This is a genomic window from Pseudomonas sp. (assembly GCF_050739775.1).
GTDB lineage: Bacteria > Pseudomonadota > Gammaproteobacteria > Pseudomonadales > Pseudomonadaceae > Aquipseudomonas.
Genome location: NZ_JBOICA010000021.1, coordinates 1 through 55175, shown reverse-complemented (window position 1 = coordinate 55175; position 55175 = coordinate 1). Strand labels below are relative to the sequence as shown.

Annotated in this window: 56 protein-coding genes, 1 tRNA gene and 6 pseudogenes (1 of these 63 running past the window's edge); 34 read left to right on the top strand and 29 right to left on the bottom strand. The window is 60.6% G+C overall.

Translation table 11 applies throughout. From position 1 onward, the window contains the following. The 12 genes from ACRESH_RS13020 to ACRESH_RS12965 form a co-directional block, all read left to right on the top strand. Positions 1–751 carry the 3' portion of a phage capsid protein gene (locus ACRESH_RS13020; RefSeq protein ID WP_431742377.1) on the top strand. The gene continues 116 nt to the left of window position 1, outside the view, so only the last 751 of its 867 coding nucleotides appear in the window; its start codon lies off the left edge, out of view; it ends in the stop codon at positions 749–751. 40 nt (positions 752–791) lie between these two features. Continuing rightward, positions 792–1316, top strand: coding sequence for a hypothetical protein (locus ACRESH_RS13015; protein WP_258701791.1), 525 nt, complete (start codon positions 792–794; stop codon positions 1314–1316). 74 nt (positions 1317–1390) lie between these two features. Beyond that, a complete protein-coding gene (locus ACRESH_RS13010) occupies positions 1391–1978 on the top strand; it encodes a hypothetical protein (protein WP_431742376.1) in 588 nt (195 codons plus the stop codon). Then, positions 1978–4128, top strand: a complete 2151-nt coding sequence (locus ACRESH_RS13005) for a hypothetical protein (protein ID WP_431742375.1) — start codon at positions 1978–1980, stop codon at positions 4126–4128. The genes ACRESH_RS13010 and ACRESH_RS13005 overlap by 1 nt, the downstream gene beginning before the upstream one ends. 7 nt (positions 4129–4135) lie before the next feature. Further along, the gene (locus tag ACRESH_RS13000) at positions 4136–4582 is read left to right on the top strand and encodes an N-acetyltransferase family protein (protein WP_431742374.1); all 447 of its coding nucleotides are present in this window, start codon (positions 4136–4138) and stop codon (positions 4580–4582) included. Between the two features lie 2 nt (positions 4583–4584). Further along, positions 4585–5109 (top strand): hypothetical protein, encoded by a 525-nt coding sequence (locus ACRESH_RS12995; protein WP_431742373.1) that lies wholly within the window; start codon positions 4585–4587, stop codon positions 5107–5109. After that, positions 5109–7124, top strand: a complete 2016-nt coding sequence (locus ACRESH_RS12990) for a hypothetical protein (RefSeq protein WP_431742372.1) — start codon at positions 5109–5111, stop codon at positions 7122–7124. The genes ACRESH_RS12995 and ACRESH_RS12990 overlap by 1 nt, the downstream gene beginning before the upstream one ends. Then, positions 7121–9037 carry a hypothetical protein gene (locus ACRESH_RS12985; protein WP_431742371.1) on the top strand — a complete coding sequence of 639 codons (1917 nt, stop codon included), beginning with the start codon at positions 7121–7123 and terminating at the stop codon, positions 9035–9037. The genes ACRESH_RS12990 and ACRESH_RS12985 overlap by 4 nt, the downstream gene beginning before the upstream one ends. Positions 9038–9099: 62 nt before the next feature. After that, positions 9100–11643, top strand: a complete 2544-nt coding sequence (locus tag ACRESH_RS12980) for a hypothetical protein (protein ID WP_431742370.1) — start codon at positions 9100–9102, stop codon at positions 11641–11643. Position 11644: 1 nt separating this feature from the next. Then, complete coding sequence (locus ACRESH_RS12975; protein WP_431742369.1) at positions 11645–11983, top strand: hypothetical protein; 339 nt, start codon at positions 11645–11647, stop codon at positions 11981–11983. Beyond that, positions 11973–13598 (top strand): phage terminase large subunit, encoded by a 1626-nt coding sequence (gene terL, locus ACRESH_RS12970; protein ID WP_431742368.1) that lies wholly within the window; start codon positions 11973–11975, stop codon positions 13596–13598. Before ACRESH_RS12975 ends, terL begins: the two co-directional genes overlap by 11 nt. Before the next feature lie 25 nt (positions 13599–13623). Beyond that, positions 13624–15423 (top strand): hypothetical protein, encoded by a 1800-nt coding sequence (locus ACRESH_RS12965; RefSeq protein WP_431742367.1) that lies wholly within the window; start codon positions 13624–13626, stop codon positions 15421–15423. Between the two features lie 289 nt (positions 15424–15712). Here the strand turns inward: ACRESH_RS12965 and ACRESH_RS12960 are convergent, their stop codons facing one another. Beyond that, complete coding sequence (locus tag ACRESH_RS12960; protein WP_431742429.1) at positions 15713–16051, bottom strand: integrase; 339 nt, start codon at positions 16049–16051, stop codon at positions 15713–15715. Positions 16052–16058: 7 nt separating this feature from the next. Here ACRESH_RS12960 and ACRESH_RS12955 point away from each other — a divergent pair. Then, a pseudogene (locus tag ACRESH_RS12955) lies at positions 16059–16178 on the top strand (DUF4113 domain-containing protein); the annotation flags it as partial. A gap of 81 nt (positions 16179–16259) precedes the next feature. On the opposite strand, the gene ACRESH_RS12950 reads toward ACRESH_RS12955, so the two are convergent. The 5 genes from ACRESH_RS12950 to ACRESH_RS12930 form a co-directional block, all read right to left on the bottom strand. After that, positions 16260–17342 carry a tyrosine-type recombinase/integrase gene (locus ACRESH_RS12950; protein WP_431742366.1) on the bottom strand — a complete coding sequence of 361 codons (1083 nt, stop codon included), beginning with the start codon at positions 17340–17342 and terminating at the stop codon, positions 16260–16262. 1 nt (position 17343) lies between these two features. Continuing rightward, on the bottom strand, positions 17344–17589 hold the full coding sequence (locus ACRESH_RS12945) for a DUF4224 domain-containing protein (RefSeq protein ID WP_431742365.1): 246 nt from the start codon (positions 17587–17589) through the stop codon (positions 17344–17346). A gap of 251 nt (positions 17590–17840) precedes the next feature. Continuing rightward, complete coding sequence (locus tag ACRESH_RS12940) at positions 17841–18269, bottom strand: hypothetical protein (protein ID WP_431742364.1); 429 nt, start codon at positions 18267–18269, stop codon at positions 17841–17843. A gap of 602 nt (positions 18270–18871) precedes the next feature. Further along, positions 18872–19795: a DNA cytosine methyltransferase gene (locus ACRESH_RS12935; protein ID WP_431742363.1), complete on the bottom strand. Its 924-nt coding sequence runs from the start codon at positions 19793–19795 to the stop codon at positions 18872–18874. A 289-nt stretch (positions 19796–20084) separates the two neighbouring features. After that, on the bottom strand, positions 20085–20471 hold the full coding sequence (locus ACRESH_RS12930; protein WP_431742362.1) for a hypothetical protein: 387 nt from the start codon (positions 20469–20471) through the stop codon (positions 20085–20087). A 102-nt stretch (positions 20472–20573) separates the two neighbouring features. Here ACRESH_RS12930 and ACRESH_RS12925 point away from each other — a divergent pair, with 102 nt between their 5' ends. Further along, positions 20574–20891 carry a hypothetical protein gene (locus ACRESH_RS12925; RefSeq protein WP_431742361.1) on the top strand — a complete coding sequence of 106 codons (318 nt, stop codon included), beginning with the start codon at positions 20574–20576 and terminating at the stop codon, positions 20889–20891. Positions 20892–20940: 49 nt separating this feature from the next. Here ACRESH_RS12925 and ACRESH_RS12920 read toward each other — a convergent pair whose 3' ends face one another. Both ACRESH_RS12920 and ACRESH_RS12915 read right to left on the bottom strand, forming a co-directional pair. Beyond that, entirely contained in the window at positions 20941–21291 is a 351-nt protein-coding gene (locus ACRESH_RS12920; protein WP_431742360.1) for a hypothetical protein, read from the bottom strand. A gap of 318 nt (positions 21292–21609) precedes the next feature. Next, positions 21610–22161, bottom strand: a complete 552-nt coding sequence (locus ACRESH_RS12915) for a hypothetical protein (RefSeq protein WP_431742359.1) — start codon at positions 22159–22161, stop codon at positions 21610–21612. Between the two features lie 116 nt (positions 22162–22277). Here ACRESH_RS12915 and ACRESH_RS12910 point away from each other — a divergent pair, with 116 nt between their 5' ends. Next, positions 22278–22769 (top strand): hypothetical protein, encoded by a 492-nt coding sequence (locus ACRESH_RS12910; RefSeq protein WP_431742358.1) that lies wholly within the window; start codon positions 22278–22280, stop codon positions 22767–22769. Here the strand turns inward: ACRESH_RS12910 and ACRESH_RS12905 are convergent. The 4 genes and pseudogenes from ACRESH_RS12905 to ACRESH_RS12890 all read right to left on the bottom strand — a co-directional run. Then, on the bottom strand, positions 22756–23118 hold the full coding sequence (locus ACRESH_RS12905; protein ID WP_431742357.1) for a hypothetical protein: 363 nt from the start codon (positions 23116–23118) through the stop codon (positions 22756–22758). The two genes, ACRESH_RS12910 and ACRESH_RS12905, sit on opposite strands and share 14 nt — an antisense overlap. A gap of 81 nt (positions 23119–23199) precedes the next feature. Further along, complete coding sequence (locus tag ACRESH_RS12900) at positions 23200–23712, bottom strand: hypothetical protein (RefSeq protein ID WP_431742431.1); 513 nt, start codon at positions 23710–23712, stop codon at positions 23200–23202. A gap of 372 nt (positions 23713–24084) precedes the next feature. After that, positions 24085–25197: a CapA family protein gene (locus tag ACRESH_RS12895; RefSeq protein WP_431742356.1), complete on the bottom strand. Its 1113-nt coding sequence runs from the start codon at positions 25195–25197 to the stop codon at positions 24085–24087. 503 nt (positions 25198–25700) lie between these two features. After that, positions 25701–26345, bottom strand: a pseudogene (locus ACRESH_RS12890) (IS630 family transposase); the annotation flags it as partial. Between the two features lie 149 nt (positions 26346–26494). Between ACRESH_RS12890 and ACRESH_RS12885 the strand changes: the two are divergent. The 5 genes from ACRESH_RS12885 to ACRESH_RS12865 all read left to right on the top strand — a co-directional run bounded on the left by ACRESH_RS12885 (position 26495) and on the right by ACRESH_RS12865 (position 28717). Beyond that, the gene (locus tag ACRESH_RS12885) at positions 26495–26884 is read left to right on the top strand and encodes a hypothetical protein (protein ID WP_431742355.1); all 390 of its coding nucleotides are present in this window, start codon (positions 26495–26497) and stop codon (positions 26882–26884) included. A gap of 125 nt (positions 26885–27009) precedes the next feature. Beyond that, a complete protein-coding gene (locus tag ACRESH_RS12880; RefSeq protein ID WP_431742354.1) occupies positions 27010–27105 on the top strand; it encodes a hypothetical protein in 96 nt (31 codons plus the stop codon). A gap of 311 nt (positions 27106–27416) precedes the next feature. Next, positions 27417–27824 carry an acyl-CoA thioesterase gene (locus ACRESH_RS12875; RefSeq protein WP_431742353.1) on the top strand — a complete coding sequence of 136 codons (408 nt, stop codon included), beginning with the start codon at positions 27417–27419 and terminating at the stop codon, positions 27822–27824. A gap of 252 nt (positions 27825–28076) precedes the next feature. Continuing rightward, positions 28077–28373, top strand: a complete 297-nt coding sequence (locus ACRESH_RS12870) for a hypothetical protein (RefSeq protein ID WP_431742352.1) — start codon at positions 28077–28079, stop codon at positions 28371–28373. A 134-nt stretch (positions 28374–28507) separates the two neighbouring features. Further along, positions 28508–28717, top strand: coding sequence for a DUF2158 domain-containing protein (locus tag ACRESH_RS12865; protein WP_431742351.1), 210 nt, complete (start codon positions 28508–28510; stop codon positions 28715–28717). Positions 28718–28774: 57 nt separating this feature from the next. On the opposite strand, the gene ACRESH_RS12860 is transcribed toward ACRESH_RS12865, so the two are convergent. Then, the gene (locus ACRESH_RS12860; RefSeq protein WP_431742350.1) at positions 28775–29029 is read right to left on the bottom strand and encodes a helix-hairpin-helix domain-containing protein; all 255 of its coding nucleotides are present in this window, start codon (positions 29027–29029) and stop codon (positions 28775–28777) included. Between the two features lie 134 nt (positions 29030–29163). Between ACRESH_RS12860 and ACRESH_RS12855 the strand changes: the two genes are divergently transcribed. Next, positions 29164–29916, top strand: a complete 753-nt coding sequence (locus ACRESH_RS12855; RefSeq protein WP_431742349.1) for an alpha/beta fold hydrolase — start codon at positions 29164–29166, stop codon at positions 29914–29916. A 75-nt stretch (positions 29917–29991) separates the two neighbouring features. Here the strand turns inward: ACRESH_RS12855 and ACRESH_RS12850 are convergent, their stop codons facing one another. Continuing rightward, a complete protein-coding gene (locus ACRESH_RS12850; protein WP_431742348.1) occupies positions 29992–30240 on the bottom strand; it encodes a hypothetical protein in 249 nt (82 codons plus the stop codon). Positions 30241–30567: 327 nt separating this feature from the next. Here ACRESH_RS12850 and ACRESH_RS12845 point away from each other — a divergent pair, with 327 nt between their 5' ends. Further along, positions 30568–30753, top strand: coding sequence for a hypothetical protein (locus ACRESH_RS12845; protein WP_431742347.1), 186 nt, complete (start codon positions 30568–30570; stop codon positions 30751–30753). A 15-nt stretch (positions 30754–30768) separates the two neighbouring features. Here ACRESH_RS12845 and ACRESH_RS12840 read toward each other — a convergent pair whose 3' ends face one another. The 9 genes from ACRESH_RS12840 to ACRESH_RS12800 all read right to left on the bottom strand — a co-directional run bounded on the left by ACRESH_RS12840 (position 30769) and on the right by ACRESH_RS12800 (position 36511). Beyond that, the gene (locus tag ACRESH_RS12840) at positions 30769–31182 is read right to left on the bottom strand and encodes a DoxX family protein (RefSeq protein ID WP_431742346.1); all 414 of its coding nucleotides are present in this window, start codon (positions 31180–31182) and stop codon (positions 30769–30771) included. A 115-nt stretch (positions 31183–31297) separates the two neighbouring features. Then, positions 31298–31382, bottom strand: a tRNA-Leu gene (locus ACRESH_RS12835). A 391-nt stretch (positions 31383–31773) separates the two neighbouring features. Continuing rightward, positions 31774–31974: a carbon storage regulator CsrA gene (gene csrA, locus ACRESH_RS12830; RefSeq protein ID WP_431742345.1), complete on the bottom strand. Its 201-nt coding sequence runs from the start codon at positions 31972–31974 to the stop codon at positions 31774–31776. Positions 31975–32320: 346 nt separating this feature from the next. Continuing rightward, complete coding sequence (gene modC, locus ACRESH_RS12825) at positions 32321–33409, bottom strand: molybdenum ABC transporter ATP-binding protein (protein ID WP_431742344.1); 1089 nt, start codon at positions 33407–33409, stop codon at positions 32321–32323. A 3-nt stretch (positions 33410–33412) separates the two neighbouring features. Next, the gene (modB, locus tag ACRESH_RS12820) at positions 33413–34093 is read right to left on the bottom strand and encodes a molybdate ABC transporter permease subunit (protein ID WP_431742343.1); all 681 of its coding nucleotides are present in this window, start codon (positions 34091–34093) and stop codon (positions 33413–33415) included. Then, positions 34093–34851: a molybdate ABC transporter substrate-binding protein gene (modA, locus tag ACRESH_RS12815; protein WP_431742342.1), complete on the bottom strand. Its 759-nt coding sequence runs from the start codon at positions 34849–34851 to the stop codon at positions 34093–34095. The genes modB and modA overlap by 1 nt, the downstream gene beginning before the upstream one ends. Positions 34852–34932: 81 nt before the next feature. Further along, entirely contained in the window at positions 34933–36006 is a 1074-nt protein-coding gene (locus tag ACRESH_RS12810; protein ID WP_431742341.1) for an NAD(P)H-dependent flavin oxidoreductase, read from the bottom strand. Positions 36007–36034: 28 nt separating this feature from the next. Continuing rightward, positions 36035–36205, bottom strand: a complete 171-nt coding sequence (locus ACRESH_RS12805; RefSeq protein ID WP_431742340.1) for a hypothetical protein — start codon at positions 36203–36205, stop codon at positions 36035–36037. A 3-nt stretch (positions 36206–36208) separates the two neighbouring features. Then, complete coding sequence (locus tag ACRESH_RS12800) at positions 36209–36511, bottom strand: DUF1883 domain-containing protein (protein ID WP_431742339.1); 303 nt, start codon at positions 36509–36511, stop codon at positions 36209–36211. 160 nt (positions 36512–36671) lie between these two features. Between ACRESH_RS12800 and ACRESH_RS12795 the strand changes: the two genes are divergently transcribed. Then, the gene (locus ACRESH_RS12795; protein ID WP_431742338.1) at positions 36672–37022 is read left to right on the top strand and encodes a hypothetical protein; all 351 of its coding nucleotides are present in this window, start codon (positions 36672–36674) and stop codon (positions 37020–37022) included. A 4-nt stretch (positions 37023–37026) separates the two neighbouring features. On the opposite strand, the gene ACRESH_RS12790 is transcribed toward ACRESH_RS12795, so the two are convergent. Next, positions 37027–37677 carry an HAD family hydrolase gene (locus tag ACRESH_RS12790; RefSeq protein WP_431742337.1) on the bottom strand — a complete coding sequence of 217 codons (651 nt, stop codon included), beginning with the start codon at positions 37675–37677 and terminating at the stop codon, positions 37027–37029. Positions 37678–37754: 77 nt separating this feature from the next. Here ACRESH_RS12790 and lexA point away from each other — a divergent pair, with 77 nt between their 5' ends. The 4 genes and pseudogenes from lexA to ACRESH_RS12770 all read left to right on the top strand — a co-directional run bounded on the left by lexA (position 37755) and on the right by ACRESH_RS12770 (position 43172). Then, positions 37755–38375: a transcriptional repressor LexA gene (gene lexA, locus ACRESH_RS12785; RefSeq protein ID WP_431742336.1), complete on the top strand. Its 621-nt coding sequence runs from the start codon at positions 37755–37757 to the stop codon at positions 38373–38375. Then, positions 38375–38993 (top strand): annotated as a pseudogene (gene imuA / locus ACRESH_RS12780) (translesion DNA synthesis-associated protein ImuA). The gene lexA and the pseudogene imuA overlap by 1 nt, the downstream one beginning before the upstream one ends. 6 nt (positions 38994–38999) lie before the next feature. Further along, positions 39000–40412 carry a Y-family DNA polymerase gene (locus ACRESH_RS12775; RefSeq protein WP_431742335.1) on the top strand — a complete coding sequence of 471 codons (1413 nt, stop codon included), beginning with the start codon at positions 39000–39002 and terminating at the stop codon, positions 40410–40412. Beyond that, a pseudogene (locus tag ACRESH_RS12770) lies at positions 40409–43172 on the top strand (error-prone DNA polymerase). Before ACRESH_RS12775 ends, ACRESH_RS12770 begins: the two are co-directional and overlap by 4 nt. A gap of 36 nt (positions 43173–43208) precedes the next feature. Here the strand turns inward: ACRESH_RS12770 and ACRESH_RS12765 are convergent. Both ACRESH_RS12765 and ACRESH_RS12760 read right to left on the bottom strand, forming a co-directional pair. Continuing rightward, the gene (locus tag ACRESH_RS12765; RefSeq protein ID WP_431742334.1) at positions 43209–44030 is read right to left on the bottom strand and encodes an aldo/keto reductase; all 822 of its coding nucleotides are present in this window, start codon (positions 44028–44030) and stop codon (positions 43209–43211) included. Further along, positions 44018–44923 carry a LysR substrate-binding domain-containing protein gene (locus tag ACRESH_RS12760; protein WP_431742333.1) on the bottom strand — a complete coding sequence of 302 codons (906 nt, stop codon included), beginning with the start codon at positions 44921–44923 and terminating at the stop codon, positions 44018–44020. Before ACRESH_RS12760 ends, ACRESH_RS12765 begins: the two co-directional genes overlap by 13 nt. 137 nt (positions 44924–45060) lie before the next feature. On the opposite strand from ACRESH_RS12760, the gene ACRESH_RS12755 reads away from it, so the two are divergent. Then, a complete protein-coding gene (locus ACRESH_RS12755; RefSeq protein WP_431742332.1) occupies positions 45061–45759 on the top strand; it encodes a CoA transferase subunit A in 699 nt (232 codons plus the stop codon). Positions 45760–45795: 36 nt separating this feature from the next. Next, positions 45796–46452, top strand: a complete 657-nt coding sequence (locus tag ACRESH_RS12750; protein ID WP_431742331.1) for a CoA transferase subunit B — start codon at positions 45796–45798, stop codon at positions 46450–46452. Positions 46453–46545: 93 nt separating this feature from the next. Here ACRESH_RS12750 and ACRESH_RS12745 read toward each other — a convergent pair whose 3' ends face one another. Both ACRESH_RS12745 and ACRESH_RS12740 read right to left on the bottom strand, forming a co-directional pair. Further along, on the bottom strand, positions 46546–46983 hold the full coding sequence (locus ACRESH_RS12745; protein WP_431742330.1) for a carboxymuconolactone decarboxylase family protein: 438 nt from the start codon (positions 46981–46983) through the stop codon (positions 46546–46548). A gap of 102 nt (positions 46984–47085) precedes the next feature. Beyond that, positions 47086–48516 (bottom strand): PLP-dependent aminotransferase family protein, encoded by a 1431-nt coding sequence (locus ACRESH_RS12740; protein ID WP_431742329.1) that lies wholly within the window; start codon positions 48514–48516, stop codon positions 47086–47088. 165 nt (positions 48517–48681) lie between these two features. On the opposite strand from ACRESH_RS12740, the gene ACRESH_RS12735 reads away from it, so the two are divergent. Continuing rightward, positions 48682–48924: a DUF2790 domain-containing protein gene (locus ACRESH_RS12735; RefSeq protein WP_431742328.1), complete on the top strand. Its 243-nt coding sequence runs from the start codon at positions 48682–48684 to the stop codon at positions 48922–48924. On the opposite strand, the pseudogene ACRESH_RS12730 reads toward ACRESH_RS12735, so the two are convergent. Then, positions 48921–49608 (bottom strand): annotated as a pseudogene (locus ACRESH_RS12730) (aldo/keto reductase). The gene ACRESH_RS12735 and the pseudogene ACRESH_RS12730 overlap by 4 nt on opposite strands. A gap of 100 nt (positions 49609–49708) precedes the next feature. Here ACRESH_RS12730 and ACRESH_RS12725 point away from each other — a divergent pair. The 4 genes and pseudogenes from ACRESH_RS12725 (at position 49709) to ACRESH_RS12710 (ending at position 55090) form a co-directional block, all read left to right on the top strand. After that, positions 49709–50329, top strand: coding sequence for a TetR/AcrR family transcriptional regulator (locus ACRESH_RS12725; protein ID WP_431742327.1), 621 nt, complete (start codon positions 49709–49711; stop codon positions 50327–50329). A 265-nt stretch (positions 50330–50594) separates the two neighbouring features. Next, positions 50595–52859: pseudogene (locus tag ACRESH_RS12720) on the top strand (type VI secretion system Vgr family protein); the annotation flags it as partial. 674 nt (positions 52860–53533) lie between these two features. After that, positions 53534–53935, top strand: coding sequence for a hypothetical protein (locus ACRESH_RS12715; RefSeq protein WP_431742326.1), 402 nt, complete (start codon positions 53534–53536; stop codon positions 53933–53935). 99 nt (positions 53936–54034) lie between these two features. Then, positions 54035–55090: a hypothetical protein gene (locus tag ACRESH_RS12710; RefSeq protein WP_431742325.1), complete on the top strand. Its 1056-nt coding sequence runs from the start codon at positions 54035–54037 to the stop codon at positions 55088–55090. The last annotated feature ends 85 nt before the right edge of the window (positions 55091–55175 follow it).

The following is a 55175-nucleotide window of genomic DNA, read 5'->3' as shown; positions in this document are numbered from 1 at the left end:
CGGCATGTCCAAGTCGGTCAACCGCCTGGGCCAGCGTACCGCCAAGCGTCGCACCACCCGACATGGCGATACCCCGATCAACGATCAACCGCACAGCACCCGCTTTGTCGACCTGTTCGACTGGGAAGATGGCGACATGGTCGATGATCAGGACAAGATCCGCATGCTGGTTGATCCAACCTCCGATTACGTCAAGGCAATGGTGGCAGCCCTGAACCGAGCCAAGGATGACGTGATCATTGCAGCCATGGGTGGTTCTTCCCGCGCGACTGCCGGCGGCATTTTGCTGCCTGCCACCCAGAAGATCGCGGTTGGCGGCACCGGTTTGACCAAGGCCAAGATCATCCAGGCACGCAAGCTGTTCCGCAAGAACGAGGCCGACAACCACAACGGTGAAGAGCTGTTCATCACCTACACCGCCGCCGCGGCTGCCGACATCCTCGCCGACACCACACTTACCAGCCAGGACTACCTGGCTGGCAAGTTCCTGCAGGACGGCGATGTTGAAGGCAGGTGGATGGGGTTCACCTGGATTCCGTCCGAGCGCACCCCGTTCGACGGGTCGACTCGCCGTCTGTATGCCTGGACCAAGTCCGGCGTAATTCTGGGCAAGGGCGCTGACATCACCACCAAGGTTGGCGAGGACCCGGGCAAGGGCTTCAACGTCCGGATCTACGCCAAACAGTCGATTGGCTCGGTGCGGGTGGAAGAAGAGAAGGTCGTCGAAATCTCTGTAACCGAGGCCGCGTAAGCGGCTTTGGTCTTCTCCCAACTGATCAGGAGTCAAAACCATGGCTGTAGTCAACGTGAAATCCACTGCTGTCACCGCTGGTGACGCATTCCCTCAAACCCTGACCGCCCAGAAGATCGACGGCGGCCGGCTGCGCGAGCGTGTAGGCGTGGCCGAGGCAACTGCCACCGATTCGATCGGCTCCACCTATCGCTTGGTGCGCATCAACTCGGGCGACCGCGTTTCGCGCCTGCTGCTGTCCTGCGATGCCATCACCACCGCCGTGGGTGATATCGGTCTGTATGACATCGCATCGGTCAATGCCGGTGCGGTGGTAGACGTCGACTTCTTTGCCTCGGCCCAGGCGCTGACCTCGGCCCTGGTAAACACCGACGTCACCCACGAAGCAGACGCAGCTGATGCCGGTGCTGGTTTCGGCCTGGCTGATGTGGAAAAGCAGATCTGGCAGGCGCTGGGCCTGGCCTCTGACCCCGGCAAGCAGTATGACGTGGCGATCACCCTGACCGCTGCGGCTACTGGCGCGGGCACCTTGGTTCTCCGGATGCAATACCTCGACGGCAATTGAGCGCGGATGCCACGGACGGCACACCACCTTTCCGGGGCCTAGTGCCCCGGTCTTTTTATCCGGAGACACAAGGCATGACGATGGCAACCGCTGTTTCAATCTGCTCTAACGCGTTGTTGATGCTCGGTGCCCAGACCATCAACGACTTTGCCGACCAAGCCAACCTGGATCGGGCGAAACTCTGCGCGAACCTCTACCCGACCCAGCGCGACACGATGTTGCGGGCCCATCCCTGGAACTGCTGCATCAAGCGCATTGTTCTGGCACCCGTTGCTGAAGCACCTGCCTTCGGCTTTTCACACGCCTTCGAGCTTCCTGCCGACTGCCTCCGAGTTCTGGAGGTAGGAACAGGCGGATGCCAGATCGATTATCTGGTCGAGGCACGGACCATTCAGGCCGATACCACTGTGCTTGAGCTTCGCTATGTGTTCCGCAATGAAGTGGAAAGTAGCTGGGATGCCCACCTGATCGACCTGATGACCATTGCCATGGCGGCAGTCCTGGCCTACCCGGTCACCACGTCTACTTCTGAGCGCGACTCCCGAAAGGCTGAGCTCAGGGAGGCACTGAGATTCGCCAAGGCCGTGGACGGCCAGGAAGACCCGCCACAGACGCTCGGCGATGAGCGCTTGCTCGGCGCCCGTTTTGGAGCATTCGGTTGATGGCCAGGCTAACCCTTATTCAAACCAACTTCACCGCCGGCGAGCTCTCCCCGCGCATGTACGGCCGTGTCGATATAGCCAGGTACCAGAATGGTGCCATGATCATCGAGAACGCATGGCCGGTCGTCCATGGCGGGGCTATGCGTCGTTACGGAACCCTGCACTGTGGCGCTGCCAAGTTCGCCGATAAGCGCGCCATCCTGGTGCCCTATGTGTTCAACACCGAACAGGCCTTCATGTGTGAGTTCGGTGACCTGTACGTGCGGATCTATTTCCCAGATGGAACATTCACCGGCGTAGAACTGGTCAGCCCATACAGTCAGTCAATGCTGACCGGTGTTGAGTATGTGCAGGGTGCTGACACCATGTTCCTGTTCCATACGGGGGTTCCAGTCCACCGGTTACGGCGGATCACCAACACCGAGTGGAGTCTTGCCCCGGCGCCGTTCGTTACCAAGCCTTTCGACGAGCGCGGTGTCGAGTTCAGTACCACGCTGACGATCAGCGACCCAACGGTTGGTACTGGCCGAACTTTCACTTCAGCGGTGTCCGCCTTCCTTGCTTCGGACGTGGGTCGCGAGATCTGGTCAGGAGCAGGTGTGGCCAAGATCACTGGGGTTACCAGCGCTACCGTGGCAACTGCTGAAATCTTGAACGCATTCCCCTCTGCCAGTCGTCCGTCCTGGTCATTGAAGGGCAGTCCCCAGACATCCAACACCCTAAGCGCCTTCACACCAGTAGGGGCAACGGTGACCATGACCCTGGCTGCCGATGGCTGGCGTTCAAGTGATGTGGGCAAGTTCGTGAAGATCAACGGCGGTCTGCTTGAGGTAACGGTCTACACCAGCCCGACCGTGGTTTCTGGTGTTATCCGATCAGCACCAACATCTGCAACAGCATCGCCGGCCAACGCCTGGTCGCTTGAGGCCAGTGTCTGGAACGGCGTGGATGGTTATCCAGGCACTGGTACGCTATACGAGCAGCGCCTGGCGGTCGCCGGCTCGCCGAACTTCCCGCAGACCATCTGGCAGTCACGCACCAGCGAGTACCTGAACTTCGAGCTGGGCACCAAAGATGACGACGCCATGTCGTTCACGGTTTCTTCCGACCAGATCAACCCGATTCTGCACCTGGGCCAGGTAAAGACTCTGGCCGCACTGACGTATGGCGGTGAGTTCACCATCACTGGCGGCGTTGAAAAGCCAATCACGCCTACAAACATCCAGGTGAAGAACCAATCGGTGTACGGCTGCAACCGGGTGCGCCCGGTGCGCATCGGCAACGAGTTGTATTTCGTCCAGCGGGCAGGCCGCAAGCTTCGAGCCATGGCCTACAAATACGACTCCGACGCTTATGGATCACCTGACATGTCGGTGTTGTCCGAGCACATCACCAAATCCGGCATCGTCTCTATGGCCTACCAGCAAGAGCCTGAATCGATCCTGTTTGCCGTTCGAGCTGATGGGATCATGGCCACGATGACGGTTGACCGTGACCAAGATGTCGTTGGATGGGCTCGGCAGACCACCGACGGTTTCTACGAGTCGGTAGCGGCAATACCGGCTGCTGGTGGTGATCAGGTGTGGGCGGTCGTTCGCCGAAACATCGGTGGCCAGAACGTTCGCTACATCGAGCGGTTTGTTGAGGGATGCCAGGTAGATGACGGTGTTTCTGCCAGCAACGAAGTAGGCCAGACCGTGTGGAATGGCCTTGGTCACCTCGAAGGGGAGACCCTGGACATCGTCGCCGATGGTGTCGTGATGCAGCAGCAGGTCGTTGTCGCAGGCCAGATCACGCTGCCACGGACCGCATACAACATACAGGCAGGCCTGCCTTTCAAAACCAAGGTCAAGACTCTCACCCCAGAGGTGCAGAGTTCCACCGGCAGCGCCCAGGGCAACAGTATGCGGATCAATGAAGTGATCCTCCGCTTTCTCGAAACCACCGGCTGCAAGGTCAACGGGCAAACAATTGCCTTCCGCAATCTGGGCGCCAACACCCTCGACCAACCGCCACCGCTATTCAGCGGCGACCACAGGCTGGAGAACCTTGGGTGGGAGCGGGGCCAGGCCTCGATTGAGATAACCCAGGAACAGCCCCTGCCGTTCCACCTGCTGTGCGTCATCAAGAAAATCACAATCAACGACTGAGGTGCCCATGATCAGGTCAGCAAACCATCAAGACGTGCCCCGACTGATCGAGCTCGGGGTCGTTCTGCACTCGACTACCTCCTACGCATCCATGCCCTACAACCATGCAAAGGCCGCAGCGTTCCTGCATGGGCTCATTGATGGCCCCAATGGTGTCCTGTTCGTGTCGGAACAGAACGGGGTGATCATCGGAGGGATGGCTGGCGGCCTGGTTGACCAGTGGTTCAACGATGACCTGATCGCCTACGACTACTCCCTGTTTGTCGAGCCGGGCAAGCGCCAGGGCTTTGTTGCTGCGAGGTTGATTGCGGCATTCCAGGCCTGGGCAAAGATGAAGGGCGCCAAGCAGATCCAAATGGGGATTGGCACTGGGGTCAACATTGATGGGGCAACCAGGCTTTACGAATTCATGGGGCTGCGCGTGACGGGCCCCCTTTTGATGCAGGAGTTGTAATCATGGCAGCAGGAGCAGTAGGGGCCGCCGGCTACGCCGCTTATGCGGCAATGGCCGCTGCAACCGTTTACTCGGTGTACAGCACGCAACAGGCCGGCAAGCAGGCGCAGTTGAACGCCAACGCACAGTCCGAGCAGGCGCAGCTTGATGCAGACGCAGCGGCCAGCGCCGCCACGGTCCAGGCCGACCGCATCCGTCGCCTGGCCCGCAGTCAGGCCAGCCAGGCCAATGCCGCCCTGGCAGCATCCGGAGTTGAGGTTGGCGAAGGTACCGCGCTGAACATCAACGAAGAGATCTATGCCAATGCCGAGGAAGATGCAGCGCTGACCATCTTCAATGCCCAGGAGGCGAAGAAGCGTGGCTATGTTGACTCCAGCAACCTGGCCCTGAGTGGGAAGCAAGCCCGGTCTGCTGCCAATGCACAGTCGATCGGCACTGTGCTGTCCTCAGGGGCACAGGCCGGCATGGCTTGGAAGGCCTCAGCCGCTGGCAACAATGGCAAGATTTCTACCGTAGGAGGTTACTGATGGCTGCTATTCCAATCGGCCCACCCGTTCCGCGGGTATTGCCGGAAGCCCAGCAGAATCGCGTCATCACCGTGGACACCAGCGGCCAGGCAAGAGGTGCCCAGCAGGTCGCAAGCGCTGTCATGGGAGCCGCAACCGACTACCTGGCCCAACAGCGCCGCGAGGACCAGGCCCTGGCCCGGGTTAAGGCCAGCAACACGCTGTTGGACCGCGAGACCCAGATATCGACCATCACCAGCGACCTGCGTGAGCAGGTGAAGCTGGGCAAGATCAGCTATGACCAGCTGGAGGACGCCTACAACGGTGCTGTTTCCAAGCTTGAGCCGATCACCGCGCCGGGGCTGAACGAGGCCGAGCAGGAAACCATGGGCATTGCGGCCAAGCGCTTCCATCTCAAGGGTCTGGACGATATCAAGCAGGTTGCCATTGGCGCCCGTACCGATGCCGCGCGCGGTGACTTGGCTGTGCGCATGGACATGCTCGGCAAGGATGCGGCCCTGCCTGGTGCCGATATCGACCAGATCAACGCCAGGATGGATGCCGAAGACATCGACATCGCTGGGCGCCTGGCTTTTGGTGAGATGTGGTCCGCCAAGAAGCAGGAGTTCAAGGATTCGAACTGGACCACCCAGGCAACCCAGCGTGTGGTTGCTGCCCGTGATGGCCTCGGCACCCTGCAGCAGATCGAGCATGACCTTACCTCTGCGGATGGCTTTTATGCCAAGAAGCTCGACCCAGAAAAACGCAACCAGCTGCTGAACACTGTTACTGGCCGGATCTACCAAGTGAAGGAGCACCAGCAACGCCAGGCCGAAATGCGTGAGATGAAGGCCGAGCGCGTGTTGGCGCAGATGGACCGCCAGGCCGCCACCGGCATTCCGCCAACCCCAGCAGACCAGCAGCGATGGAAAGCCGCGCTCTCTGGCACCTCTGCCGCTGGGGAGTACGCCACGCGCGTGAAAGAGATGAACGAAGTTCAGGGCCTGCTGCGATTGCCGATGCTCGAGCAGCAGCAGTACCTGGACGACAAGCGCCGGCAAATGGCCGCCACCGGCGGATCGGTTGCCCAAGTGTCCAACCTGAACCGCCTGCAGTCGGCCATCGACAACAACATCAAGCTGATGAAGGAAGACCCACTGACCTTCAACGCCATGCGTACCGGGGTTGATGTTGAGCCGCTGGATATCAGCGGCATCGGCACGCCTGAAGGGCAGCAGCGCTTGGTGGAACAGTTGGGCCAGCGTTACGACGTGGTCAACTCGGTGCGCAAGGCATACGGCCCCGAGGTCGCCCGCAACCCGTGGAAGCCCCAAGAGCAGGCCATGCTTGCCGCCGCCCTGGCCCAGGCCGACGACGGCACCAAGCTTCAGATCTTCGGATCGCTTGCCGCTGCAGCACCGACCGGCGCCGACTTCGCTGCCTCGGTGAAGCCGCTGGCCGCTGATCAGCCGGTCACCGTCCTGGCCGGTATGGCTCAGTACCGCGACCTGAAAGGTGCCGATGGCGCCAGCGTGCCCAAGATGCTGCTACAAGGGCAGAAGATCCTGGCCGACAAGTCGACGCCCAAGCCGAAGGAAGATTTGATGCGGGCGGCGTTCGATGAACATGTTGGCGCTTCGCTTCAGCCGGGCACCCAACAGCGCGAGCAGGCCTACCAGGGCTTCAAGGCGCTATATGCAAGCACTGCCGCCGCGAAAGGTGAGAGCTATGAAGCCGGTGATGACCTGGACAAGGAAACCACACAGAAGGCCGTCGACATGATCACTGGCGGGATTGCCGAACGGGCTGGCACCAAGGTCGTGAAGCCCTACGGCATGAGCGACAGCGACTTCGGCAAGATCGTAGACATCGAGCTGGAAGGCTTGGCAAAGCGTACGGAGTTCCCACTTGGCCAGTTGGAAGACATGCCGCTGTCGCCGGTGCCGGGTAAGGAGGGGGTTTACTACCTGCTGAATGCCGGGCGCATCCAGGTAGACCCCAAGACCAACGAACCGATGATTGTGAGGGTGAAATGAGCTGGCTTGACGGAATGGTCGATGAAGGCGAAGTAGTCAGCCAGGACCAGCGCCTGGACCGCACAACGGAACGTCTCGCACCGGGCGCCTTTACTGGCGCTCTCGACGTTGTGGGGCCTGGCCTGCTTCGTGGTGGCCTGGAGGCGGGTGCAGCGGTTGAATCGGGGTTCAGCTCGCTCTGGCAGGCCGGACTGAATACCGCAGCTGACATCCTGCTGCCCGAACCCAAGTTCGGCGGCACGCCTGACGTTACCAGCGCCGAGCGTTCCAGCCAGGAAACTCTAGGGCGGGGTACCGCGCAGGAGGTCATGGCGCTGCGCCCTGATCCTGCTGAGGTCGGCGTAGTTGGCCAGATCCTCGGGGAGGCGGCCGCAGTACTCCCGCGAGCCGTGGCGGGCTCTGTTGTTGCTGGACCTGCAGGCATGGCGGTGGCGGCTGGGGCCCCGGCGGGGTACAGCACGAAGCAAGTTGCCATGGCCGAAGGGATTGACGAGGAAACCGCAACCTTGATGGGCTGGACGCAAGGGCTGGCCACCGGCGTCGGAGCATTGTTGCCGACAGGGCGTTTCGTGGGTAACCGACTTGCCGACCTCGGGATCGCCGCTGGCGCGAACATTGGCCTCGGAATGGGCAATCGCGGAGCCATGGCAGAGATCCTTGAGTCGAACGGATATCACGCCCAGGCAGCGCAGTATCGCGTTATGGATGGCACCGCCATGCTTACCGATGGTGTGATGGCCCTCGGATTCTGGGGTCTTGGTCGGGCAATGTCTCGCCGCCCCACTACCGAACAGATCGATGCAGCCCTCACCGAGCGCAACGCCCAGCACGCCGACATAGATACGGCCCCAGGTCTGCCCACCACTCCGCGCTCTGCAATGGCCCATCAGGAAGCACTGTCTACCGCCATCGCACAGCTGAGCCGCGGAGAACCCGTGGTCCTTCCGGATAACATCCACAGTGCTGAATTTCTTCGTGGGAGCGATACGCCCAGGCCGGTGGCCCCAACCCGTGACCAGGCGCTGGCCACGGCCCGTCAGGACCTCGAACCCACCATGCGCGTCGAGCTGGAGCAGGAGGCAGCTGGCATGTTGCCCAATGTGGCAGACATCCGCACAGAGCTGGCGGGCGTGCAGAGGTCCCTGGATGGCCTGGACGCCACGTTTCGCGGCCGCGCCAAGGAGTTCCAAGCGCAAGGACAGAGCCGCAAACGTGCCGAGGCATCAGCCCGCCAGGCTATTGAGGCTGAACGTCTGGACCTCACGGATCGGGTAACGGCCCTTGGCGACTCCATTTCTGGTAACCGAACCGCCGAACTTGCCCGGGCGGACCTAGCCGCCATTCAGCGTGGTGAAGTGCCCCAGCGCCTGCAGGTACGCATAGAGCAGCGCGCCGACGCCATCGCTAAAGGGTTTGAGCAGAAGCCGCTGGCGGGCGCCGTGGCTGAAGGCAATCGCCTGAACGTTGCGCAGGCGATCCGGCAGGAGATGGCCAGGATTGTCGCTGACCAGGATCTGGCACAGCCTCAGTTGCAGGCCAGGGCCTTGGATATTGGTGCGCCGAAAGCCGCAACACCTGAGCAACAGCCCGCAACAAAAGTGGCCAAACCCGCATCAGAATCGGCAAAAAACGCATCAATGAAGGAGGAACCAGCAACAGCCGAGCGCGACGGCGCCGACCTCGGCGGCCCAAGCCAGGCCGATGCTGACCCAACCATCCAGCTGGCCGACGAGGTGCTGGCGCGCATGGATGATATGCGCCTTGCCACTGGTGCTCTGGATGCTGAAGGCAAACCGGTAACCGTTTCCGCGCGCGAACTGCTGGCCCAGGCCGATGCCGAGATTCAGGCCGCCCAGCAGGATGCCCGTGGCTTTTCCGCTGCAGCCGCGTGTTTCCTGCAGCGAGGTCTCTAAATAGTCGGGAAACCGACTCTCTCCCATCCATAGGCTTGCTCCATACCACCAGGAGCAAGCCCATGCGCCCCGAATGCATCAAGGCCGTAACCCAGGCGATTGGCCGGCCCCTCACACAGCCCGAAATCCAGGGCATCGAAAACCGTGTACGTCGCAACATGAAGCAACTGGCGCAGACCGACCCGGCCTGGCAGTCGAAGTCTGCGGCTGACCGCCTAAACGAAGCCGCTACCAAGTCGGCAAAAGACCTGGTGGCCGAGGCCGACCTCAAGAAAAAGCGTGTGGCGCTGACCATCCTTGCCCACGACCGCATCGAAAGCTACATGCAGCGGTTCCCTGATCAGCCGCTGGAAGGCCTGGACCGGCTTTTGGCGTTCTCCAGCGATGGCAAGAGCGGAATCCAGTCGATCGAGTCGGCAACCCGGGCAATCCGTGATGATGCCTTGAGCGGCATGCTCGACGTTATCGATGTGACCAAGGGCAAGTTCCTTGGGCTGTTCCAGGACGAAGCCGGCAACCTCGCCCTGGTGCGCGAGCTGCATGGCGAAGACTCGGGCAACGCGGCGGCCAAGGTCGCGGCCAAGCAGTTCAAAGACACTGCTGAGCAGTTGCGCCAGCGCTTCAACCGCGCCGGCGGTGACGTCGGTTTCCTCGACGATTGGTCGATGCCTCGCGATCACTCACAGGTGAAGGTTGCGCGGGACCAGGCGCAGTGGGTGAGCGACCACGTGAAGTGGGCGAACCGTGGCAAGTACATGAACGAAGACGGCACGCCGATGAATGATCAGCAGCTGACCGAGTTCCTGAACCATGCATGGCAGACCCTGGCCACCGGTGGTACGAACAAGCTGGAACCAGGTAATGCCGCGGGCAATGGCATGCGCGCCAACCGTGGCAGCGAATCGCGCCAGATCCACTACAAGGACGCCGAAAGCTTTATTGCTGCGCAGAAGGCATACGGCGAAAAGAACCTGCTGGAGTTGCTGACCGGGCACATCGGCGGTGCTGCCCGGGATATCGCGCTTGTCGAGGGTCTGGGCCCAAACCCCAGCAACCAGATGCGCTACTTCCTGGATGCTGGCCAGAAAGCCACAGACGAAGCCAAGCCCAAGCTGGCAGACAAGACCGCCAAACAGCGCAAGCGCATCGAATACCTCTACGAGGAAGTGGCCGGTACCCGCGAGCCACCGGCCTCGGCTGCCATTGCCAATGGCTTCGACACCTATCGCGCCCTCAACGTGGCAAGCCGTTTGGGCTCTGCTGTCATCACCGGCATCACCGACCAGGGAACCCTGGGCCTGACCGCCGCCATGAATGGCATGCCGGTAATGCAGGTGTTCGCCAACGAAGCGCGCATGCTGAACCCGGCGAACGCCACCGACCGCCGACTGGCAATGCGCGCAGGACTTGGGCTCAACCAGATGATCGGCAGCCTGAACCGCTTCGGCGCTGACGGGCTGGGCACCACTGAGGCCATCGCAGGCCGGGCCGCCAAGTACTCGCAGACAATGGCGAGCAAGGTCATGCAGGTTTCCGCCATGAACGCCATGACAGCCGGGGGGCAGCGCGCCTTTGGCGCAACCATGATGGATACGATAGGGAGCATGACGAGGCGCCTGAAGGACTTCTCCGTCATGGACCCTGTTGACGTCAAATACCTAGAACGTCTCGGCGTCAATGAGACCGACTGGTCCGTGTGGCGTTTGGCGCAGCCTGAGGACTGGCGGGGCGTCGGTGACCAGGTGCTGACGTCGGGCAGTATCTATCGCATCCCAAATGCTGACCTGGTGCCGCTGGCCAGGCAGTTGAAGACCACCCCGCAACGACTTAAGGACCAGGCCGCAACCAAACTGCTCGGCACCGTTCTGGATGAAACCAACATGGCGATCATTGAGCCGGGCGCCCGGGAGAAGGCTTTTATGCATGGCGGTGTGCAGCGCGGTACGGTTAAGGGGGAATTGATGCGCAGCTTCTGGCAGTTCAAATCATTCTCCATCGCCATGATGATGCGGCACTTCAAGCGGGCAATGGCCCAAGAAACGGGCTGGGGCAAGGCCGGCTACATGGCCGCGCTGATGGCCAGCACCACCGTGTTGGGCGGAATGGCCATCCAGCTCAACGAGATTGCCAGTGGCCGCGACCCCAAGAACATGTTGGACGATGGTGCCCTGGGCGCGCCTGGCCTGCGCTTTGGGGCGGCCGCGTTCCTGAAGGGCGGCTCCCTGGGGCTCTATGGCGACTTCCTGTTCAGTGACCAGACCCAGGGCGGGCAGTCTGCTCTGGCTGCGCTTGGTGGCCCAATCGCTGGCGACATTGAGTCGATCTTCAAGCTGAAGGGCACCGCGGCTGACGGCAATGTCGACTCTACCGGTGGCAACCTGGTGCGCCTGCTCAAGAGCCACACACCGGCCGCGAACCTTTGGTATACCAAGGCCGCGACCGATCACATGATCTTTCACCAGCTGCAGGAGTATTTCTCTCCCGGCTACCTGCGCAACATGCGCCGCCGGGCGCGTAAGGAGTTCGGCCAGGAATACTGGTGGGAGCCGGGCGATACCACACCAGATCGCGCGCCAAGCCTTGGCGCCGCAGTAGGAGGCCGCTGACATGCGTGACGACCAGATTGTAAGGCTGCAGGCCCTGACTGAGCGCCTGGGTGAAGTGGTGATTAATGAGATCGATCCACACCAGTGGCCGGGCGCCGACAAGGGCCTGGCAGAGCTGACCCAGCAGGAGCGGGGTGATCGGTACTGGTGCAAGAAGAACGCCGCCGCGACCATGACGCTACTGCTGAAGGTCGTGAACATCGCCGGCATCCTGAACCGACAAAGGCCTGCGCCTGATGCTGGTGATGCTGTAGACGAGCTGGACGGTGAGCTGGCAGCCGCCGAACGCGAAGCCCAGGCAATCATCGAGCGGATGCAGCGAAACGGTAATGTCCACTGACCCGGAGAAGAAGGTAAGCCTGCTGGTCTTCTTCCTGATTTGGGCAAAGCGGATGCGGTGGGAAGTGCCGGACATTCACGTTCAGGCACTGATGTGGCTGGAGGCCAAAGGGTCTCTGGCCGTTTTGCGTTGTTTCCGGGGCTTCGGCAAGTCCACAATCCTGGCGATCTACAACGCCTGGCGGTATTACCGCGCCCCCACCTTCCGTATCCTGCATCAGTCTGAAGCTGACGGCACGGCCTACAAGACCAGCCGAGACACCCAGAACGTCATCCGCAACCACCCGCTGACCCGTCACCTACTGCCGCCCAATCAGGGTACGGTTGAACAGTGGTGGGTTGAGGGCGCCGCCGACTTCCGTAACGCCAGCATGTTCGCCAAGGGCATCCTATCGAACGTCACTTCGGCCCGCGCGGACGAGTGCCAGAACGATGACGTGGAGGTGCCGCGCAACATCCAGACGCCTGAGGCCAGGGAAAAGCTCCGGTACCGCCTGGGCGAACAGACTCACATCCTGGTGCCCGGTGGCAGCAAGCTGTACATCGGTACCCCGCACACCCACGACAGCTTGTACGACGAGCTGGAAGGTCTCGGTGCGGACTGCCTGACCATCCGCATGTTCAAGCATGAGCACAGGATCGAGAACGCCAAGAACACGGCCTATCGCACTCCGTTCAAACCTGATGTGGTGTTCTCGGGAATCGGTAAGCACGCTCGGGTGCTGGTGGAAGGAAAAGACTTCCGGCACATCGAGGGCGGAATCGAATTCTTCGAGGCCCCCTGCACGCTGATCGACTGCTACGCCGGCAGCGCCTGGCCCAAGCGTTTCGACATGGAGACGCTCGAGCAGCGCCGACGCGAAACCCGCACCATCAACGAATGGGACAGCCAGTACCAGCTGCACAGCAAGCCGGTTACCGAGGTTCGCCTCGATCCGGCCCGGATGATCCCTTACGCCCTGGAACCGGAGATCCGCCGGGCGAACAATGCGGCAGCCATGTTCCTGGGTGGCACCCAGATCGTTGGCGCCGTGGCGTACTGGGATTGTTCGCTGGGTAAGGTGAAGTCGGACGCCTCGGCCTTCTCCCTGATCCTGACGGACGCGCGCGGCCAGCTGTACTGGCAGGTGTGCAAAGCCCTGGAAGGAGAGCTGGCAGAGTTCGACGACAGAGACCGGATCATCGGTGGCCAGGTCTGGCAGGTCCGCGAGCTGGTGATCAAGTACCAGATTCCGCGCGTGGTTGTGGAAACCAACGGCCCCGGCGGATTTGTGCCAACCATCCTTCGCCAGGCCCTGAAGGGAACGGGCTGCGGGGTAGGGGAAGAGCACAGCACCGTCAACAAACAGAAACGCATCCTCGACGCCCTGGAGTCTCCATTATCGGCCCGCTTCCTGTGGGCCCACGTCGATGTGCTACGCGGCCCACTGTGGGACCAGATGCGCGACTTCAACCCAGCCGTGTCCGACCAGGACGACGACTACCTCGATTCTGGATCAGGCGCCATCAGTCAAACCCCTGTTCGCATTGGCCGAATAGTCGGGAAACCGACAGAGGCCCAGCGGGACGATTGGCGCACCAACGCGGGCGTGCACGAGGTGCAAGTCGATTACTAGCCCGCCAGTACCCAGGGGGCAGATCATGGCAGTTCCAGCAGGACCAACCGAAAAGCGTTACGTCGGCAACGGTGTAACCACGATCTTCACCATTCCGTTTCTGCTCATTCTGCCCACTGATCTGGAAGTTTTTATTGATGGCGTAACGCAGACATCAGGTTACGTCATTACTGGAGCCGGGAACCCCACCAGCACCATCACCTTCACGCCGGCTCCGGCGGATGGTGCCGACATCTTGCTGCAGCTAAATGTTCCTTTCGAGAGGTTGAACGACTACCAGGAGAACGGTGACTTTCTTTCGACCACCGTTAACCGGGACTTTGACAGGATCTGGCAGGCGCTCAAGCAGTTACTGCGCTGGGCAACCAGATCACTGATGCTCGGTGACAATGACGTCGACGGGAACGGGTGGTATCGAGCCAAGAACAACGGTATCCGTGACCTACGTGACCCAGAGGAATCACAGGACGCAGCTACCAAGAAGTGGACTGAAACCCTGATCGCCGACATCATCGGGACAGGACAGGGGCCTATCAACTCGGCGGCCAACGTTCTGTATGTCGATCCCGATGGGAACATAACCACCGTTCAAGCAATGTCAGGCGATTCAGGTTCAAGCCTGATCGGGTACATCGCTGCGGGTGCGAGCACAATCAAGCGTACCGTCCAGTCGAAGCTGCGTGACATTGTAAGCCGAGCCGATTACACCTCCGACGCAGCATTCAACGCGGCCAAGGTAGGGCGTCCGAGCATCGATGCAACTGGCAACTTGGCAGGGAGTGTTCTTCCTACTGGTGGCGGTGCCGAGATCCCGCTTGGCGACACTGCGCGCGATGCGAAAAACGCAGCCCTGTTTCAGTTCCCGTTTAACCCGCGACCTGTAATCCGCTATGCGTCGGCAAGTTCTGTGACCATGCATGCCAAGACCGCTTGCATGGGCGAATTCCGCTTCATGGCCGGCTTCACTGGCGGTCGTGGTCGTGTCTTGCCGATGGCGACCCAAATCGCCAGCACTGCTCCTGCAGGGCTTGGCGCTGAAAGCGCGTTCAGGACCGAGAACTGGTATGCCGGGTTTGCCTGCGCCAACGCGGGTGATACAACCGCGACAATCAAAACGATGCCGTTCCTACGCGTTCGTAGCGTTGCAGGGCTGGTCGTAAATCTGAACAAAGCTGGTGAGGGTATTCACACTGCCCAGGCGCAAACCTATGCCTGGGGCGCGACGAACAATCTGGCAGGCCGCAAATGCCTGGTTATCAGTGAGGGTGGGGGATTCTCTGGTCGCGTTGCAACGATCACGGCCAACGTAGCGGGAAGTATCACGCTCGATGTCGTTGGCGCTCTGGCCTTTGGTGACATGTTGCTGCCAGCGCCTCCAGGTTTCACCGAATTTGGCTACCTTGGATCGTTCTACATGGATACCGCCGAGGTTCGGAATATCTACGACTCCGGCTCAATCGTGAAGTCTAAAGGGATTTTCATTCAGTCCCCGAGTACTAATGGGTCGATTCCAGCACCTGGCGTACAGATCAACTGCGCTGGGTACATTTGCCCCCTGGCGACAGCAGTTATCATCGACAGTACGGCCGTATTGAGTACGGCAAGCACCGGTGATGCGGCTGAATACTATGATCCCGACTCTGGCAACCATATTGTTCAGACCAAGTATTCTGTTAAGTCGCTCGGAACCAGCGTTTCCTACGTGCACGATGGAGTCACCGTTCCATTCCTTTACCCGCAATACTTCTACTACTACAACGCCGGAGCGCTGGCAGCCTCTCGCACCACCTCTCAATTGAACGTCACGGGTTGGATTGAGCCATAAAGCCATGGCGTGAGGCGCGGGACAAATCTGGGACAGTTTATGTCCCAAATGGTGATGAATGCAGATGCATGAATATTAGGGGAATCCTTTTGTTTGCAAGGCCTTGCTGGTTTTGCCCCAGCAAAATATGAGGCTGATAACGGATTGCAAATCCGTCTACGCCGGTTCGATTCCGACCTCGGCCTCCATTATTGAAAACCCCGCAGATTAACGTCTGCGGGGTTTTTCTTTATGGGTCGGAAAAGCCGATCATTTCCGCATTATCAGGCATCACTTCCGCATCAGCGTATTACTTGGTCGGGCTAACCACTTCGCCAACACGTCGGTAAACGCGCTTCGTAATTTCCTCCTTGGAGTGGCCCAGCAGCCTACTGGCCTGGCTGATGTCCTCGATCTCCGATGCCGCCTTCGGGCGAATATCGCGAAACTGGAACTGCCGAACTTTGGCAGCCAGGTCCATGTTGCCATCAGAGGTGGGCTTCCGTGCCGCCTTGTCTCGCGCTTCGCTGAACCGATTTCTGAGCATCTCCCAGCTCATCCGCAGGCCCGAGTCGTTGGTGATGAGGCGGGAGTTGAGTACGCCCTGCACTTTCCGGCGATCAAGCAGTGCTTCAATGAACTGACCCAGACCGGTCAGAGGTACATTGCGCGCAGCGAGTGTGCCGGTTAACCCGGATTGGGGAATGCGTCGCGAGATGATGAGCCAAAGCTTCACCACCAGGCTGGATCAGTTGTGGAAGGTTTCCTGCAATTAATTTTTTGGTCGGCAGGACGCCGGAAGAGGGGCAGCAATGCTGCGTGAGATTTGCGTGACTCTGCGTGACATTTGAGAACACCTATAGGCAGTCGATTGCAGCGAGCGTCGAGTTAGATGCCGTATTTACAGGGGCTCCATGGCTCCTGCACGCATGGGGTGCAAGGGGGCACCCGAGCAGCAGGCTGGCATGTCCAACGTCGGTGATTTCCGAGGCGGCCTTCGGGCGGATGTCCCGGAACTGGAACTGACTGATACGGCTGGCAAGGAGCTGGTCACCGGCGGCAACCGCTTCCCTCACTGCTTCCTCTCGGGCGTCGTCCCATCGGTGCCGGAGCATCGGCGCGGTTACGCGCTTTCCATTCTCCGTCAGGATCAGGTAGGGCGAGCTGTGTGGCTCGTTTCGCTGCAAAATCGTCCTGATCAGCGCGTTAAGGCTGCTCTCAACACCGTCCACCTCCAGCAAGATCCGCAGCTTCTTATGGGTCTTCTTCTGCTTCACGCCGAGGGCCTTGTCCTCGATGTCGTCCTTCCTCATCACCAGCACGTCCGCCGGCCGCTGTCCCGTCAAATACGCCAAGTCCATGGCGACCTTCAGCTCATCCACCGCTTTCGCATAAACCGCGCTCCAGATCGCATCGTTCGCGTAGAAGTCCCGCGGCACTTCCTTGTTCTTGCGCACCCCATGGCAGGGGTTCTCCCGGGTGGTCAGCCCCCATTCCCGCGCGATGTTGAAGATGTGCGATAGGGTGGCAATCTCGCGGTTCGCCCTGACTGGTGTCGTTCTGGCATCGCGATACTTCGCCACATGGGCCGGCGTGATGCCGTCGATTGGCGCCTTTTCGAAGTAGTTACGCAGCTGGCGTATCTCGGCCAGGTTGTCCTTCTGGGTGCGCGGCGCCTTCTTCGGGATGATGTCGCGCTCGTACCGGTCGAAGATCGCGCCCATGGTGACCAGGTCCTTGGGTTTCTCCTTCGCCTCCAGCTCCGCCCACTTCAGCCGGGCCAGGCTCAAGTCGGTGCCCAGCGGAATCTCCTTGCCCGACTTGTCTCGGTAGTAGTAGCTGATCCAGCTCTTGCCGGGGTTTTTGTTGCTTTTGCTGGTGCGTTTGCGCCGGTAGACGCCGGGTGGCAAGTCCCTGTTCTCAGTGCTCCTGGGGCGCATGTCACCTTACCTTCGAGATATCTGGCGTCCACATAGGCGCCGATGGCGGGGGAGGCGGTGCCAGCGGCACCACCTCAAGGGTCACGCCCAGCTTCATACGGGCGTACTGGCGGCCCACCAGAGGGCGGCCGCCGCGGCTCTCGACGAAATGCCAGCCGCGTTCGTTGAGCCAGCGGCGCTGCCAGCCCCTGGCCTTGTAGCCGGTCAGGTCGGCCAGCTCTTCGTCCGAAAGGATCTCGGTTTCCATGGGATGGTCTCCACGCCGCCGGTGGCGGCAGGTTGGTGGTCAGGTTGCCGGAGCAGCATCGACGCGGTAATAACTGGTGCACCGGCATCGCGGGCACACCATCGTGCTGGCTCCCTTGAGCCACTTGCAGGGCGCGAGCACGCGCTCGCTCTCGTTGTGCTGGTTCCGGTACCTGGAGCACTTCACGGTGATATCGGACATAGCTCATCCTCGCCCGCGCATGTCGGCGGGCTTGAGTTGTAGGGGAGGGGTTAGGCTTTTGCTTCGGTGCCGAAGGACGTGACCGTGAGCACTTCGTCGACTTCCTTCGCAACCTTGTATTGCAGGTGCACCTGGCGCTGGACTGAGAGATTGAAGTAGTCCCAGTAACGAACCACCCAGGCAATCAGCTCTTTGCTCATGGGACCCATAAGCAGGTTGCCGTGGATGCCGCATGAGCCAATGAAGCGGACGAACTCGTCGATGTTCGTGTAAGGCAGCACCTCGCGATCATCAATGTCCACCATTCGCTCAAAGAGCGTAGAGAGTCCCGCAAGCGACTCGCGGAAGTGCTGGTCCGTGATGAAGTGCTTCTTGTACAGCGCCCAGAACTTCAGCGTCAGTCCGCCCGCCTGGAAGGCGGGATAAGCCTCGTCATTGGGAGCCAGGCTATCGGGGTTAAAGGAAATCTTGACGATCATGGTCGCGGCCCGCTGTAGATCAGGTAGGCCATGTAGGCGAGGGCGATCATGCCAACCTCCGCTCAGGGTTCCGAGTAGGGCAAGCCTCCTTGGATCTTTCGGAACACCCATCCGAAGTGGCTCGAGTTCTCGTCGAGCTGGATCAAGTGCAGGCCGTCGTCACACGCGACCATCTGTTCGGTGTTGCTGGATCGGTTTTCTATGGGCATGGGGAGGCCTCAGCTATTCTTGAATGGTTGGAATGGGAGGTTGCTATGAACCTGAAGCTGACTTGCAAAAAGTGCGGTAAGGAGACTGAAGTAAAGTTACGCCACGACAGCGAAACCGATGGGCAAGTCTTCAACTGCGAGTTTTGTGGGGCACTGCATGTCGAAGAGTCCTATTTCAAGGCTCCGGGATCTCCAGCGCAGTTCCAATTCCGGCTCGCTGATGAGTCCTAGGCAGCCGCCGCGTGCTGCTCAGCTATCCGCCACGGATCATTCGCCCGGGCCAGAGCAGCCATTGGCGGCGGGCTGACGCTGTTCCCGCACATGTGCACCTGCTCGGTTTTTGTGAACGGCTTGCCATCGGCGCCCAAGTCGGCACTTCGGTGGCTCAATAGGTCATGCGGCTTCCAGCAATGCTTCGATCACTCGCTGGCCGACCAGGGGTGGTACTGCATTTCCGGCCATGTGCATGGTCAGCCTGTGATTTTCCGGGCGAAGGGTGTCTGCGGGGAACGACTGGGCAGCCAGGGCCTCGTTGGCGCTGAGCATCCTCATGCGGTCGCCATCGACCAGGGCCCAGCGGTCCAGGGTGGTGATGGTTCCGATTGGCCGGTTGATGCCGCGGCCGGTGGTGCCCGAGCCTTTGCCGTAATAGGGCATGATGAAGCGGTCACCGAAGCTGGCGCGGCCGTTGCGCACACGGTCCAGCGTGGCCTGGGCCCGGCCAGGTTTGTCGATCGGCGACCAGCGTCCGGCGTCGAAGTCGAGGAAGCTTGCGGCCGGCACGTGCTGGTGCCGGTGCAGCTCGAGCATCAGCGGCGCTTTGCTGCGAGTCAGGACTAGGAACAGGCGCACGCGGTGCTGCGGCACACCCAGATCGGCGCAGTCCACAACGTGCGGCGCGACCTGGTAGTCCAGCGCCTGCACCGCCGACACCCATGCCGGGTACAGCGCCCAGTCGGTGAACTCCTCGACGTTCTCCACCAGCGCCGCTTCGGGCCGGTGAAATTCCAGTGCAGAGACCACAGCCCAGGCTGTCGATCGGGAAGAGTCGTGCTGCGGGTTTCCGGATTTTTTGCCCCGGGACTTCGAATGGCCCTGACAGCACGGAGAGGCCAGCAACAGGTCGTGCTCCGGTACCTGCTCCCAGCGGGCCTGGTGCAGATCCTGGCAGACGTGCTCGGTATCCTGGTGGTTGGCAGCGTGCCATTTCACGGCTTCAGGCCAATGGTTGGCCGCCCAGAGAACCTGGACGCCTGCGGCGCGCGCGCCGGTGCTCCATCCGCCGAGGCCGGCGAACAGATCGATTGCGGTGGGCATGAGGATACCTCGCCATGGATAGGCTAAAGTCATTTGGCCACTCAAAGGAGGGCTTGATGATGGAATGCTTCGTGTGCAGTGCTGAGTCAGAAAAACTTCCAATTCTTGGCGACTGGACTGAGCTCCGGTGTAGCGATGGATGTGGGCACTACCGGCTTTCTGGAACGCTAGAGCGCCTGCTGTTAGTCAACCAGCAGAGGCTTGATGTGGTTCGGACTAGAGGGTGGCTGGAGGCCAGCAGGGTGGCACGCCCAATCCCCATGATTACCGACATAACGGCGATCTACGCCTAAGCAACTCGCGAAAAGTCGGGTGAGTAATCCGTCCACCCGATCTTCGGCATATTGGTTTTGGGGTTTATCACTGGCTTACCTTTGGCGTCGGTGATTTCGCACTTGGCTCTGATACGCAGGTCGCGGCACTTGCCTGTCTTCCTAGCAAGTTCCATGAACTGCTGGGCATACTGCGGCGCGTCGAACATCTGACTCAGTTGCTTCACCTTCTCGCCAGCCATGATCGCCGCCGCGCAATCGGCAACAGCCCGCTCCCATTCAGTCAGCGTCAGCTCTAGGGGGGGGCAGCCAACTAGCCCGCTCGACTTGGTTGTCTTGGTGATCTTCCTGGCCTCAGCCAGCGCTACGTCGGCGGTCATGCCGAAGACTGCGAATGTGCTCATGGTTATCTCCAGGCAGCCACCAACCTCACCGGGGTGGCGTGATTCGTTTAAGTGGACTATTTGTTGATGACCCGGTGTGAACCCAGACGACAGGGGAAGCTAATGAAGACGCTGATAGTTGATCACTCGTGGACCAAAATCATCGAGCGAGATGCGTTCGCCAAGGTCGCATTGGCGGACAAGATTAAGCAGATCGAAGAAACCGAAGATGCCATTCGAGCAGCTGAAGGCGAAGAGGCAGCCTGCAATGTTCTAAATAACGGCTTGATAAAGCATGCATTAACACGCTGCCTAGAGAACTTGCAGGGATCTACATCCGTAACAGAACAGGATTTCTGGGTTTGTTACGAGTTTGCGACGACCGCTGCGAAGCAGGCAGAGCGAGTCATTGACGAAGAGCTTTCGCACATAGGGTCGTGATCGAAAGTAACTTTTATTCCTGCCATTCAGCGCAGTAGGTGAGGGTGAGTCAGTCAAAGAGATGCTCTCGGCGCCCCGTCTCGCGGTAGTGCAGATCCTGAATGGCCTGCTGCTGGTCGATGGTGAACATCGGGTTGCAGGTGGTGCGGTGGCCGGCGATCTGGATGGCCTGGAAGGAAAGCGTTATTGATGCGTAGTCACGGTGGCAGGCCGGGCACTTGACGGAATCGATACCGCAGCACGTCAGGGCAGCGTCTTCCTCGTCGTGGATGCCCTTGCAGGCTGGGCACTCATAAAGCTCGGCGATCTCGGGCTGGCAGCATTCCAAGGCACCATCCTCATCGTTGTGGACTTCGCTACAGCGGCAGCACTTGTAGAGCGTCCTGATCTGAATCTTCATGGAGGCCTCCATTGCAGGCGCCGCCCTCGCCGGGGTGGCGTGATTCGTTGAAGTGAGTGATATGCTTTGCGCTCTACCAAACAGGGAGTGTGGTAATGGCTTTGCGGAAACACCTGGAAGACTTCCAGGAGAGATTTACCCCCCGGCGTCGGCGCATCGTAGGCGTCGCGCTATTCGCAATCTGGGGCGTAGGCCTGGTTGTGTACCCGAGCTCGCATTGGCTATACGTTGTGCTGCTTGCGAACATCATCTTCTTCAGTGCTTGGGGGCCGGGAGCATCCAGTAAGCGTTGAGGCGCTGGCGGGCAGCGCCGTGGGGTCAGGCGGCTTTACGAGCGCTGAGTACTCGCTGCCGTGCGCCTTCGTACTCGCTGCTCACGATCTCGACCAATCCGTCGACCTCATTGCAATCTGCCTGACAGCCCAGGTTCATGAAGGCCTGGCCGCTGTGCTCGAAGCACACTCCACCCGCCAACCAGATGCTGCCGGTGTTCACACCGATCGCTTGCCACATCTCATCCTGGTCGATGCTCGCCGGGCAGTGTTCGGCCCAGAGGTCGCGAAGTCGCTGGTGCTCAGCCTTCTCAGTCGCCCGCACCTCCTTGTCGGTGCCCTTGGCGTGCTTCGGAGAGGTCCGCAGCGCTCGGTACCCATACTGGTCCGGTCGGCACCAGTGCACGTCCAGCGAGGTGTGACCGTTGAGCTTGATCCCGCCGACGTAGCTGCGGGTGCTGCTGAACATCGGCGAGGCCGCACCGCCGAAGACCAGGCCCAACTTCTCCCGCTGGGCGTTCCAGGCGGCTTTCTTATCGTCCCAGGCGCGTACTGCGGCCAGGACAGCAGGGGATTCGGTCTTGTAGAAGTAGCTCATGGCTTTCTCCATGCATGCGCCGCCCTCCGTGGCCGGATGCGGCATGGTGGCAATTTGGGGGTGGATGGGGTATTACCTGCTCCAGCTTGGCCGAGGAACGGCCTGAGGAGCATGATTTGAAGAAGCTGGTTGTTCTATGCCTGGCCTCAATGGTGATGGCAAATGCGTCGGCAGAGATTGCCGAACCATCCCCGGTGAAGATTTGCAGCTACCTCGCCGACATCGGCCTGAAGGGCCGGAAATGGGTTGAGGATTACGGTGACGGTTCATCAGGGTGTGCGAGCGACTACAAGGATATTGGCTCCGGCGCGCCGCTGGCGAACAACCTTGCGTACTACGTCAGTGGTGCTGGGAAGTACGTGATGGAGGTGAAGCTGGTTCTGAACTATAACCAGCCGCGTAAGCCCGATGCTGGAACGACCGCCTTGGTTGCGGCATCGCAGAAGCTTGCCCAGCGCGCCCTGGGTGGAACACTGCCAACCTCCGTCATCGAACTCATCAAGAAGGGCGAGCACGGAAGTGAGAACGTAGGGCGGGGAATGGTTGAGGTTGTCCGAGAGGACTGGCCCAACGGCAAAGGCTATGAAGTGCACGTCATGATGCGGTGACTATTGGGGCAATTACGTGGTCTCCCGAATCCCGCTTAAGCTCGGCCATGCTGGTCGTCTCGAACTGTCGCGCTAGCTTTGGCGATATCTTAAAAGCTGGTGCGTCAGGTCGTTTCAAGCGGCGCGCTTGCTCCTCGGGACTGGCAGCTAGGAACGAAAGCTGCAGGTCTTGCAGCATTTCCTGCAGCTGAGTGTAACCATGGGTCTTCCGGGCTATGTCCAGGCCGCCCCTTGTTCCCAGCGGCACGTCCACCTTCACCGTCTCGATGCCCAGGCGTTCGGCCTCGGCGTTCTTCCGGTCGCGGTAGTCTTTCGAGTGCTTGGCTGCTCCCGTCTTCTCCTCGGCCATCGCCGATACCTCGCAAGCCGCTGGGCGGCAGTTTGATCCACTGCTGGCGCCGGCCGTGCCGGACGCGGTTGTTGATTCGCTTCAAGGCCTGTCGCTCCAGCGCGGAAAGTCGATTCCGTTCTCTTCGGCCAGCTTCACCAAGGTGTGATTGCTGATGCCGAGCTTCTTGGCGACGAAGTTGCGGCTGAGGCCGATGCCGCTGTTTGCCCTGATCAGCTCGACGAGCTTGGCCCTTTCTTCGGCCTTGGCTTGGCGGGCAACCTCGCGGGCTTTGTGTTCTTTGTCATTGCTCTGGAAGTAGAAGCCTGCTTCCTTGGTCATGCGGTGCAGCTCTGTGCGGCTCATGCCCAGGGCGCGATAGGCCTCGTCGAGGGTCATGGTTTTGGCTGCTTCGCGAGCACGCTCAAGCAGTTCGCGTTTTGCTGCGACCTCGGTTCGGGTGGTTTGCTCAACCTCTATGTCGGCGGTGCGCGCGTGCAGGCGACGGTGACCAGCGGCGCAACGGCGACCCAGGCAGCGGCAGCCCTGGCGGTGCAGATCAATGCGGGCGTCGATCTGCCGGTGAAGGGCGTCCGGTTCGAGGCATAACTTCATGGCCATCCAGGCAGAAGGAGCACTGAGTTTAGTTTATTTTGTCTACACCCTCTTAGGTCGGCAGGACGCCGGAGGCGGGGAGAAATGTGTGGGGACTTTTTCGGGGGACCGTAGGAACCGGTACAGCACAGTGCGGCATCGTTTGCAGCGAGCAGCCGCACAAGGTCTTGTATTTAAAGGCTTTCCAAGCATCCTGCACGCATGGGGTGCATGGGATCGAGTGTTCGAATCACTCCGTCCCGACCATTATTTACTGAGTAAAATCAGGCATGTTGGCGCTGATTGAAAACTGACCCACATCCAGAGCCTGAGTAGCTGTCAGATCAAGTTGAAACTTAGACAGATTCATCGTGGTCTGTCCCCTATTTTCTTCTACCAACGTAACTCGAAGGCATTTTTCGCGCCCAGATGGATGCTGCTGCCCAAGCGTGCGCACTCGCGAGAAAGGGTGTCGTACAGCCATTGACGGTCATCCCCTTCGGCGCGACAGATGCGAAAGCGACGCAGGCGAGTGGGTATCAGGTCCAGCGACTGCAGGTGCCCGCCCGGGTCCAACGAGGCAAAGTATAGAAACCCCAGGTCGCCGCGAAAGGCTGTGTGGTCCTCGATGCCTTCGTAATCGTTCAGGAGATCACCGCAGCCATAGAGAATCAGGTGTTCACGGTACACCTCGATGCCCTTGACGTGGTGCGAGGAATGCCCATGCACCAAGTCAACTCCGGCCTCGTCGATCAAGGCATGGGCGAACCGGACTTGCTCATGCGGGATATCGAACCCCCAATTGCCGCCCCAGTGAATGGAGGCGACCACCAGATCCCCCGGATTTTTGCCCTCGAGAATCCGTTTGGCCACAGGGCGCAGGCTTTGCATCGACAGATCCTCCAGCCGCGCGACGCCCGCGCACCTATCCGTGGCAGCCCAGTCCGGCGCAATGCCGCTGTCGGGTGCGCCGAGGCCAAACACCAGCAAACGCTGCCCGTCAGGTTGCGTTAGCACGGCGGGCGCTTCGGCAGATTGCCGGTTGTGCCCGGCGCCGGCGCTGCACATACCGTTGCTCGATAGGGTATCTAGCGTATCGGCCAGGCCGGCTGCCCCCCAGTCCAGCACATGGTTGTTGGCCAGCACGCAGCAGTCGATGCCGGCTGCGCTGATGGCCGGGAAGTTCTCCGGGCTCATGCGGTAATTGATGCCCTTTTGCTCCGGTCGTCCGCGGCGGGACACCGCAGTTTCCAGATTGATGATGCGTGCATGTGGCTGGCGAAGTTCGAACTCATCCAGCGCAGCGCCCCAGACATAGGTGAAATCGACTGGGCGGGGAATCGAGCCATTGAGTCTTTCTGCCAGCCGGACGTAATCGCCGGCATTCTTGACATAAGCTTCGTAAAGACGCGGATCGCCAGGATGCGGCAGTATTGAGTCGATGCCGCGGGCGGTCATGACGTCGCCGGCGAGAAACAGCTTCAGCGTATCAGTAACAGCTGCCATGGCACCCTCCCGGATATCCCGAATAACGTAAACCGAGGGACAGCCCCCGATTGGCTCACCTGCGGCCCCATCACAACAATCATCACGCCTCAACTATAGCCAGTGGACTGAGCGGGTAATTCAAGTTTCTTGGGGCGGAAGGTGACTGATGAGTCGCTGGCGGCAGGCCGGCACGCTCATATCTGGCCTGGATCGAGCGTGGCAGTGATCGAAGCGTTTTTGATCTCTCTGTCAAGGCACAAGCGGAATCTATCATTGCTGAAGCCTGAATGACTTTGATGCAGCGGTGAAAAAACTTCGAGCGCTGCGAATGTGACCTCTTCGTCGGGAGTATGTGGCTTGTCAATCGGCGTTGAAAGATGGAGCTGATCGGTCGGCAGGACACCGGAGGAGGGAATGGAGCTTGGGCCAATTCTTGGGCCAATGTATGCGTTTTGATGCGTAGTGGAGAGGCGGAACCCCCGGAAATGCTGCACTTGGTAACGCCAGAAACCGCTATTTTAATCGCTCGGTGCGAACAGCGTGACTGTGCCGTGGCGAGTGTAATCATGGGATTTTGTTTGGATATGACCGATCCCCAGAGGCAGCCCAGGCTGTGTGCGTTCCAAGGCTTGCACCTGACTTTTCTCGTCGCAGCAGAGCACCAACGCCTTGTCTGGCGGGGCCAGATACAGGCCGATGACATCCCAGAATTTTTCCTCGAACTGTGGGTCGTTCGACAGTTTGAAGGTACGTGTCAGATGAGGTTTCAAGTCATTGGCCGCCCACAGTTTATGCACGGTGGTCGCTGATATGCCGGCGGCACGGGCCATGCTTCGGCAGCTCCAGCGGGGCTCGCCGATACGAGGTTGAGTGACCTGTTCGAGCACGCGGCGGATCGTGTCAGCAGGCAGAGGGGATTTGCGTCCTCGGCCAGGCTTGTCGAGCAGGCCTTCCAATCTGAGCGCCTGAAAACGCTGGCACCAGTCGGTGACCGTAGGGCGAGAGAAACCTGTCAATCGCACGATTTCTTCTCGCGTTGATCCTTGCGCTGCCAGCAAGATGACGCGGGCTCGACGGCCATCGCGCTGACTGATGGTGGCGGAACGTACGCGACGGCTCAGTTCGGCAAATTCTTCGGGGCTAAGCGTAATGTCCAGAGCGCTCACCAGGAACTCTCCAAGGTAGGAATGGCACCTGAAGTGTAGTGCAAGCATGGAGAAATTTATTGCGCGAACAGCACACTAGGCTATTGCTTGAGTATCTGAGTAAAACGATCAAGCTCTATCACGCTGCGTGCAACTTGCAGGAGCCTGGAATGGATAAGATGACGCTGAAAGCTGACTGTGAGTTCTGGAGAAGTAATTTCCGACACGGGCAGGCTTGGTGGAGCGCTGCACATCACGTCGCCCTGTTTGGCTCCATTGTCGCCAGCATTACGGCGGGCGCACTCATTCAGGTCCGACCGGATGAATATCAAATAGCAGCCTCTACACTCACAGCCATAGCCGCAGCTTTAACTGGTATGGCTGCGGCAGGTGGCTTTGAGCGCAAATGGCGCAGCAATAGATTGAGTCGGAGCAGGATTGATGGGCTGCTATTGGATCTGGAGGGCGAATCAAGTGATATCGCCGCGATCACGAGGCAGCTCAAGGATGTGATCCTGCGGCACGATCAAGAGATAGTTCTTCAGGATCCTGCAAAGTAGTAGGCGGTTGAGCGCCCGTTGTTTCTGGAGGCCGCGTGATCAGCGCTCGTACAATCGGCGCCGCGGTGTCGCTGGCGCTGGTGGCTTGGGCGTTCTGAGGCACTTACCAGCATGGCCGCTCGACCATGGATGCCGAGTGGCAGGTGCGCTGGGCCGACCGTGACTCCGAGGATAAGCAGGCCTGGGCACTGGCCGAGAACCAGGCCAGGCGCGCATGCTGACGCAACATTTGAACAGGCGTGGGCATGCCCGGCGCGAAGCTGTCGTCTTCGATGATCACGGTGCTATCTATTAGAACTGTTTGGATATACAGACAAGGCTCAATTTCGATGCGGCTAGCTTTGGCAGCAAGTATAAGCAGCACTCGATCAGCTGCTGCAGCATCCTGCTTCATTTCTTCAGGCATGACTGTTCCTTTGCCGCTATAGCGGCTATGCAGTGGAGATGAGAGGGAGGTATCGTCTACCCTAGGAAAACAGAAGCTGCGACGTGGTTGTTAGCGCTCTGTCACTCAATATTAAGGATTGATCTTGTGCCGAACGCAGTGATTGTTAAGAGAAAGGTATTGTTCGGTGACTGTGATCCGGAGGGGATTGTCTATACACCTAGGTTTTCCTACTTCGTTATTGAGGCCGTTCATGATGCACTTGCAGTTTGGCTGTCCGGTCCTGGATTGAGAACCCTGCTAGGCTTTGATTTACTGCCGCCAGCAAGGGCATTCTCGCTAGAGTTTCTTCATCCGGTCACTTGGGATGACGAACTTTCTATGAAGGTAAGTGTTTCCCGTGTTGGGCTTCACTCGTTCACATTTCTAGTCGAGGGTAATGTGGCGCCAGGTGTTATGGCATTTACTTCTAGCCTTACACACGTTTGCATCTCACCGGTTACCAGAGAAATTATTGAGGTTCCTGAGCAACTGAGGGCGTTACTCCAGTCTTGAGCGTTGTAGTTGCTCGGCCAATCACCGGCTTGCCTTTGGCGTCAGTGATTTCGCACGTGGCCCTTATGCGCAGATTGCGGCACTTGCCTGTCTTCCTGGCCTCGGCCGGCGCTACGTCGGCGGTCATTCCGAAGGCTGCGAATGGGCTCATGGTGATCTCCAGGCAGCTACCTCCCTCGCCGGGGTGGCGTGATTCGCTGAAGTGGGTTATTGCTGATGCTTCGGCACTTGGCCGAATCAGGAGGTGATTCGATGAAGCAGCTACTGTTGGGCGCTTTGCTGGTTTCTGCCGCTGGTTTCGCCAATGCGGGAATTCCGCTGGTTAACGCAACCTGCCCCGGAAACATTGAAGTGCACGCCGATGAAGGCGGTCCGATCTTCATCAACGGCAAAGAGGCGAAGCTGAAGAAATTCAATGAAAACTATTTCGAAGCGAAAGGCAGCGGAGTAACGATCTCGCTCACGATCAAGCCCGACGGTTCGCCTGATGTGACGTACACCGGTAAGGGTGGCGCGAATGGCGTTTGCGAGCTGATCGAGCAGGACTGACAACTCTGGGCGCTGCAGGGCCATTCGTTTGAGGTTCATGGGTGAGTTCCATGTCGTTGAAGCTTGCCAGGGGCAATTGAGCTCAGGTTTGCTGCAGTCCATGATGGATGCTCAATTATTCATGGAGTTAGGCCATGTCGAATTTCGAGAAGGGCGATCTAGTGGTTTTGAACAGTGGCGGCCCTGTTATGACTGTTAGGTATGTTGATAACGACACAAGCGAAGGTTACAGCGTCCAGGTGACCTGCGATTGGTTTGATAAAGCCGACCAGCATCACACGGCAACATTTAACGCCGAGATGATTGAAAAAGGTGACGGCCGGCTTAAAGGCTCAACCCTATGAGATAAATGGGGTAGGTATGACAACCAAGCAACCCGACTGGGAGGCGATCGAACGAGTCTACCGGATTGGGTCGCTTGCTATAGAGCCTTTCGCAAGGTCCACGGCTGCGGTAATTGCCGCTCGGGCTTGAGGGCTGTTCTTCCAGCAGGTTGATCCTAATGCGGCTGATGCTTGAGCCAGGATGTCGTTCACATGCGATTTGCCTAGCTCTACTAGCGATTCGATACCCATTTGCTCAAGCCTGGCAATGACGGTTGGGCCTACGCCTTTGAGCGCTAGCAGTGCGGTTCGCTCGTTCGGTGGAAATGGCATCCGGGAAATCCTTTGCTGGTCCATGAGTCTTTGGGAGCTTGCCCTAAGTTGGAGATCGTCTCAACAGCGCAGTCACTTGCACCCGAGAGAGTCTGTATGCTGTGGTTTTCTTCGCCACTGAAACAGAGATCTATATGGATAAGGATTTCCCCGTTGTCTTGATCAATGGCTTGATCGGCTGTCTGGATTACCCGTTCCTCCATGATGCGCTGGTGCCGCGGTCGGTCATTGCCCCGGATCTGCTCGGTTACGGCCGGTTGGATGCGGTTGAAGCGGATGAGATCGATATCGCCGCCCAGGTTGAACATCTGCATCGAACGCTGCAGGATTGCTCTCCTGGCCAACGGGTGCACCTGATCGGGCACTCGGTGGGTGGTGTGGTCGCGGTGGAGTTTGCCCGCAGGTATCCATTGTGCGTGGCCAGCATTGTCAGCATCGAAGGCAACTTCACGTTGAACGATGCATTCTGGTCTTCATCTGTCGCGCAGATGACCGTCGAGCACGCTGAGTCTATGTTGACTGGTTTTCGAGCGGATACCGGCGGCTGGCTGGCGCGTTCCGGCATCGAGGTGAATTCCCAACGGTTAGCGACTGCCACTGCCTGGCTGAACTATCAACCGGCGGGAACGCTACAGGCCATGGCGCGGTCAGTGGTGCAGGTAACGTCTGATCCCGGGTATTTGCCTGGTCTGAAGGCGCTTTTTTCATCCGTCCGGATACATCTGGTTGCGGGTGAGCGTTCCCTGGCGAATTGGGATGTTCCACAATGGGCCCGGCAGCTGGCAACCAGCATGACAGTTCTGCCTGGAGTGGGGCATCTTATGATGCTTGAGGGCCCGGAAGGTTTTGCACGGGAAATGGCGCGAATTATAAATTCAGCAAAGTGAAGTCCACACCCGCGCAGTGCTTTCGATTCTGGATGCCCGGCCAGTTCACTCGTTCGCTGCTTTTTGATGTGAGCGCTACTTGGCCAGGGTTTGCATCAAGTAAGCGGGACCGTTCACTGGGCTTGAAGTGTGCTCAGCATTCATTCGGGCGCAGTGCGTCAATGCTTCTTCCTTGCCCAGGTAGCTTGGCTTGAGCCGTACTTTTTCCTGGTTGTCGTAGATGTCGAAGCCGCCTGACACGGTTTTGGCGTAGAAGCGGGTGCCAGCGCGGAAGGATTCCTGCTCTATTGGAACCGCCGGAACGATAACGAATCTTGGTAGCATTTTTTGCGCCTCCCCAGGCAGACAACTAACTATTAGTCATCCATTCGGGTGGCTGCAACAAAGCTGTGAGGCAGGCGACCAGAGGTATGAAAATAAGCTCGCCACTGCTCCAGTCGCGTCATCGGAATATCACCATCTCTGTGCTGCACGTAGATCGTGTAGGCCAGCGCTGCGGTTTCGACCGCGCCTGATACTGCAAAGACCACCAACACCAGGAATGCTGAGGGTCGACAGCGTAATGTCGGTTGTTCGCCGGCGTTGACGATTTGCAGTCCCTGGCTTATACAGGCGTCCCTGTTGCCAAAAGCGTTACTGTAGGAACTGATGATGAGCGACGAGCTGGATATTCACGAGCCTGAACACGATCACTTGCTCGATCATGAATTCGATGAAGTCGATCCTGCATTGCAGGACGAAGTCGACCCATTGTTCGATCCACAGGACGACGAGAAAGCCGACGCCCTGGATGAAATGGACTGGGATGAGGGTGTCGACCCGCTTGATGATCTGTAGGCGCAAGTCGCCGAGCTATCGCCCATCCACCGAGAACCTGCCAGCGCCGGTTACCGACAGCAGCAACAAGCCACCACAAATACTCAGGTTCTTGAAGTACTGCACGCTGTTGGCCGCGCGCGCCGGATCGACCATGGACCAGAACGGATGGCCGATCACCGCGGTGCCGATCACGAACAAGGCGAACAGAAACGCCAACGGGCGGGTGTAGAAACCCAGGATCAGCAGGATCGCGACGAAGAACTCCATGACCACCGCGACCGCGGCCGCGACCGTGGGCATGGGGGCGCCCAGGGAGGTCAGGTAATCGACGGTACCATCGAAGCCGGTCAGTTTGCTCCAGCCGGACATGATGAACAGGATCATCAGCAGAATACGCGCGAGCAAAATGATCACATCACGCTGGTTGTCGAACAGGGTATAACGCATGGCCACCTTCCTTTGTTATCGGGCTATCTCACCTTAGCAGTGGATTGCCGCCTTTGCGTCAGGGCAGGGAATTGCAGGCAGCAAAAAGGCGCCTCAAAGGCGCCTCTTCAAAAGATGGTGCGAGTGGCGGGACTCGAACCCGCAAGGCTCACGCCGGCAGATTTTAAGTCTGCTGTGTATACCAATTCCACCACACTCGCACAGGTTTGAAAGGGTCTGGCGACCGGGGCGCGTTGGTGGATCGAAGCCCTGGAGAAAACGTATTTCCTCCGCAATCAAGCGAGCTTTATAACCCATCGTTATAGTTGAGTCAACCGCAGGGGAGGGTCTGGACCGGCCTTCTCTGGCCTATGAGCTATCAGTCGCAGCCTCTGTCGGTGATTTTGACAAGTGGCGCCAGGCGCACGAGGGGTGGGGTAGTCTTGAGTTGTTCGCGGCAGTGTTCGACAAGCCCTTTGATATACCCACGTTGATCGCCACGGTTAACGAACTGCTCCGCCCACCCACGTCGTCATGAGGCCATTGCGGCCCACTGGCAGGGCTGGACGTGGTCAGGGTCAAGCGCATCCGTGCGGCTTGAATCAGCGAACCTTACTCGTGGTGGCTGTCTCCTTTTTCCGGTGCCGGGTTGCCGGCCTGAATGCGCTTGAAAATCTCTTCACGGTGCACCTGAACATCTTTGGGTGCATCGATGCCGATTCTCACTTGCATACCTTTGACGCCCAGAATGGTGACTTTGATGTCATCGTTGATGACGATGCTTTCGCCAACCTTGCGGGTGAGTATCAGCATGTATATCTCCTTGGTAACGTAAATTGCTTTGCAGGTCGTGCCCGCACAAGCTGGGAACACGCGGAACGCGCTCCTCTTTTCCTTTATTAAAGACGCTTTCGGCGGATAGGAATTCCCCCGAATACAGAATCTGTAGTGAGTCTTTAGTCGCAGGTGCCCGAAGGGGCGAATGAGCGTTCCGCGGCAGCGAACGCTGCTCATACCCGCAAGCATAGGGGGCTTGAGCGAATATGGGAAATTTCTCTGCATGATATGAGAACTAAGGTCTTGTGTATCGACTTTCAAGGGGGGACGGCAAGGGTGCTGATGCGCTGACCGCTGGCATCGAGGTAGATGCACCGCACGATCAGCCCAGCAGTGCCACCGACTTGATCTGCGCCATCAGCTGCTGGCCGCTGTGCAGGCCCAACTGGTCAGCCGAGTAGCGGGTGATCCGGGCCAGCAGCACACTGCCGCTGGCATCGAGGCTGACCAGGACATGGGCACTGTTGTCCGCCGCCTGATGACCACTGACCCGCACCGGTAACCGGTTGAGGATGCTCGAGCGGGCATCCTCGGCCAGACTCAGGCTGACATCCCGGGCCTGCACCTTGAGGCGCAATGGCGTGCCCAGTGCCAGCGGTTCGTGGGCCAGGCGCAGCTCCAGCGTGCTGTCTGGCAGTTGCAAGCCCAGCAACTGGTAGTTGGTATCGTAACTGCTGACCCGGCCTTCGATGATCACGCCAGCATCGTCGCCCTGGGCCAGTGGCAGGTCGAGGCGCGCAAGGGTGGCGGCAATCGGGCCGCTGGCCTGGACCTTGCCCTGCTCCAGCAGCACCAGATGGTCAGCCAGCCGGGCCACCTCATCCTGGGCATGGCTGACATAGATCAGCGGGATTTCCAGCTCATCGTGCAGACGCTCCAGATACGGCAGGATTTCGCGCTTGCGTGGGCCGTCGAGGGCGGCCAGAGGCTCGTCCATCAACAGCAGTTGCGGGCTGCTGAGCAAGGCCCGGGCGATGCCCACGCGCTGGGCCTCACCGCCGGACAGGGTGGCGGGCTTGCGTTCGAGCAAGTGCTCGATGCCCAGCAGCGCGCAGGCCTGCTCGAGACTGACCTTGCGCGCCTGGGCCGGGATGCGTCGCCAGCCGAAGGTCAGGTTGCCGTGTACGGTCAGGTGTGGGAACAGGCTGGGCTCCTGGAACACGTAGCCGATCGGGCGCAGGTGCGGGGCGATGAAATGGTCGCGTCGCGAGTCCTGCCAGATCTGCCCGTTGACTTCAATATAGGCCTCGGACGCCTGTTCCAGGCCTGCAAGGCAGCGCAGGCAGGTGGTCTTGCCCGAGCCCGAGTGGCCGAACAGGGCGCTGATGCCGCGTCCGGGCAATTGCAGGTCGACGTCCAGATCGAAGGTGTCACGGGCGACTTTGAGCCGGGCATGAATCATCTTGTGCACGCTTCAGCCCCAGGCCGATTTGCCCTGGCGACTGGAGTACAGCGCCAGCAGCACAAGGAAGGAGAACACCAGCATGGCGCCGGCCAGCCAGTGCGCTTGCAGGTATTCCATGGCTTCGACATGGTCGAAGATCTGTACTGACACCACCCGGGTCTTGTCGGGGATGTTGCCACCGATCATCAGTACTACGCCGAACTCACCCACCGTATGGGCAAAGCCGAGGATGCTGGCGGTGATGAAACCGGGACGGGCAAGCGGCAGCACCACATGGACAAAACTGTCCCAGGGGCTGGCTCGCAGGGTGGCCGCCACTTCCAACGGGCGCTCGCCGATGGTGCTGAAGGCGTTCTGCAGCGGTTGCACGACAAAGGGCATGGAGTAGATCACTGAACCGATCACCAGGCCGCTGAAGCTGAACACCACCGTGCCCAGCCCCAACGCCTCGGTAGTCTGACCGATCCAGCCGTTGGGCCCCAGGGCCAACAGCAGGTAAAAGCCGATCACTGTCGGTGGCAGTACCAGGGGCAGGGCGACCACCGCGCCCACCGGCCCGCGCAGCCAGGAGCGCGTACACGCCAGCCACCAGGCGATGGGCGTGCCGACCAGCAACAGGATCAACGTGGTCAGACTGGCCAATTTGAAGGTCAGCCAGATGGCACCCAGGTCGCTGGCATCCAGTGGCATCAGATTTCGTAACCGTAGGACTTGATCAGCGCGGCGGCTTTCGGACCTTTGAGGTACTCGACCAGGGCCTTGGCTGCAGGATTGTCTTTGCCCTTGTTGAGAATCAGCGCATCTTGCTTGATCGGTTCATGCAGGCTGGACGGGACAATCCAGGCCGAACCCTCGGTGACCTTGCCGTCCTTGTAGATTTGCGACAAAGCCACAAAGCCCAGCTCGGCATTGCCGGTGGAAACGAACTGGAAGGCCTGGGTTATGTTCTGGCCTTCGACGATCTTGGCCTTGGTGGCCTCGGTCAGCTTGAGCTTGTCCAGCACCTGGGTGGCGGCCAGGCCGTAAGGTGCAGCTTTCGGGTTGGCGATGGACAGGTGCTTGAACGCGTTCTTTTTCAGCACTTCGCCCTTGGCATCGACGTAACCTTCCTTGGCCGACCACAACGCCAGGGTGCCGACGGCATAGGTGAAGCGCGAACCCTTGACGCTGTCGCCTTCGTTTTCCAGCTTGGCCGGGGTGCTGTCGTCGGCGGCGAGGAAGACTTCGAACGGCGCACCGTTCTTGATCTGCGTATAGAACTGACCGGTAGCGCCTGAGGCGACGACCAGCTTGTGACCGGTGTCTTTCTCGAAATCCTTGGCGATGGCCTGGATCGGTGCGGTGAAGTTGGCCGCGACAGCGACCTGGACCTCATCGGCCCAGGCACTGTTGATGGTCATGAAGGTGGCCAGGGCGGCCAGGGCAAAACGCGGTGCGCACTTACTCATGAAACACAGCTCCATGGGCTGAGGGGTAATCGTTATATACATTAATATATAGCGTTTACCCGACAAACGGGAAGCACTGCTTTAACGCCGCAGCTGGGCCAGGGCTTTTTCCGCCAGGCTACGGGTCAGCTCGCCTGCGGGCAATGCCCGGGCTAGACGCGCCGCTTGACCTGACCAGAAGTTACTGAAATCGCTGTTGCCGACGGGTTCGCTGATCGCGCGCAGGGGCATCAGGGCACCACCGGCCAGAGGAAAGCGTGGCGCCAGGTCGCTGATCGGCCCCAGCTCACGCATGATCCGGGTCGTGATGCCGCGGGCCGGGCGGCCGGTGAACAGGTTGGTCAGGGCCGTGTCGCTGTCCTTGGCAGTGCGCAACGCCTGGCGATGGGCTGCCGACACCTTGGCTTCGGGGCACAGCAGGTAGGCGGTGCCCAGTTGCACTGCGCAAGCCCCCAGGGCCAGGGCGGCAACAATGCCGCGATGATCGCCGATGCCGCCTGCGGCGATGACCGGCACCTTCACTGCATCGACCACCTGGGGCACCAGCGCCAGGGTGCCGACCTGGGTGTTCAGGTCGGCACTCAAGAACATCCCGCGATGGCCGCCGGCCTCATAGCCCATGGCAATGATCGCGTCGCAGCCGTGCTGCTCCAGCCAGATCGCCTCGTCCACGGTGGTGGCGCTGGACAACACCTTCGCCCCAGTGGCTTTGACCCGTGCCAGCAAGCTGGCCTCGGGCAGGCCGAAGTGGAAGCTGACCACTGCTGGCTTGAATGCTTCGATCAGCTGGCAGGTGGCGTCGTCGAACGGCGCACGATTGGACACCGGTGACGGTGCGTGGTAATCGGCACCCAGCTCGTCATAGTAAGGCTTGAGCGCCTGTTTCCAGGCCGCATCGCCGGCCGGGTTGGGCTGCGGCGGCTGGTGGCAGAAGAAATTGACGTTGAGCGGGCCGTTGCTGGCCTGCTTGAAGGCCTGCAGCTCGGCGCGGATCTGATCCAGGCTCAAGGTTGCACAGGGCAGCGATCCCAGGCCGCCGGCATTGCTCACGGCAATGGCCATGGCCGAGCCGCTGGAGCCGGCCATGGGCGCCTGAAGGATCGGCAGTTCGATGCCTAGCAGATCGAGAAGACGGGGGTCCGGCCATTGGCTCATGCCTGGGATTCCTTGTGCGCGGTGCGTGTTACAGGGCTTTGCTCACCTTGATATCGGTGATCTTTTTCGCGTCTTCGCCGTGGAGCTTTTCCAGCGCGGCTTGCACCGCTTCAGGTGCATCGCTGCTCAACTGGGCGAAGTCGAAACGACGCTCACCATCAATCTTGTACTTGATGACGTACTTGGTGGTCTGGCTCATGGCTTATCTCAGTCTCGACGACGAACGGCGGATGAACTTGATCTTGTGGGTAAAGGTCGGTTTGGTCACTGCCGACAATGCACGCGGGCCAACGGTATCGATGGTGATGTTCCAGAAACCGGTGCTGGGCACAGTGATCTTCGCCGGGAAGTCGACGAAAGCACCGCCGTGGTAGGTATGGCGCCCGCCATTCTTGAAGCTGCGGAAGTTGGCGTCGTTCATCAGGCGGATGTTGCAGCGCTGGGAACACTCGATGACGACGATGTCGTCTTCGTTGAGGTGTTCGCGCTGGTGTACGAATTTCATGTTGCTCTCCGCAATGGATCTTTGGGCAAATCAAAACGATACCATGATCAACGGTTACACTGTCGCCCTTCGTGCCTGACCCAGGATAAATCTGCCAATCAAGGGAGCAAAATGGTCTGGGCGCGGTCAGAGTCTTTTTCCATGGTGGAGGTGTAGCTTGATGAAGTGGGTTGTAGCGGCGTTGGCAGTTACATTGGGTGGTTGCGTCAGCGTGTCGGAGCTTGAAAGCTCACCAGAAACATTGAACGTGATTTCCGGTAAGAAGCCCCAGGAGTACGCTACCTGCGTAGAGCAGCAATTGGCTGAAACCCGTGGTCCCCTCGAAGTGGAGCCGCGCCACGATGGCGTGCGTCTGGTCGTGCCGCAAAAGGTCGGTGCCGGGCCTGCTGCTCTGGTGGACATCAACGAACGCGGGAGTGGCAGCAGCATCAAGCTGTACGAACGCCTGAACAACTTCCCCCTGCGCCTGGGTGACGTGAAGACCGCAGCGACTCGCTGTATCTCCGGGTGACCCCTCACATCCGCCCAATCAACGCCCATAACCGCGGATCCTCGAAATCCGCCACTACCAGCTGCGCTCCAGCAGCGAGCAGCGCCTCGGGCGCCTGACTGGTGGACAGACCCACGGTGAAGATCCCGGCCTGGCTGGCCGCCGTCACCCCGGGCACTGCATCCTCGAACGCCAGGGCATGACTGGCCCGTGCTTGCAGGCATTCAAGGCCGGTGAGGTAGGGTAGTGGATCGGGTTTCGCCCGCGGCAGCTCTTCGGCCACCAGCACATGCTCGAAACGCTCGCCCAGGCCCATGGCATTGAGCATATGTACGGCATTGGCCCGTGGTGCATTGGTCACCACGGCCATACCGATGCCTGCCTGTTCGCCATGCTCAAGCAGCCGAATCAGACCAGCGATGGGCTGCAGCGTCGGTGACAGGGCACGAAAGCGCGCTTCCTTGCGATCGGCAAAGACCTGGTGCTCAGCCAGCGAGCGATCAGGGAACAGATAGCGGCACAGATCGGCGTTGGCCCGGCCGCTGACATGGGCGTCGAACTCTGCCTCGGTGAGCACTCGGCCCTCTTCCTGCAATAGTTGTTGCATGGCCAGCAGGTGGAGTTTGTCGGTATCGGTCAGGGTGCCGTCGAGATCGAACAACAAGGCTTCAAGCATTCTGGGTATCCGCTGCGGTGGCCGCTCATCATAACCCGATCACAGGGGCTGGTCAGTGCGCGCCGAAAAGAGTACAAATGTACTCCATGAGCAGACTATCGCCCAAACGCAGCGCCATCCTCACCTTCATCCGTGAGCGGATTGCCGACCATGGCCAGCCGCCGAGCCTGGCCGACATCGCCACGGCCTTCGGCTTTGCCTCGCGCAGTGTGGCGCGCAAGCATATCCAGGCCCTGGCCGAGGCCGGTTTCATCGAGGTCACCCGCAATCAGGCCCGGGGCATTCGCCTGGCCGGGGCCCTGCGCCGCCCCGAAGTGCTGGAAATTCCGGTGTTGGGCCAGGTGGCCGCAGGGCGGCCGATCGGCCCGGACGTCGATATCCACGAGCAGCTCATGCTCGACGCCCAGCTGTTCAGCCGCTCGCCCGACTACCTGCTCAAGGTGCGTGGTGACTCGATGCTTGACGACGGCATCCTCGACGGCGACCTGGTCGGTATCAAGCAACAGTCCGAAGCCCGTGACGGGCAGATCATCGTTGCTCGCCTCGATGGTGAGGTGACCATCAAGCGTTTCGAGCGGGTCAATGCCCAGCAGTATCGCCTGCTGCCGCGCAACCCGGCGTATGCCCCGATCGAGGTTGGCCCCGGCCAGGACTTTGTCATCGAGGGCGTGTTCTGCGGCCTGGTGAGGCGCGGCTGATGGGCGCGGTGGTCAGCCTCGACGGGCTGCTCGACCAGCGACGGGTCTGGAAAGGGCGCCCCCAGGCCCCAGCCCCAGGGTTTGCAGCCTACTGGCCATGCTACGCTGGATACGGCCCTGCCGGGCGGTGGCTGGCCGCCCGCCGCGCTCACCGAGGTGTTGCTGGCCGTCGAGGGCTGTGGCGAGCTGCAATTGCTCTGGCCCAGCCTGGCACGCCTGACCGCCAGTGGTGAGCGGGTGGTGCTGGTTGCGCCGCCGTTTATTCCTTACGCACCCGCCTGGCAGGCCGCCGGGATCGATCTACAGTGGCTGACCCTGGTCGAGACGGCACCGGCCGAGGTGCTCTGGGCTGCCGAACAATGCCTGCGTTCGGGCAGTTGTGGTGCTGTACTGTGCTGGCCGCACAAGGCCGACGACCGCGCCTTGCGCCGTTTGCAGGTGGCCGCCGAAAGCGGCCAGACCCTGGCCTTTGCCTTGCGGCCTCTGCAGGCGGCGTTGAACCCTTCACCTGCGGCGTTGCGCATTGCCATTGATGCCCGCCCGGCCCAGTGGCGGGTACTCAAATGCCGGGGCGGCCTGGCCCCGGCGCTGCCCATTGCCTGCCCCGGGCGAGGCTGATGGATCATGCTCTGGGCCTGTATCCTGCTGCCGCAGCTGGCGCTCGACGCCGTGCTGCGCGGGCGTGCCGATCCCGATACCCCACTGGTGCTGCTCAGTGGCCCGCCCCAGCGACGGCTACTGCAGGCGGTCAACCCGGCGGCGGCCCTCGGTCTGCGCGCCGGGCAGCCGTTGACCAGCGCTCAGGCGCTGGCGGGTAATTTCGCCTGCGTCGACCATGACCCGGCCGCCATCGACGCCTTGCAGCAACTGCTCGCCGCCTGGGCTTACCGGTTCAGCTCTCAGGTCAGCCTGCATTACCCGCGGGTACTGTTGCTGGAAGTCGAGTCCAGCCTCGGCCTGTTTGGCCCTTGGCCTGCGTTCGAGGCACGCTTGCGAACCGAGCTGAGTGCCCTGGGGTTTCGCCACCGCATTGTCCTGGCCAGCAACCCGGTGGCTGCGCGTATGCTCGCCAACTGCCACGATGGCCTGGCGCTCGAATGCCCCGAACAGACGCGCACCGCCCTTGAGCAACTGCCCATCGAACGGGTCGGTCTGCCAGCGGAGGCGGCCAGTGCCTTCGCCCGTATGGGCCTGCGCAGGCTCGGCCAGGTCATGGCGCTGCCCCGTGAGGCCCTGGCCCGGCGCTTTGCCGCTGCGGTGCAACTGCACCTGGACCGTCTGCTGGGGCTGCGGCCCATGGCGTTGACGTTCTACCTGCCGCCGGATCGCTTCGATGCCCGCCTGGAGTTGAATTTCGATGTCGAGTCTCATCAAGCTTTGCTCTTTCCGCTGCGCCGCCTGATCAACGACCTGGCCGCGTTCCTCGCTGGCCGCGACAGTGGCGTGCAGTGTTTTACCCTGCACCTGGAGCACGCCGAGGGGCCCGACACCTGCGTGGCCGTTGGCCTGTTGGCTGCCGAGCGTGACCCGCTGATGCTGTTCGAGCTGGCCCGCGGGCGTCTTGAGCAACTGCAGTTGAGGGCCCCGGTGCGCAACCTGCGCCTGCAGGCCGAAGATCTGCCGGCCTTTGTCCCGCAGCATCGTGAACTGTTCGACCCACGCCCGCAGCAGAACCAGCCCTGGGAGCAACTGCGCGAACGCCTGCGCGCGCGCCTGGGCGACTCCGCGGTGCACAGCCTGTCGGCCCAGGCCGATCACCGCCCTGAGTGCGCCTGGTGTCTGGACAACGCTGCCAAGCTGCCGTCACCTGCTCCTGCGGCGCTACGACCGGGCTGGTTGCTGGCCGAGCCCCAGGTCTTGCCGGGTGTGGGCGTGCAACTGCTGACAGGCGCCGAACGGATCGAGTCCGGCTGGTGGGACGGAGGCGATGTGCGTCGCGATTATTACCGGGTGCAGACTCCCGCCGGGCTGTATGTCTGGGCCTACCGCAACCTCGGTGAAGAAGGACCGTTGTGGTTGCAGGGCTGGTTTGCATGACCACGCCAGCGGCTTATGCCGAACTGCACTGCCTGTCGAATTTTAGCTTCCAGCGCGGTGCCTCCAGAGCCGAGGAACTGTTCCGCCGCGCCCGCCAACAGGGCTACCAGGCCCTGGCGATCACCGACGAGTGTACCCTGGCCGGGATCGTCCGGGCCTGGCAGGCCGCGAGGGCGGTGGAGCTGGCGTTGATCGTCGGTAGTGAAGTACACCTGCACGATGGGCCCAAGCTGGTGCTGTTGGCGGAGAATCTGGTCGGTTACCAGCACCTGTGCCGGCTCATCACCCTGGGCCGGCGACGGGCGCAGAAGGGCGCCTACCGGCTGCTGCGTGAAGACTTCGACGTCCCGCTGGAGGGATTGTTGGTCCTGTGGGTGCCTGACGAAGGCAATCAGGACCTGACGGTCGGCCACTGGTTGCGTGAGCGCTTCGCCGAGCGCCTGTGGCTGGCCGTGGAGTTGCACCGCGGTGCCGACGATGGACAGCGTTTGCAACAGCTGCTGGCCCTGGCTGCGTCCCTGGAACTCCCCGCCGTGGCGACGGGCGATGTGCATATGCATGCCCGTGGGCGGCGTGCCTTGCAGGACAGCATGACGGCGATCCGTCATCACTGCACGGTGGCCGAGGCCGGGCAACGCCTGTTCGCCAACGGCGAACGTCACCTGCGGCCACTGACGCAACTGGCCGAGCTTTATCCATCGGCCTTGCTCGACGAAACCCTGCGCATCGCCGCCCGTTGCCGTTTCGACCTGAGCCAACTGCGCTACCAGTACCCCCGCGAGCTGGTGCCCGATGGTCAGACGGCCAGCGGCTGGTTGCGCCACTTGTGCGAGCAGGGGCAACGCTGGCGCTGGCCCGGCGGTCTCGAAGAGACGGCCCGCCAGGCTTTGGAACACGAGCTTGGGCTGATTGCCGAGCTGAACTACGAAAGCTATTTCCTCACGGTTCACGACATCGTCAACTTTGCCCGCGGCCAGGGCATTCTTTGCCAGGGGCGCGGTTCGGCAGCCAACTCGGTGGTGTGTTTCGTGCTGGGCATCACCGAGTTGGACCCGATGCGCAGCCACCTGTTGTTCGAGCGTTTCCTGTCGCGTGAGCGCGATGAGCCTCCGGATATCGATGTCGATTTCGAACACGAGCGTCGTGAAGAAGTCCTGCAGTACGTGTTCAGTCGCTACGGCCGTCACCGTGCGGCTTTGACCGCCGTGGTCAGCACCTACCATGCCGTCGGTGCGGTGCGGGATATCGCCCGGGTGCTGGGCTTGCCGGTGGCGCAGATCAACGCTTTGGCTGACTGCTGCGGGCGCTGGAGCGATCGCTTGCCGCCGCCCGAACAGTTGCGTGAAGCCGGCTTCGACCCGGACAGCCCTTTACTGCGCCGGGTGCTGGCGCTGACCGGCGAGCTGATCGGTTTTCCCCGGCACCTGTCCCAGCACCCCGGTGGTTTCGTGATTTCCGAGCAGCCGCTGGACAGCCTGGTGCCAGTGGAGAACGCCGCGATGGAGGGGCGCACGGTGATCCAGTGGGACAAGGACGACCTCGACCTGGTCGGTCTGCTCAAGGTCGACATCCTCGCTCTGGGCATGCTCAGTGCCTTGCGCCGCTGTTTTGACCTCTTGTATCGCCATCGCGGCCGTGAGCTGACCCTGGCGCAGATCCCCGGTGACTGCGCTGCCACCTACGAAATGATCGGCCGCGCCGACACCATCGGTGTGTTCCAGATCGAGTCGCGGGCGCAGATGGCCATGTTGCCGCGGCTCAAGCCAAAAGACTTCTACGATCTGGTGATCGAAGTGGCGATCGTTCGCCCCGGACCGATCCAGGTCGACATGGTCCATCCCTACTTGCGTCGGCGCCAGGGCCTGGAACCGGTGAGCTATCCGTCGCCGGCATTGGAGAAGGTGTTCAAGCGCACCCTGGGCGTGCCGCTGTTCCAGGAGCAGGTGATGGAGCTGGCCATGGCCGCCTGGAAGCGTCATGGCGGCCTGGAACCGCACCGCGAACGGCTGATCAGCGGCATGCTTGCCAATGGCTACAGCAGCGAGTTCGCCGAGCGTATCTCCGAGCAGATCAAGGGCTTTGGCAGTTATGGTTTTCCTGAATCCCACGCCGCCAGCTTCGCCTTGCTGACCTACGCCAGTTGCTGGCTCAAGTGCCATGAGCCGGCAATCTATGCGTGTGCGCTGATCAACAGCTGGCCGACGGGCTTCTACAGCCCCGACCAGATTCTTCAGGATGCCCGCCGCCACCGTATCGAGATCCGTCCAGTGGATGCCTGCCATAGCGATTGGGATTGCAGCCTGGAACCGGGGGGCAGGGCAGGCGCTCTTGCCGCAGCCGTCGACCGGCGAGGATCTGTTTGCCGACTACGCCAGTGTCGGCACCACCCTGGGTCCACATCCGTTGACCTTGTTGCGCCGCCGTCTCGATATCCTGGGTTGTCGCAGCTCACAGGCGCTGGAGGGTGCCGAGCATGGCGACAAGGTCAGCGTGGCTGGCCTGGTTACCGGCCGCCAGCGTCCGCAGACGGCCAGTGGGGTCACCTTTGTCACCCTTGAGGATGAGTTTGGCAATGTCAATGTGGTGGTCTGGCGTGATCTGGCCGAGCGACAGCGCCAGGCTTTGGTGGGGTCGCAGCTGCTGCGGGTGAGTGGGCGGCTTGAGTGTGAAAGCGGGGTGCGGCATTTGATTGCTCAGCGGCTGGAAGACCTCAGTCCATTGTTGCAGGGGCTGGATGTGCGCAGCCGGGATTTTCGTTAGAGCGTCGCGGGGCAGGCCCCCCGCGATTAGGCCGACTCAAACCATCGCCAAATGCTGCTTGCGTGTCGGCGCCGGGAAGGCCCGGTCGATGGCGCGCAGGTCTTCGCTGCTGAGAGTCAGGCTGGCTGCCGCTGCATTCAGGCGTACATGCTCCGGCGCTACCGCCTTGGGGATGGCGATCACACCGTCCTGGCGGATGACCCAGGCCAGGCTCACCTGGGCCGGCGTGGCACCATGGCGCTCAGCGATCTCGATCAGGGTCGGGTGCTTGAGCAGGCGCCCGGCCTGGGCCAACGGGCAGTAGGCTATGGTTGGTAACTGGCGCTTGTGGCTCCAGGGCAGCAGGTCGAACTCAATGCCGCGCTGGGCCGGGTTGTACAAGACCTGGTTGGTGGCACAGTCGAGGTTGTGCAGCTCGCGCAGGTCGTCGACATCGAAGTTCGACACGCCCCAGCGGCCAATCTTGCCCGCCTCGCGCAAGCGCTCGAAGGCCTCGACGGTTTCCTCCAGCGGGTACTGGCCGCGCCAGTGCAGCAGGTACAAGTCGATATGCTCGGTGCCCAGGCGCTTGAGGCTGCGCTCGCAAGCTGCAGGGATGCCGTTACGACTGGCGTTGTGCGGGTACACCTTGCTGACCAGGAACACCTGCTCGCGGCGCCCTTTGATGGCCTGGCCGACGACCTTCTCAGCTCCGCCCTCGGCATACATCTCGGCGCTATCGATCAGTGTCAAGCCCAGTTCGATGCCTTGCTGCAGGGCCGCCACTTCAGCGTGCTGCGAGCCTGGGTCTTCGCCCATGTACCAGGTGCCCTGGCCAATGGCCGGGACGTTGTTGCCGGCAAGTTTCACGGTACGCATGTCACCTCCTGTGGGCGGATATGTTCAAGCAGGACGTCGAGCAGCGCTTGGGCCGCTGCCGAGAGTTTATGGTCGGCCAGCAGGGTTACGCCAATGCGTCGTTCTATGCTCGGTTCAACCAGAGGCACACAGCGCGCGCCCAGTTCCTGCATCTGGCCGATGCACAGGGCCGGCACGGCGCTCACGCCCAGGCCATTGGCAACCATGCGGCCAATGGTCGAGAGTTGATGGCTTTCGAAGGCCACCGCCAGTTTGCCGTGCTCGGCGGCCAGGTGTTGCTCAAGCAGTAAGCGAACCGCCGAGGGGCGTTGCAGGGCGATGAAGTCTTCGGCCAGCAGTTCGCGCCAGCTTACCTGGGGCTGCAGGGCCAGCGGTGAATCGGCCGGCACCACTGCGACGAAACGGTCCAGATACAGCGGCGTGAAGCGCAACGGCTCGCTGGCTTCCGGCTCAAAGCCGATGCCCAGTTCGACGCGTCGGTGTCGTACCAGTTCCAGCACCTGTTCGTTGATTACGTCGTGCACGGTGACGTTGACCCGCGGATAGCGCTGGCGAAACACCTTGAGCGCCGCCGGCAGCAGGTTGCCGGCAAAGGCCGGCATGGCGGCGATCGACACACGCCCCAGCTGCAGGGTGAAACGCTGGCGCAACAGTTCTTCGCTGTTGTCCCAATCGGCCAGCAGTTGCCGGGCCAGGGGCAGCAGCACTTCGCCCTCGGGGGTCAGGCTGACGCTGCGGGTGGTGCGGCTGAGCAGGGCGCCGCCGAGGTTGTCTTCCAGGGCCTTGATGGTCAGGCTCAGGGCCGGTTGCGACAGGTGCAGGTGTTCACCGGCCTGGGCAAAGCTCTGGTATTTGGCGACGGTGACAAAGGCGCGCAGCTGTTTGACGTTCATCGGCGTGGTCTATTCTTTTGAAAAATTAATCAAACCATCATAAAAACAAAATTAACAAATAAGTCTGTAGAGGTGAAGATGCGTCAAACGCTCGCCGACACCTCTGTCGGTTCAACAACTACAAAAGGCGGATCAGCATGGCCGGACTGGACAAGCGCGTAGCAACCTATGAACAGGCCCTTGAAGGCCTGACCGACAACATGACCGTACTGGCGGGTGGTTTCGGCCTGTGCGGCATCCCGGAAAACCTCATCAATGAGATCAAGCGCCGCGGCGTCAAGGGCCTGACCGTGGTCTCGAACAACTGCGGCGTCGACGGCTTTGGCCTGGGCGTGCTGCTTGAGGAGCACCAGATCCGCAAGATGGTCGCCTCCTATGTGGGCGAGAACGCCGAATTCGAGCGCCAGCTGCTCAGCGGCGAACTGGAAGTGGAGCTGACCCCGCAAGGCACCCTGGCCGAGAAAATGCGTGCCGGCGGCGCTGGCATCCCAGCCTTCTTCACCGCTACCGGCTACGGCACTCCGGTTGCCGATGGCAAGGAAGTGCGTGAGTTCAACGGCCGCAAGTACATCCTTGAAGAAGCCATCACCGGCGACTTCGCCATCGTCAAGGGCTGGAAGGCCGACCACTATGGCAACGTGGTGTACCGCAACACCGCGCAGAACTTCAACCCGCTGGCCGCTACCGCCGGCAAGATCACCGTGGTCGAGGTCGAGGAGATCGTCGAGCCGGGTGTCCTGCTGCCTACCGAGATCCATACCCCGGGTATCTACGTCGACCGGGTGATTGTCGGCACCTTCGAGAAGCGTATCGAAAAACGCACCCTCAAAGCCTGAACCGTCCCCGAACAGAACAACAAAGAGATCCTGACCATGGCACTTACCCGCGAACAAATGGCCCAACGCGTCGCCCGCGAACTCAAGGACGGCTACTACGTCAACCTCGGCATCGGCATCCCGACCCTGGTGGCCAACTACGTCCCGGCCGATATGGATGTGATGCTGCAATCGGAAAACGGCCTGCTGGGTATGGGTGAATTCCCTACCGAAGTGCAGCTGGACGCCGACATGATCAACGCCGGCAAACAGACCGTGACTGCCCGCCGTGGCGCGTCGATTTTCAACTCCGCCGAATCCTTCGCCATGATCCGTGGCGGTCACGTTGACCTCACGGTGCTGGGCGCTTTCGAAGTGGACGTGGAGGGCAACATCGCCTCCTGGATGATCCCGGGAAAACTGGTCAAGGGCATGGGTGGGGCCATGGACCTGGTGGCTGGCGCCGACAACATCATCGTCACCATGACGCATGCGTCGAAGGACGGCGAGTCCAAATTGCTGTCGCGCTGCAGCCTGCCGTTGACCGGTGCCGGCTGCATCCGCAAGGTGCTGACAGACCTGGCGTACCTGGAAATCGACAACGGCGCCTTCATCCTGCGCGAGACCGCGCCGGGGGTGACGGTGGAAGAGATCATCGAGAAGACCGCTGGCAAGCTGATCGTGGCGGATGATGTGAAAGAGATGACGTTTTAAGTAGTTCTTTCGGGCCTCATCGCGGGGCAAGCACGCTCCCACAAGTTGAGCACAACTCTGGTGGGGGCGGGCTTGACCCGCGATTGCAGGCTGTCAGCTCGGGATCATCGCAAAGCCGACACCGAAACGGTTCCAGGCGTTGATGGTGGCGATGGCCAGGGTCAGGTTGGCCACCTCGGCTTCGCTGAAGTGTTCGAGCAAGGCGCGGTACTGGTGTTCCGGCGCATGCCGCTCGGGCAGGCGGGTCAGGCTTTCGGTCCAGGCCAGGGCGGCGCGCTCACGGGGGGTGAAGTAGGCGGTATCTTCCCAGACACTCAGGGTTTGCAGGCGGGCCTCGGTTTCTCCGGCCTTGCGTGCATCATTGGCGTGCATGTTGACGCAATAGGCGCAGCCGTTGATCTGCGAAGCGCGCAGGCGGATCAGCTCCAACAGCGAAATTTCCAGCCCGGACTTGTCCAGGGCCATTTCCAGGCCGAGCATGGCCTTGTAGGCCTCAGGCGAGTGCTTGGCCCATTCGATACGATTGCTCATCTGTGTGCTCCGGTCAGTTGCTCATCAGGCGGTGATGGCGCTACCTTAGCGCTGCTGCGGTGAGGCTCGAATAGCCAATTGCGCCGAATCTCAGGAGGCCAATCAGCCAAGGCTCTGCAGGGTGTCGCGCACCCGGTCCAGGGCCGGGTCGATGTCCAGCAGTTCGATCGCGCCAAAGCCGAGTAACAGCCCCGAACGTACCGGTGCCTGGGCATGGAAGGGGGCCAGGGAGTAGAGCCCGACCTCGACCTTGCGCACCATGTTGATCAGTAACTCAACCTCCAGGTCGCCCTTGGTCAGGGCGCTCAGGTGATAGCCGGCGGTGGCCGGTATCACCTCGAACCAGGGCGCCAGGTCCCCCTGCATTCGCTGCAGGATCCGTTCGCGACGTGCGGCATAGACCTCATGCACGCGGCGGATGTGTTTGAGCAACGTACCTTCGCTGATAAAGCGAGCCAGGGCCCACTGGTTCAGGGTCGGCGTGTGCCAATCGGTCAATTGTTTGGCGGCACAGATGGCTTCGCGCAGGGCATCAGGCACAATGGTGTAGCCCAGGCGCAGCTCCGGCAACAAGGTTTTCGAGAAGGTCCCGACATAGGCCACCAGGCCGTGGCAATCCATGCTCTGCAGCGAGTCGGTGGGCCGCCCCTCATAGCGGAACTCACTGTCGTAGTCGTCTTCGATGATGATCGCGCCCAATGCCGCCGCGCGCTCCAGCAACGCCTGGCGACGTGCCAGGCTCATCGGCATGCCCAGCGGAAACTGGTGTGAGGGCGTGACGTAGATCAGCCGGGTGCCTTCGGCAATCTGCTCTACACACAGGCCCTGGTCGTCTACCGGCACGTACTGCAACTGCGCGCCCTGAGACAGGAACAGCTGGCGTGCAGGGGGGTAGCCGGGGTCTTCCATGGCCACCCGGCAGCCGGGCTCGATCAGTATCCGGGCGATCAGGTCCAGGGCTTGCTGGGCGCCGTTGCACACCAGCACATCGGCGCTGTGGCAACGTACCCCGCGAGCGAAAGCGATATGCCGGGCGATGGCTTCGCGCAGCTCCGGCAAACCCTGGTGGGCGGCATAGCGGGTGCTGCCGCGACGGATCTGGCGCAGCGCATACTGGTTGCAGCGGCGCCAGTCATCGAAGGGGAACAGGGCCTTGCTCGACGCCCCGCCGATGAAGTCGTAGCGCAAGGTACCTGGCGCCAGGTCAGCCAGCAGGTTGGCCCGCGAACGCCATTTGGCCAGGGTCGGGGCGCTTGCCAGGGGGATGGCCGGGGTGGGTGTTGGCGAACGGGTCGAGGCAGGGGTAATGAAGGTACCCTTGCCGACCTTGCCGCTGAGCAGGTTGTCGTAGGTCAGGCGCGAATAGGCTTCGGCCACGGTCTTGCGCGACACGCCCAGCTGTTCGGCTAGCAGCCGTGTCGGCGGCAGTTGTGTGCCCGCTGCCAGGCGCCCGCTGTCGATACCCTCGCGTAGTTGTCGGTAGAGCTGTTCGGCCAGGCCTTTGCTGCCTTGCAGGCTGATGTGAAGTTCCATGCTGGGGTGAATCCGTGCGCCATTGACGGACACCGAGATTACCCGATTTACCCTGAAGCTGCCGTTGATCCCTTGGGCCGACGCCTTGGCCTAGGCGCGCCACACTTTAGAAGTCGGGGTTCTCCGGCACATCGGCGAACCTCTTGCGCATACAGGAGCGTCGCCATGTACCTGCGAACTCTGCTGGGCCTGGGTGTGTTGCTGACGGCTACAGCCCAGGCCTACGAATCAATCGCTGTGTATCACTACGGCATGCCGCTGGATATCGCCCGTGTGGTGCAGATGAGCGAGCCTGCAACTCAGCTCTGCGATGTGGTGCAGGCCAGTATGGTCTATCTCGACTCCGCCGGCCGGCAACACACCTTGCACTACCTGAAGCTGGCGCAGGCCTGCAGCGGCCACGATTAGTCCCAGGCCGGTGCCAGGCTTTCTGGGCTGGTCAGGCGCAGGCCACTGTCGAGGGCGGCGATGTTCGCCATGTCCTCAACGCTTAGCTTGAACTCGTTGGCCTTGAGGTTGCTGGCCAGGTTCTCGCGGCGGGTCGAGGACGGAATCACCGCGTAGCCCAGTTGTATGGCCCAGGCCAGGGTCACCTGCGCCGGGGTGGCGTGGTGCTGCTCGGCGATAGCCTGAATCACCGGGTCGTGCAGGACCTTGCCATAACCCAGGGTCATGTACGACGTCACGGCGATGCCCTGGCTGTGCATGAACTCGACCAGCTTGCGGTTTTGCAGGTAGGGGTGCAGTTCGATCTGCCGGGTCAGGCCCTGGGCCTTGGCTTCGGCCAGGGCGCCCATGAACTCACTGAGCGGGACGGGCGCCCTTGGGCGATGGCCAGTGGACCAGGGTCAGGTCCAGGTAGTCGGTGCGCAGCTTGCGCAGGCTTTCCTTCAGGCTCGGGATCAGCTTGTCGGCGGCCAGATTCTCGATCCAGATCTTGCTGGTCAGGAACAGTTCGTCACGAGGGATACCGCTAGCGGCCACTGCCTGGCCGACCTCGGCTTCGTTGCCGTAGATTTGGGAATGGACATGAATAGGCTCCTTGTGAAGGGCTGCTGAAAAACAGGCGTGCAGTATTGCGACTGCGTGCATCGGGAAAATTCCCTGCACCGACACAACTTTTTTACCGCTGACGCACGAATCGGCAGAGCCTGGTGGTAGCCTTGCAGCGTCAGTCGCAATGGATCTGGTCATGACCCAGCACAAGCTCAGCATTCGCCAACGCAATGTCGACAACATCCTTCTGGCGGCCGAGCAGGTCTTTGCTGAAAAAGGCTTCGCCGGTACCGCCATGGCCGATATCGCCGAAGCGGCGCAGTTGCCGCGCAGCAATGTGCACTATTACTTCAGCACCAAGGCTGAGCTGTACCAGGCAGTGTTGTTCGGCCTGCTCGACGTGTGGAAGCAGGATGCGTTGTGCTTTGAGCTCTACGACGATCCGCGCATCGTGCTCAGTAGCTACATCCGCGCCAAGATGAACCATTCGCGCACCCGTCCCTATGGCTCCAAGGTCTGGGCCAACGAGATCATCCATGGCGCACCCAACCTCGGCGCCGCGCTGGACGACCCGCTGTATGACTGGGCGAAGATGAAGGAAGCGAAGATTCGCCAGTGGATTGACGATGGCCGCATCCTGGCGGTGGAGCCATCGGGGCTGTTGTATATGATCTGGGCCTCGACCCAGCACTATGCCGACTTCAGCCATCAGGTCGGTTTGCTCAACGATCACCAGCCACTCACCGACCTGCAGTTCGAGCGGGCGGTGCAGACGGTGACCAGTGTGATCTTGCGCGGGATCGGGCTGGAGCCATAAGGCCCACGACGGGGAGGGCACACTGTGTGCGGGCTTGCCCCGCGATTGCAAGACACTCCCAGTCTCTAGACCTGCTACTGCAAGACGCTACAAAGCTGCCGACGCTTCGTACGGCATGCTCATGCAGGCTCTCAGAAAATTCACGCACCAGTATAGGGTTTTTCCTATATCACCCTCTGCAGCATCGTGAAAGGCTTCCCCGCGCGCTAACGAGGGAGGAAGCCAGGCCCCCTGTACGCCACAAACAGACCAGGGAGGCTCGAACATGCTCAATGAATTACGGACGTTCTTCGACCACAGCCGGCACAAGCTCAAGGTGCGCGGCATCGATGCCGGGCTCGACATCCTCGCCTTCAGTGGCGACGAATTTCTCAGCCAGCCGTTCAAGTACCTGATCGAATTCACCTCCAGCGAGCACGACCTCGCCGCTGAACAGCTGCTCGGCAAAGACGCCAGTTTCAGCCTGCACGCCGCGCCGCAACCGCTGCTGTTCAAGTTCCCCGACGAACCCGAAGCCAAAGCCCTGCGTACCCTGTTCGGCGTGATCAGCGGCTTTCAGCGCCTGTCCGGCTCCAACGACGAAGCCCGTTACGAAGTCACCCTGGAACCGCGCCTGGCCTTGCTCGCCCGTGGCAAGCAGACGCGCCTGTACCAGCACCAGTCCGTGCCGGAGATCGTCGAGGGTATCCTGCGCAGCCGCCACGATTTCGAAGGCCAGGACTTCTACTTCAACCTGCTGCGCGAGTACCCCAAACGCGCCCAGGTCATGCAGTACGAGGAAAGCGACCTGGCCTTCATCAGCCGCCTGCTGGCCGAAGTCGGCATCTGGTATCGCTTCACCAGCGACGAACGCCTGAAGATCGAGGTCGTCGAGTTTCACGACGACCAGCGCCGCTACCAGTTCGGCGTGACCCTGGCGTACCGCCCGCAATCCGGCCTGAGCAGCAGCGGCCAGGACAGCGTGTGGCAGTTGCAGACCCGCCACCAGGTGGTGGAAAAACACATCAACATCCGCGCCTACCACCACCGCGATGCCAATGCTTATCTGGATGCGGAAATCGACCAGACCCGTGGCGCACGCACCACCTACGGCGAGGCCTACCACTACGCCGAACCCTACACCGTGCTCGGTGATGCCCTCGACCAGGACGAAGACCTGCTCAGCGAAAGCGGCTACTTCTATGCGCGCTTGCGCCATGAGCGCTACCTGAACGAGCAGACCAGACTCAGCGGCGTCAGCAGCAGTCCGACCCTGGCCCCCGGCCAGGTCCTGAAGATCGACGGCAACGCGCCACAGGCCTTCGCCCCCGGCGTAGTGCTCATTCACCTGAACGTCCGCGCTGGTCGTGACAGCAGTTTCCAGGCCAGCTTCGAGGCCATTCCTTACGCCGAACGGGTGTGCTTTCGTCCGGCATTGTTGGCCAAACCACGGATCGCCGGCACCTTGCCGGCGCGGGTCACCAGCACGCGGGAAAACGACCCCTACGGCCATATCGATATCGAAGGCCGCTACAAGGTCAACTTCCTCTTCAACCGCGACCCGTGGAAACCCGGTGGCGAAAGCATGTGGCTGCGCCTGGCGCGGCCCTATGCCGGCGACACCCATGGCCTGCACCTGCCGCTGCTGGCCGGCACCGAAGTGGCGGTGGCCTTCGAACAGGGCGACCCGGACCGCCCGTACATCGCCCACGCCCTGCACGACAACCGCCACCCCGACCACGTCAGCCTGCGCAACTACAAACGCAACGTGCTGCGCACTCCGGCCAACAACAAATTGCGCCTGGACGACACCCGGGGTGAGGAGCACATCAAGCTCAGTACCGAACACAGTGGCAAGAGTCAGCTGAACCTGGGGCACCTGGTCGACGCCGAGCGCAAACCCCGCGGCCAGGGTGCCGAACTGCGCACCGATGGCCATGCTGCGATCCGCGCCGGCAGCGGCATTTTCATCAGTGCCGACAAGCAGCCCAAAGCCCAGGGCGACATGCTCAGCATGGCCGAGGCTGTAGGGCAACTGGAGGAAGCGCTTCGACGTGTGCAGGGCTTGGCGCGCAATGCTGCCTCAGTGGGGGCGCTGGAGGCGGATGAAGCCGTACCGGCACACCTCAAAGAGGCCCTCGGGCAACTGAAGGAAGCAGGCTTTCTGGTCTCGGCACCTGCGGGCATAGCCCTGGTGACGCCCGAGCACCTGCAGCTGGCGGCGGGCCAGACGCTCGCCGCCACCAGTAACAACACCGACTTCAGTGTACTCAAGCGCTTTACGGTGGCGGCAGGCCAGGCCATCGGCCTGTTCGCGCAACGCCTGGGCATCAAGCTGGTCGCCAACCAGGGCGCAGTGTCGATCCAGGCGCAGAACGACAGTCTGCAGCTGCTGGCGCGCAAAGGATTGGATATCAGCAGCACCGAGGATGAAATACGCATAACCGCAAAACAGAAAATCACCCTCAATGTTGGCAGCAACTACATCACCCTCGACCCCTATCGCATCGAGGTCGGCTCACCGGGCGAGGTGGAAATCAAGTCACCGCACTTTGACTACGTCCAGGCGCCGGGCCGGTTGAACACGGCGCTCGCGCCCATGGCCGAGCCCCTGGGGGAGCAAGCCAACCGGCTGGTGCTGAACTTTGCCGATGCGACAGCGCAACCCCTGGCCGATGTGCCTTATACCCTTACTTTCGACAGCGGCCCGGTGCTCAAGGGAACGCTCGATGACCAGGGGCGTGCGCTTCACAGTCCGGTCCCCGATAGCCCGGCACAGGTGCAGTACCTGCTACCGGATCCCACACCTGACCAGCCGTGGGCTGACCATGAGGCGTTTCAGGCCACGCTTGGATCAAAAACCTCGTCCCCCAGTTTGAGCGGTCCGGGCAAGTGGGTGACGCAAGAACTCGACTACCACGGCACTCGCAACGTCGGGCAGATGTTCCTTAACCGCATGACCTCCATGGGCGATGAAGGCCGGGTATTTGGCTCGGACGGTAAAGACTACGGTCACACCAAGCGCACCGTCATACAGGTCTGGGAGGCGTTGCCGGCAGATAAGCAATACCTCGCCGGTAACTCCGCCATACACCGCTACGGTGAACAACGCCGAATTGAGCAAACGTATCTGGAAGGCAATGACAGTTGGCAAGTGTCCGGCAAGTCCTGGTATTGGCAACCACCCGTAGCGGATACGGAATACGAACAACAAGGAAAACAACAATGAATCTTTCGCGGGCAACTGTTTTACGGCTATGGGGCGGCCTGGATGTTTTCCATGTGCTCTGGTACAGCCTGCATAGTTGGAAGTTGGGACATGTTCCTTACGTGACCGACTTTACCACTATGGTGGTTGTGAGCGAGCAGTGGGGTGGGGCGTTGCTCTACGGCCTTATGTCCTGGGGGCTGCAATTATCCATCGTGTTGACGGGTGTTTTGTTTGTCCTGGCTTATAGATCGGCGCGTTACTTCGGTTTCGTACAAATTCCATTACGTTTGTTTTTTCTCGTTCCGTCGATTCCGCTGCTGTTGAACGGGGTGAGTGGTTGGCCTGTTTTGATCGTCCTGGCGTTCGCGCTTTCCATTGAGATGTTTAAAGGTTGGAGCCTGTGGAAGTATGCCTGAATTACCAATTTCCGGCTGTTCCCGCGCAGGTGGCTGCCCGGTAGCCGTTGTTTCTATTCTTGAAATGGACGCTGTATGAACTAGGATCTGCAAAATGCCATGGCATTCTACGAGCCAGCCCCTGAAGATGATTACTCGGGTGTTGAAGGCAAATGGCGCTGGCTGTGGGAAACCCTGCAAGGGGACTTCCATGAAAACCCGAGCACGGCTCAGACCGTCACTGGCGCGGTCATCACCATGATCCCGTTGGTGGACCAGATCGGCGATGTGCGCGATCTGATCGCCAACTGCAAGAAAATCCACAAAGACAGCGACGATACCTGGGCCTGGGTGGCCTTGATACTGACCTTGGTGGGTTTGTTTCCTACTTTCGGTTCATTGCTCAAAGGTTGCTTCAAGGTTTTGTTCTTTTACTTGCGCAAGGCATTGTTCAAAGCGCCAAACTCCCTGTTGAAAGTCGATGCGGCCGTTATCAATAGCGCCATAACGGGTTTGAAACGCCATCTGGATAATCCTATGGTGCGTAAAGTCATGGCGAAAATGAACGTGCACAATCCTTTTGCGTACTTGGCCGACAAGCTGCAGGAAGCCAAGGGACTTTTAACCGTCGAGAAGTTGTTGGAGGTTTTTGACAAACTGTTGCAGGTTGCACGAGGCGTTTTTGATTCGGTCAAGACATGGGTGCCGCAGTCGGTACGGGTACAGATAGAACAACTCTGGACAATAATGATCGAAGTGCGTAACAAGGCCGACGCAGGCTTGGCGAAAGCCTTGCGTCCTGCACAGGATCTGCTTGACCAACTTGTTAATCGCCTGCGGGTAGAGGGTGATAACGCCTACCGTGCGCGGGTTGGAGATAATACGCATGTGTTGGGGCAGCGGGAGGCGGCTGAGTTGGAGCTGTTTAGGCGTAATAGGCCGGATTGGGTGGATGAATTTGCGAAGGAAAAATATCCACAGCTTAAAAATTTTCCCAGAGATGCTTTTGGTGATATTGCCATGGGTTGGCCGGATATCAGCGCATCCTCTAAACAGCTTGGATTGAAGAACGGCTTCACAACTTTCGATAAGACCATGTATGCAACTACAGTAGCGCCAGGTGAGCGCCTCTATGGAAACTCTGAAGAAGACTTCCAGATTTGGCAGAATGCTTAACCTCAAACGCCGAGACACCTGATGAAGCAGATGACCTTCGCCGACGCCGAGTACGCCGGCAAGCGCAAGCAGACCCGCAAGGAAT

Bases quoted from the DNA above. Each gene is read 5' to 3' on its own strand.
- ACRESH_RS13015 (WP_258701791.1), top strand. From the start codon at position 792: ATGGCTGTAGTCAACGTGAAATCCACTGCTGTCACCGCTGGTGACGCA.
- ACRESH_RS13010 (WP_431742376.1), top strand. From the start codon at position 1,391: ATGACGATGGCAACCGCTGTTTCAATCTGCTCTAACGCGTTGTTGATG.
- ACRESH_RS13005 (WP_431742375.1), top strand. From the start codon at position 1,978: ATGGCCAGGCTAACCCTTATTCAAACCAACTTCACCGCCGGCGAGCTC.
- ACRESH_RS13000 (WP_431742374.1), top strand. From the start codon at position 4,136: ATGATCAGGTCAGCAAACCATCAAGACGTGCCCCGACTGATCGAGCTC.
- ACRESH_RS12995 (WP_431742373.1), top strand. From the start codon at position 4,585: ATGGCAGCAGGAGCAGTAGGGGCCGCCGGCTACGCCGCTTATGCGGCA.
- ACRESH_RS12990 (WP_431742372.1), top strand. From the start codon at position 5,109: ATGGCTGCTATTCCAATCGGCCCACCCGTTCCGCGGGTATTGCCGGAA.
- ACRESH_RS12985 (WP_431742371.1), top strand. From the start codon at position 7,121: ATGAGCTGGCTTGACGGAATGGTCGATGAAGGCGAAGTAGTCAGCCAG.
- ACRESH_RS12980 (WP_431742370.1), top strand. From the start codon at position 9,100: ATGCGCCCCGAATGCATCAAGGCCGTAACCCAGGCGATTGGCCGGCCC.
- ACRESH_RS12975 (WP_431742369.1), top strand. From the start codon at position 11,645: ATGCGTGACGACCAGATTGTAAGGCTGCAGGCCCTGACTGAGCGCCTG.
- terL (WP_431742368.1), top strand. From the start codon at position 11,973: ATGTCCACTGACCCGGAGAAGAAGGTAAGCCTGCTGGTCTTCTTCCTG.
- ACRESH_RS12965 (WP_431742367.1), top strand. From the start codon at position 13,624: ATGGCAGTTCCAGCAGGACCAACCGAAAAGCGTTACGTCGGCAACGGT.
- ACRESH_RS12950 (WP_431742366.1), bottom strand. From the start codon at position 17,342: ATGCGCCCCAGGAGCACTGAGAACAGGGACTTGCCACCCGGCGTCTAC.
- ACRESH_RS12945 (WP_431742365.1), bottom strand. From the start codon at position 17,589: ATGGAAACCGAGATCCTTTCGGACGAAGAGCTGGCCGACCTGACCGGC.
- ACRESH_RS12940 (WP_431742364.1), bottom strand. From the start codon at position 18,269: ATGATCGTCAAGATTTCCTTTAACCCCGATAGCCTGGCTCCCAATGAC.
- ACRESH_RS12935 (WP_431742363.1), bottom strand. From the start codon at position 19,795: ATGCCCACCGCAATCGATCTGTTCGCCGGCCTCGGCGGATGGAGCACC.
- ACRESH_RS12930 (WP_431742362.1), bottom strand. From the start codon at position 20,471: ATGAGCACATTCGCAGTCTTCGGCATGACCGCCGACGTAGCGCTGGCT.
- ACRESH_RS12925 (WP_431742361.1), top strand. From the start codon at position 20,574: ATGAAGACGCTGATAGTTGATCACTCGTGGACCAAAATCATCGAGCGA.
- ACRESH_RS12920 (WP_431742360.1), bottom strand. From the start codon at position 21,291: ATGAAGATTCAGATCAGGACGCTCTACAAGTGCTGCCGCTGTAGCGAA.
- ACRESH_RS12915 (WP_431742359.1), bottom strand. From the start codon at position 22,161: ATGAGCTACTTCTACAAGACCGAATCCCCTGCTGTCCTGGCCGCAGTA.
- ACRESH_RS12905 (WP_431742357.1), bottom strand. From the start codon at position 23,118: ATGGCCGAGGAGAAGACGGGAGCAGCCAAGCACTCGAAAGACTACCGC.
- ACRESH_RS12900 (WP_431742431.1), bottom strand. From the start codon at position 23,712: ATGAAGTTATGCCTCGAACCGGACGCCCTTCACCGGCAGATCGACGCC.
- ACRESH_RS12895 (WP_431742356.1), bottom strand. From the start codon at position 25,197: ATGGCAGCTGTTACTGATACGCTGAAGCTGTTTCTCGCCGGCGACGTC.
- ACRESH_RS12885 (WP_431742355.1), top strand. From the start codon at position 26,495: ATGGATAAGATGACGCTGAAAGCTGACTGTGAGTTCTGGAGAAGTAAT.
- ACRESH_RS12880 (WP_431742354.1), top strand. From the start codon at position 27,010: ATGGATGCCGAGTGGCAGGTGCGCTGGGCCGACCGTGACTCCGAGGAT.
- ACRESH_RS12870 (WP_431742352.1), top strand. From the start codon at position 28,077: ATGAAGCAGCTACTGTTGGGCGCTTTGCTGGTTTCTGCCGCTGGTTTC.
- ACRESH_RS12865 (WP_431742351.1), top strand. From the start codon at position 28,508: ATGTCGAATTTCGAGAAGGGCGATCTAGTGGTTTTGAACAGTGGCGGC.
- ACRESH_RS12860 (WP_431742350.1), bottom strand. From the start codon at position 29,029: ATGCCATTTCCACCGAACGAGCGAACCGCACTGCTAGCGCTCAAAGGC.
- ACRESH_RS12855 (WP_431742349.1), top strand. From the start codon at position 29,164: ATGGATAAGGATTTCCCCGTTGTCTTGATCAATGGCTTGATCGGCTGT.
- ACRESH_RS12850 (WP_431742348.1), bottom strand. From the start codon at position 30,240: ATGCTACCAAGATTCGTTATCGTTCCGGCGGTTCCAATAGAGCAGGAA.
- ACRESH_RS12845 (WP_431742347.1), top strand. From the start codon at position 30,568: ATGAGCGACGAGCTGGATATTCACGAGCCTGAACACGATCACTTGCTC.
- ACRESH_RS12840 (WP_431742346.1), bottom strand. From the start codon at position 31,182: ATGCGTTATACCCTGTTCGACAACCAGCGTGATGTGATCATTTTGCTC.
- csrA (WP_431742345.1), bottom strand. From the start codon at position 31,974: ATGCTGATACTCACCCGCAAGGTTGGCGAAAGCATCGTCATCAACGAT.
- modB (WP_431742343.1), bottom strand. From the start codon at position 34,093: ATGCCACTGGATGCCAGCGACCTGGGTGCCATCTGGCTGACCTTCAAA.
- modA (WP_431742342.1), bottom strand. From the start codon at position 34,851: ATGAGTAAGTGCGCACCGCGTTTTGCCCTGGCCGCCCTGGCCACCTTC.
- ACRESH_RS12810 (WP_431742341.1), bottom strand. From the start codon at position 36,006: ATGAGCCAATGGCCGGACCCCCGTCTTCTCGATCTGCTAGGCATCGAA.
- ACRESH_RS12805 (WP_431742340.1), bottom strand. From the start codon at position 36,205: ATGAGCCAGACCACCAAGTACGTCATCAAGTACAAGATTGATGGTGAG.
- ACRESH_RS12800 (WP_431742339.1), bottom strand. From the start codon at position 36,511: ATGAAATTCGTACACCAGCGCGAACACCTCAACGAAGACGACATCGTC.
- ACRESH_RS12795 (WP_431742338.1), top strand. From the start codon at position 36,672: ATGAAGTGGGTTGTAGCGGCGTTGGCAGTTACATTGGGTGGTTGCGTC.
- ACRESH_RS12790 (WP_431742337.1), bottom strand. From the start codon at position 37,677: ATGCTTGAAGCCTTGTTGTTCGATCTCGACGGCACCCTGACCGATACC.
- lexA (WP_431742336.1), top strand. From the start codon at position 37,755: ATGTACTCCATGAGCAGACTATCGCCCAAACGCAGCGCCATCCTCACC.
- ACRESH_RS12775 (WP_431742335.1), top strand. From the start codon at position 39,000: ATGCTCTGGGCCTGTATCCTGCTGCCGCAGCTGGCGCTCGACGCCGTG.
- ACRESH_RS12765 (WP_431742334.1), bottom strand. From the start codon at position 44,030: ATGCGTACCGTGAAACTTGCCGGCAACAACGTCCCGGCCATTGGCCAG.
- ACRESH_RS12760 (WP_431742333.1), bottom strand. From the start codon at position 44,923: ATGAACGTCAAACAGCTGCGCGCCTTTGTCACCGTCGCCAAATACCAG.
- ACRESH_RS12755 (WP_431742332.1), top strand. From the start codon at position 45,061: ATGGCCGGACTGGACAAGCGCGTAGCAACCTATGAACAGGCCCTTGAA.
- ACRESH_RS12750 (WP_431742331.1), top strand. From the start codon at position 45,796: ATGGCACTTACCCGCGAACAAATGGCCCAACGCGTCGCCCGCGAACTC.
- ACRESH_RS12745 (WP_431742330.1), bottom strand. From the start codon at position 46,983: ATGAGCAATCGTATCGAATGGGCCAAGCACTCGCCTGAGGCCTACAAG.
- ACRESH_RS12740 (WP_431742329.1), bottom strand. From the start codon at position 48,516: ATGGAACTTCACATCAGCCTGCAAGGCAGCAAAGGCCTGGCCGAACAG.
- ACRESH_RS12735 (WP_431742328.1), top strand. From the start codon at position 48,682: ATGTACCTGCGAACTCTGCTGGGCCTGGGTGTGTTGCTGACGGCTACA.
- ACRESH_RS12725 (WP_431742327.1), top strand. From the start codon at position 49,709: ATGACCCAGCACAAGCTCAGCATTCGCCAACGCAATGTCGACAACATC.
- ACRESH_RS12715 (WP_431742326.1), top strand. From the start codon at position 53,534: ATGAATCTTTCGCGGGCAACTGTTTTACGGCTATGGGGCGGCCTGGAT.
- ACRESH_RS12710 (WP_431742325.1), top strand. From the start codon at position 54,035: ATGGCATTCTACGAGCCAGCCCCTGAAGATGATTACTCGGGTGTTGAA.